Annotated in this window: 52 protein-coding genes (1 of these 52 running past the window's edge); 46 read left to right on the top strand and 6 right to left on the bottom strand. The window is 49.8% G+C overall.

Annotated elements, in window-relative coordinates:
* The 3 genes in view from C812_RS17150 to C812_RS17140 are tightly spaced (at most 27 nt apart) and all read left to right on the top strand, a layout consistent with a single transcriptional unit that may run on beyond the window.
* Nucleotides 1–487, top strand: partial view of a DUF418 domain-containing protein gene (locus C812_RS17150; RefSeq protein ID WP_016313924.1) — the 3' portion only. The gene continues 668 nt to the left of window position 1, outside the view; only the last 487 of its 1,155 coding nucleotides appear in the window; its start codon lies beyond the left edge, outside the window; its stop codon occupies nt 485–487.
* A 27-nt stretch (nt 488–514) separates the two neighbouring features.
* On the top strand, nt 515–1,624 hold the full coding sequence (locus tag C812_RS17145; RefSeq protein WP_016313923.1) for a sensor histidine kinase: 1,110 nt from the start codon (nt 515–517) through the stop codon (nt 1,622–1,624).
* Nucleotides 1,625–1,630: 6 nt separating this feature from the next.
* Nucleotides 1,631–2,236, top strand: coding sequence for a response regulator transcription factor (locus tag C812_RS17140; protein ID WP_016313922.1), 606 nt, complete (start codon nt 1,631–1,633; stop codon nt 2,234–2,236).
* An 80-nt stretch (nt 2,237–2,316) separates the two neighbouring features.
* Here C812_RS17140 and C812_RS17135 read toward each other — a convergent pair whose 3' ends face one another.
* Entirely contained in the window at nt 2,317–2,643 is a 327-nt protein-coding gene (locus tag C812_RS17135; protein ID WP_016313921.1) for a hypothetical protein, read from the bottom strand.
* A gap of 175 nt (nt 2,644–2,818) precedes the next feature.
* Here C812_RS17135 and C812_RS17130 point away from each other — a divergent pair, with 175 nt between their 5' ends.
* The 4 genes from C812_RS17130 to C812_RS17125 are packed head-to-tail and all read left to right on the top strand — an operon-like array spanning nt 2,819 to nt 6,566.
* Complete coding sequence (locus C812_RS17130) at nt 2,819–5,086, top strand: GH92 family glycosyl hydrolase (RefSeq protein WP_016313920.1); 2,268 nt, start codon at nt 2,819–2,821, stop codon at nt 5,084–5,086.
* Between the two features lie 30 nt (nt 5,087–5,116).
* Nucleotides 5,117–5,260 carry a hypothetical protein gene (locus tag C812_RS23085; protein ID WP_016313919.1) on the top strand — a complete coding sequence of 48 codons (144 nt, stop codon included), beginning with the start codon at nt 5,117–5,119 and terminating at the stop codon, nt 5,258–5,260.
* Entirely contained in the window at nt 5,223–5,363 is a 141-nt protein-coding gene (locus C812_RS22370) for a hypothetical protein (protein WP_016313918.1), read from the top strand. The genes C812_RS23085 and C812_RS22370 overlap by 38 nt, the downstream gene beginning before the upstream one ends.
* Nucleotides 5,364–5,423: 60 nt before the next feature.
* Nucleotides 5,424–6,566 (top strand): enolase C-terminal domain-like protein, encoded by a 1,143-nt coding sequence (locus C812_RS17125; RefSeq protein WP_036625687.1) that lies wholly within the window; start codon nt 5,424–5,426, stop codon nt 6,564–6,566.
* 56 nt (nt 6,567–6,622) lie between these two features.
* Here the strand turns inward: C812_RS17125 and C812_RS17120 are convergent, their stop codons facing one another.
* Nucleotides 6,623–7,366, bottom strand: a complete 744-nt coding sequence (locus C812_RS17120) for an NADPH-dependent oxidoreductase (RefSeq protein WP_016313916.1) — start codon at nt 7,364–7,366, stop codon at nt 6,623–6,625.
* A 128-nt stretch (nt 7,367–7,494) separates the two neighbouring features.
* Here C812_RS17120 and C812_RS21630 point away from each other — a divergent pair, with 128 nt between their 5' ends.
* The 16 genes from C812_RS21630 to C812_RS17040 all read left to right on the top strand — a co-directional run bounded on the left by C812_RS21630 (nt 7,495) and on the right by C812_RS17040 (nt 27,371).
* A complete protein-coding gene (locus tag C812_RS21630) occupies nt 7,495–8,007 on the top strand; it encodes a MarR family transcriptional regulator (RefSeq protein WP_016313915.1) in 513 nt (170 codons plus the stop codon).
* 128 nt (nt 8,008–8,135) lie between these two features.
* A complete protein-coding gene (locus C812_RS17110) occupies nt 8,136–8,933 on the top strand; it encodes a sensor domain-containing protein (protein ID WP_016313914.1) in 798 nt (265 codons plus the stop codon).
* Nucleotides 8,934–9,161: 228 nt separating this feature from the next.
* Nucleotides 9,162–10,376, top strand: a complete 1,215-nt coding sequence (locus C812_RS17105; RefSeq protein WP_016313913.1) for a sensor histidine kinase — start codon at nt 9,162–9,164, stop codon at nt 10,374–10,376.
* A 4-nt stretch (nt 10,377–10,380) separates the two neighbouring features.
* On the top strand, nt 10,381–11,016 hold the full coding sequence (locus tag C812_RS17100) for a response regulator (protein ID WP_016313912.1): 636 nt from the start codon (nt 10,381–10,383) through the stop codon (nt 11,014–11,016).
* Between the two features lie 145 nt (nt 11,017–11,161).
* Nucleotides 11,162–12,622, top strand: a complete 1,461-nt coding sequence (locus C812_RS17095) for a serine hydrolase (protein ID WP_016313911.1) — start codon at nt 11,162–11,164, stop codon at nt 12,620–12,622.
* Nucleotides 12,623–12,950: 328 nt separating this feature from the next.
* The gene (locus C812_RS17090) at nt 12,951–14,756 is read left to right on the top strand and encodes a sugar-binding protein (RefSeq protein ID WP_016313910.1); all 1,806 of its coding nucleotides are present in this window, start codon (nt 12,951–12,953) and stop codon (nt 14,754–14,756) included.
* Nucleotides 14,757–14,915: 159 nt separating this feature from the next.
* Nucleotides 14,916–16,739, top strand: a complete 1,824-nt coding sequence (locus tag C812_RS17085; protein ID WP_016313909.1) for a cache domain-containing sensor histidine kinase — start codon at nt 14,916–14,918, stop codon at nt 16,737–16,739.
* Nucleotides 16,727–18,319 carry a response regulator gene (locus C812_RS17080; protein WP_016313908.1) on the top strand — a complete coding sequence of 531 codons (1,593 nt, stop codon included), beginning with the start codon at nt 16,727–16,729 and terminating at the stop codon, nt 18,317–18,319. The genes C812_RS17085 and C812_RS17080 overlap by 13 nt, the downstream gene beginning before the upstream one ends.
* Before the next feature lie 101 nt (nt 18,320–18,420).
* Nucleotides 18,421–19,740, top strand: a complete 1,320-nt coding sequence (locus C812_RS17075) for an extracellular solute-binding protein (protein WP_009224914.1) — start codon at nt 18,421–18,423, stop codon at nt 19,738–19,740.
* Between the two features lie 69 nt (nt 19,741–19,809).
* On the top strand, nt 19,810–20,679 hold the full coding sequence (locus C812_RS17070; protein ID WP_016313907.1) for a carbohydrate ABC transporter permease: 870 nt from the start codon (nt 19,810–19,812) through the stop codon (nt 20,677–20,679).
* Nucleotides 20,680–20,729: 50 nt separating this feature from the next.
* Entirely contained in the window at nt 20,730–21,545 is an 816-nt protein-coding gene (locus tag C812_RS17065; protein WP_244268346.1) for a carbohydrate ABC transporter permease, read from the top strand.
* Between the two features lie 32 nt (nt 21,546–21,577).
* Nucleotides 21,578–23,062 (top strand): alpha-N-arabinofuranosidase, encoded by a 1,485-nt coding sequence (locus C812_RS17060; RefSeq protein WP_016313905.1) that lies wholly within the window; start codon nt 21,578–21,580, stop codon nt 23,060–23,062.
* Nucleotides 23,063–23,128: 66 nt separating this feature from the next.
* The gene (locus C812_RS17055) at nt 23,129–23,770 is read left to right on the top strand and encodes a polysaccharide deacetylase family protein (protein WP_016313904.1); all 642 of its coding nucleotides are present in this window, start codon (nt 23,129–23,131) and stop codon (nt 23,768–23,770) included.
* Nucleotides 23,771–24,150: 380 nt separating this feature from the next.
* Nucleotides 24,151–25,506, top strand: coding sequence for an ABC transporter substrate-binding protein (locus tag C812_RS21625; RefSeq protein ID WP_016313903.1), 1,356 nt, complete (start codon nt 24,151–24,153; stop codon nt 25,504–25,506).
* Nucleotides 25,507–25,744: 238 nt separating this feature from the next.
* On the top strand, nt 25,745–26,497 hold the full coding sequence (locus C812_RS17045; RefSeq protein WP_244268345.1) for a carbohydrate ABC transporter permease: 753 nt from the start codon (nt 25,745–25,747) through the stop codon (nt 26,495–26,497).
* A gap of 16 nt (nt 26,498–26,513) precedes the next feature.
* On the top strand, nt 26,514–27,371 hold the full coding sequence (locus C812_RS17040) for a carbohydrate ABC transporter permease (RefSeq protein WP_016313901.1): 858 nt from the start codon (nt 26,514–26,516) through the stop codon (nt 27,369–27,371).
* Here C812_RS17040 and C812_RS17035 read toward each other — a convergent pair.
* Nucleotides 27,361–28,179: a helix-turn-helix transcriptional regulator gene (locus C812_RS17035; protein WP_016313900.1), complete on the bottom strand. Its 819-nt coding sequence runs from the start codon at nt 28,177–28,179 to the stop codon at nt 27,361–27,363. The two genes, C812_RS17040 and C812_RS17035, sit on opposite strands and share 11 nt — an antisense overlap.
* A gap of 250 nt (nt 28,180–28,429) precedes the next feature.
* On the opposite strand from C812_RS17035, the gene C812_RS17030 reads away from it, so the two are divergent.
* A complete protein-coding gene (locus C812_RS17030) occupies nt 28,430–28,993 on the top strand; it encodes a tyrosine-type recombinase/integrase (RefSeq protein WP_016313899.1) in 564 nt (187 codons plus the stop codon).
* Between the two features lie 94 nt (nt 28,994–29,087).
* On the opposite strand, the gene C812_RS17025 is transcribed toward C812_RS17030, so the two are convergent.
* Nucleotides 29,088–29,774, bottom strand: a complete 687-nt coding sequence (locus C812_RS17025) for a universal stress protein (RefSeq protein ID WP_016313898.1) — start codon at nt 29,772–29,774, stop codon at nt 29,088–29,090.
* Nucleotides 29,775–29,902: 128 nt separating this feature from the next.
* Here C812_RS17025 and C812_RS17020 point away from each other — a divergent pair, with 128 nt between their 5' ends.
* The 17 genes from C812_RS17020 (at nt 29,903) to C812_RS16940 (ending at nt 46,733) form a co-directional block, all read left to right on the top strand.
* The gene (locus C812_RS17020) at nt 29,903–32,314 is read left to right on the top strand and encodes a Na+/H+ antiporter subunit A (protein ID WP_016313897.1); all 2,412 of its coding nucleotides are present in this window, start codon (nt 29,903–29,905) and stop codon (nt 32,312–32,314) included.
* Nucleotides 32,301–32,723 (top strand): Na(+)/H(+) antiporter subunit B, encoded by a 423-nt coding sequence (locus C812_RS17015; RefSeq protein WP_016313896.1) that lies wholly within the window; start codon nt 32,301–32,303, stop codon nt 32,721–32,723. Before C812_RS17020 ends, C812_RS17015 begins: the two co-directional genes overlap by 14 nt.
* Before the next feature lie 2 nt (nt 32,724–32,725).
* A complete protein-coding gene (locus C812_RS17010) occupies nt 32,726–33,064 on the top strand; it encodes a Na(+)/H(+) antiporter subunit C (RefSeq protein ID WP_016313895.1) in 339 nt (112 codons plus the stop codon).
* Entirely contained in the window at nt 33,057–34,532 is a 1,476-nt protein-coding gene (locus C812_RS17005; protein ID WP_036625682.1) for a Na+/H+ antiporter subunit D, read from the top strand. Before C812_RS17010 ends, C812_RS17005 begins: the two co-directional genes overlap by 8 nt.
* Before the next feature lie 13 nt (nt 34,533–34,545).
* Nucleotides 34,546–35,025: a Na+/H+ antiporter subunit E gene (locus C812_RS17000; RefSeq protein ID WP_016313893.1), complete on the top strand. Its 480-nt coding sequence runs from the start codon at nt 34,546–34,548 to the stop codon at nt 35,023–35,025.
* Nucleotides 35,022–35,303, top strand: a complete 282-nt coding sequence (locus tag C812_RS16995; RefSeq protein WP_016313892.1) for a Na(+)/H(+) antiporter subunit F1 — start codon at nt 35,022–35,024, stop codon at nt 35,301–35,303. The genes C812_RS17000 and C812_RS16995 overlap by 4 nt, the downstream gene beginning before the upstream one ends.
* Entirely contained in the window at nt 35,287–35,700 is a 414-nt protein-coding gene (gene mnhG / locus C812_RS16990; protein WP_036625680.1) for a monovalent cation/H(+) antiporter subunit G, read from the top strand. The genes C812_RS16995 and mnhG overlap by 17 nt, the downstream gene beginning before the upstream one ends.
* A 111-nt stretch (nt 35,701–35,811) precedes the next feature.
* A complete protein-coding gene (locus C812_RS16985) occupies nt 35,812–36,030 on the top strand; it encodes a hypothetical protein (protein WP_016313890.1) in 219 nt (72 codons plus the stop codon).
* 124 nt (nt 36,031–36,154) lie between these two features.
* Nucleotides 36,155–36,574 carry an HNH endonuclease gene (locus tag C812_RS16980; RefSeq protein ID WP_016313889.1) on the top strand — a complete coding sequence of 140 codons (420 nt, stop codon included), beginning with the start codon at nt 36,155–36,157 and terminating at the stop codon, nt 36,572–36,574.
* Between the two features lie 242 nt (nt 36,575–36,816).
* On the top strand, nt 36,817–37,380 hold the full coding sequence (ahpC, locus tag C812_RS16975) for an alkyl hydroperoxide reductase subunit C (RefSeq protein ID WP_016313888.1): 564 nt from the start codon (nt 36,817–36,819) through the stop codon (nt 37,378–37,380).
* Between the two features lie 11 nt (nt 37,381–37,391).
* Nucleotides 37,392–38,921 (top strand): alkyl hydroperoxide reductase subunit F, encoded by a 1,530-nt coding sequence (gene ahpF / locus C812_RS16970; protein WP_016313887.1) that lies wholly within the window; start codon nt 37,392–37,394, stop codon nt 38,919–38,921.
* A 170-nt stretch (nt 38,922–39,091) separates the two neighbouring features.
* Complete coding sequence (locus C812_RS16965; RefSeq protein WP_016313886.1) at nt 39,092–40,036, top strand: ABC transporter permease; 945 nt, start codon at nt 39,092–39,094, stop codon at nt 40,034–40,036.
* A 12-nt stretch (nt 40,037–40,048) separates the two neighbouring features.
* A complete protein-coding gene (locus C812_RS16960; protein ID WP_016313885.1) occupies nt 40,049–40,978 on the top strand; it encodes a carbohydrate ABC transporter permease in 930 nt (309 codons plus the stop codon).
* A gap of 61 nt (nt 40,979–41,039) precedes the next feature.
* A complete protein-coding gene (locus C812_RS16955) occupies nt 41,040–42,554 on the top strand; it encodes an ABC transporter substrate-binding protein (RefSeq protein WP_016313884.1) in 1,515 nt (504 codons plus the stop codon).
* A gap of 134 nt (nt 42,555–42,688) precedes the next feature.
* On the top strand, nt 42,689–44,416 hold the full coding sequence (locus tag C812_RS16950) for a sensor histidine kinase (protein WP_016313883.1): 1,728 nt from the start codon (nt 42,689–42,691) through the stop codon (nt 44,414–44,416).
* A 7-nt stretch (nt 44,417–44,423) separates the two neighbouring features.
* Nucleotides 44,424–45,185, top strand: a complete 762-nt coding sequence (locus C812_RS16945; protein WP_016313882.1) for a response regulator transcription factor — start codon at nt 44,424–44,426, stop codon at nt 45,183–45,185.
* Nucleotides 45,186–45,212: 27 nt separating this feature from the next.
* Nucleotides 45,213–46,733: an ABC transporter substrate-binding protein gene (locus C812_RS16940; protein ID WP_016313881.1), complete on the top strand. Its 1,521-nt coding sequence runs from the start codon at nt 45,213–45,215 to the stop codon at nt 46,731–46,733.
* Between the two features lie 55 nt (nt 46,734–46,788).
* On the opposite strand, the gene C812_RS16935 is transcribed toward C812_RS16940, so the two are convergent.
* On the bottom strand, nt 46,789–49,851 hold the full coding sequence (locus C812_RS16935) for an endo-1,4-beta-xylanase (RefSeq protein WP_016313880.1): 3,063 nt from the start codon (nt 49,849–49,851) through the stop codon (nt 46,789–46,791).
* A gap of 382 nt (nt 49,852–50,233) precedes the next feature.
* Here C812_RS16935 and C812_RS16930 point away from each other — a divergent pair, with 382 nt between their 5' ends.
* The 5 genes from C812_RS16930 (at nt 50,234) to C812_RS16910 (ending at nt 55,957) form a co-directional block, all read left to right on the top strand.
* A complete protein-coding gene (locus C812_RS16930) occupies nt 50,234–51,070 on the top strand; it encodes a YitT family protein (protein WP_036625855.1) in 837 nt (278 codons plus the stop codon).
* A gap of 240 nt (nt 51,071–51,310) precedes the next feature.
* Nucleotides 51,311–52,819, top strand: coding sequence for a sugar ABC transporter ATP-binding protein (locus C812_RS22365; RefSeq protein ID WP_016313878.1), 1,509 nt, complete (start codon nt 51,311–51,313; stop codon nt 52,817–52,819).
* Nucleotides 52,820–53,839 (top strand): ABC transporter permease, encoded by a 1,020-nt coding sequence (locus tag C812_RS22360; protein ID WP_016313877.1) that lies wholly within the window; start codon nt 52,820–52,822, stop codon nt 53,837–53,839.
* A gap of 43 nt (nt 53,840–53,882) precedes the next feature.
* Nucleotides 53,883–54,881, top strand: coding sequence for a sugar ABC transporter substrate-binding protein (locus C812_RS16915; protein ID WP_016313876.1), 999 nt, complete (start codon nt 53,883–53,885; stop codon nt 54,879–54,881).
* Between the two features lie 38 nt (nt 54,882–54,919).
* Nucleotides 54,920–55,957: an NAD(P)-dependent alcohol dehydrogenase gene (locus C812_RS16910; protein WP_016313875.1), complete on the top strand. Its 1,038-nt coding sequence runs from the start codon at nt 54,920–54,922 to the stop codon at nt 55,955–55,957.
* A gap of 88 nt (nt 55,958–56,045) precedes the next feature.
* Here C812_RS16910 and C812_RS16905 read toward each other — a convergent pair whose 3' ends face one another.
* The gene (locus C812_RS16905; protein WP_016313874.1) at nt 56,046–57,173 is read right to left on the bottom strand and encodes an ROK family transcriptional regulator; all 1,128 of its coding nucleotides are present in this window, start codon (nt 57,171–57,173) and stop codon (nt 56,046–56,048) included.
* Nucleotides 57,174–57,671 lie beyond the last annotated feature (498 nt).

Genomic DNA, 57,671 nt, shown 5'->3' with positions numbered 1-57,671 from the left:
CATTCGGATGATGCGATCCGGGGTGTTTGCTCCGGATGAGCAGGGGCGACAGCACCGTGGTAAGCTGTTGAAGCTGGGCTTGGCGATAGGGATTCCGCTGAATTTGCTGATATTTATCCCCGGCGGGTATCTGGATTTCTCGGTACGGTACTTATTTGCGCCGATTCTCTCGCTGGGGTATCTCGCACTCATCGCGAAGCTGGTTGAACGTTACGAAGGGCTGTGGCTGTGGAATCGGCTGGAGCTGGTGGGGCGGATGTCGCTGAGCTGCTATGTCTTGCAAAATATCACCGCTTCCCTTATTTTTTATGGATGGGGTTTGGGCTTGGGAGGCAAGGTAGATGCATTTACTACCGTTCTTATCTGGATGGCCATCTCCAGTTTCCAAATCGTCTTTGCCTCGCTGTGGTCTAAGCGGTTCCGATTCGGGCCGATGGAATCAGCGAGAAGGTGGATGACGAACCTCGCGGGCAAGCAGGCCGCTTGAGGGTCAAGTATAAGGTGAGGATGCCCGTTGTTTCGGAAGCTGTACCCTGAGGATCAAATTGAGAAATTTTTACTGCTGGACGTTATTATTATTGTATTTCTAATGTACCGCGTGCTGGTGCTGGACGTTCCCTATCCGATCTTCGTCAAAATCGGGTTTCTCTTCCTGTTCCTTGCTGTCTATTATGTCTGTCTGTGGCATCGCCGCTGGTGGATGCTCCTAGGTAGCTACGTTGGCTTCCTGCTCATTCTCGCGCTGAGCATCTATGAAGGGATGGGGGCTTTGCTGTATGGCTTCGTGTTTGCGGATTTTTTGGGAAGGGCGGATCGCAAGCGGGTCATCGGCATTGGTATGGTCGGCATTGCCGCGATGTTCATTCTGGCCGGTTGGATCCATGAAGGGGAGCCGGCGGGAGTCTTTCGGACGGTTTATTTTCCGGTGATGATTATTCAACTGGCGGTCCCTCCCATCCTTCAGGTTCGAGAGGGAAATAAGGCGCTGAAGGAGAAGCTCAATCTCGCGAATGCTCAGCTGGAACGATATATTCAAGAGGAGGAGCGAAACCGGATCGCCCGGGATCTTCATGACACGTTAGGGCAAACCTTGACGATGATTAAGATGAAAAGCGAGCTGACCATCCGGTTAGTGGATCAACACCCTGATCAAGCCAAGGAGGAGCTGCGAGATATCGTGAACACCTCCAGACACGCTTTAAAGCAGGTGCGGGAGCTGGTGACCGGAATGAAGTATGTTCCGCTGGAGAAGGAGATCGAGCTGGCGGGGGATCTTTTGCAAAAGGTAGGGATTCGGTTGCTTGTTTCAAATGAGACGCCGTTAACCCCTCTATCCCCGGTGGCGGAAACGATGCTAGCGTTATCCGTCCGAGAGGCGGTCACGAACATCATCAAGCATAGCGGGGCTAGCGAATGCATGATCACCCGATACGAGCGGGATCAGCGACTTTATCTTGAAGTGAGCGATAACGGGAATGGTCAGCTGGAGCCGGGAAAAGGTAACGGCGTGCAGTCATTCCAGGAGCGCATGGCGATGCTGCAAGGTGAAGTTGAAATGAAGCAGCGCCCGGAGCAAGGGATATCCATTACGTTTATTGTACCGCTCATGGGAAATAGGGGGTGAAGACGGATGATCCGAATTGTCATTGCCGAGGATCAACAAATGCTGCGCGGGGCTTTTAAATCGCTGTTGTCTTTTGAAGAGGATATCGAGGTTGTCGCCGAAGCGGAGGACGGAGAAGCCGCATGGGAGGCGATTGTGCGCCTGGAGCCTGACGTGTGCTTGCTGGATATTGAAATTCCGGGGCTGACGGGGTTGGAGGTTGCCGAGCGGCTTAAACGGTCCGGAAATCCGGGGAAAGTGATAATCGTGACCACCTTTGCCCGTCCGGGGTATTTACAGAAAGCGATGGACCTCAAATTAGAGGGGTATCTGCTAAAGGATGAGCCCATCGAGTTTCTGATCGATGCCATCCGCAGAGTGATAGCCGGTGAGCGCGTGATTAGCAAGGACCTGGCGGAGGTGCTGTTTCTTAGAGAGGACAATCCGCTGACCGAACGGGAGACTGAGGTGCTGCGGTTATCGCATGCCGGACGGTCAACTCGGGAAATTGCGGAGACGTTGTTTTTGACGGAAGGAACGGTCCGAAACTACTTATCCCTGGCGATTCAAAAGCTCGGGGTGGAGACCCGGCAGCAGGCCACGGAGCGGGCGAGGGAGCAAGGCTGGATTTAGGCGAAGGCAGGAGACCTTCGTTATAGTCTCGGTCTAATACTATTGTAGACCTTATCGTTCAACGATAAGGTCTTCTTTTTTTATTCTTGTGAAATCCGGCTGCGAATCTCCTCAAGCTGCTGCTCGATCCGCTTTAATTGAAGCTGGGTCTCAAGCTGCACTTGTTCGGCCGCTCTTTGCGACTTGGTGTTGATCACAAGGACGATAATGGTCAGCCCCGCACTGAAAATGGTCAACCCTCGGGCCAGTTGGTCGACATTCAGGTGGTTAACCGCTAATAAGCTGTCGGCTACCCCAGCCCCAACGAGAAATCCCCCGATGATCATCACCGTATTTAATAACCACTTCTGCTGAGTGAAAGTCCGCTGATCCGTTGGCCTAAACCAATTCGATAAGTTACGTTTCATGTAGAATTCCTGGTCTCCATTTCATGTCATCTCTTTCTTCTATTCTAGCAGAGGAGAATTTCGGGTGGAATGAGAAAAAGAGTTTTCCCAATCACGTAAAAATCACTGTACTATATGTCATGATGAATATATTATATATAATTAAAATAGAACTATCATTATGGGAGGGATCAGTTTGAAGAACACAACCGCCTGTACGGATCGGGACTGGGCATCCTACGTCAATACGAATATCGGTACGTTGTCTTACAAAACATGGTCCACGTCTCCAACCGTGCAGCTTCCTCATGGGATGATGGAGGTCGATCCGGTTACCACGCCGGGCATCGGGGACAAGTATTTGGCGGACAAAATCTATGGATTTTCCTTCGGACCGGCAACGGTAACAGCCTCCAGCAGACCTTTGTCCGATCGGCGGAAGGAGCATGCCTCGACCTTCGATCATGATTTGGAGGAGACCCGGCCCTTTAAGTATCGCGTCTTCCTGGAGGATCATGAGATCGATGCCGAGATGACTACCGCTCAGCGCAGTGCTTATTTTCGCTTACATTCTGCTGGGACGGCCCATGTCATCGTCGACGGCGGTGAGACAACGCAGGTTCACAAGCACGATGGACGCGTCGTCGAAGGAGAGCGCACGAATCAAGGATATGTTTGCTATTTTAGCTTAGAGATGAAAGAGGCCGCGTCCTCGTTTGGCGTGATCGAAAACAGCTCCAAACTCTATTTCACCTACGATCCGCAGCAGAAGGAAGAAACGATAGAGTTCAAGGTAGGGATCTCTTACATCAGCTTGGAGCAAGCCCGGAAGAACCGACAGCAGGAGCTGCCGGATTGGGACTTCGAAGCTGCCGTTTTCCGTGCCCGGGACGCTTGGAACCGCGCGCTTTCCGCAATTGAGGTGGAAGGCGGGACGGAGGAAGAGCGGACGATTTTCTATACAGCGATGTACCGTACCCTGCAACGGATGCGGAACATTACGGAAGACGGTCAATATTACAGCGGGTTTGATGGCAAGGTCCACTCTACAGAAGGACGGGATTTCTACACGCACGACCAGCTGTGGGATACGTACCGCTGCGCCCGACCGCTGCAAAGCATTATCGAGCCCCGCGTCTTCGAAGATATGGTGTATTCGTTGGTCCGCATGTACGAACAAGGCGGGTTGCTGCCGAAATTCCCTCATCCGGGCGGAGATCATGCGGTGATGATCGGTCATCATGCCGCTTCGCTGATAGCTGATGCCTGTGCGAAAGGTCTGGATGATATCCAGCTGGAGAAGGCTTTTGAAGGAATGCTGAAGGATGCCACGGAAATGTCCCTGATCCCTTGGCGAACGGTGCCGGCAACGGAGTTGGATCAAGTGTACTACGAAAAGGGCTGGTTCCCTGCACTTCCGGTGAGGGAGGATGCGAAGGTCGCTGATCCGGACGCGTGGAGAAAAAATCTCTGGAATCTCGTCATGGAGAAGATGCCGAATCAAATCACCTGGGTGCCTGAGGTGGGCGTGGATGAATGGGTGACCGAGGTCGACTCTTGGCATCGCCGGCAATCGGTGTCCGTGACGCTGGAGCGAGCTTATGACGATTGGTGCGTCGCTCAAGTGGCCCGCAAGCTGGGGCGTGACAAGGAAGCCGAGTTGTTCCTTCAACGCGCAGGCAACTACCGCCATCTGTTCCGCCCAGACCTTGGCCTGATGGCGCCGAAGACAGCGGAAGGGGAATGGGTCGAACCGTTTGATCCGAAGCTCTCCGGCGGATTTGCCGGGGAGGGGTATTTTGCCGAAGTGAACAGTTGGATCTATACGTTCCATGTACAGCACGATGTAGAGGGGTTAATTCGGCTGATGGGCGGCAGAGAGGCCTTCGTGCAGAAGCTCGACGCGTTGTTTACGGAGCAATATACGATGGAGAAGCCGTGGTTCCTCGGACAGTTCCCGGATATGTCGGGGCTGATCGGGATGTATGCCCATGGCAATGAGCCCAGCTTTCATATCCCGTACCTGTACAATTATGCGGGAGCTCCTTGGAAAACCCAGCGGCGCGTCCGCGACATCCAATACCTGATGTATCACGACGGGCCGGCAGGCTTGTGCGGAGACGATGACATCGGTTCGCTGTCGTCCTGGTATGTTTTTAGCGCGATGGGCTTCTATCCGGTATGCCCGGGGCGGCCTGTCTATGATATCGGCAGCCCGATCTTCGAGAAGACGACACTGCATGTTGGCGAAGGCCGGACGTTTGTCATTGAAGCGCGTAATGTTTCCAAGGGGAACAAATACATCCAATCCGCTCTCTTGAACGGGCAGCCGTATTCGCGGCCTTGGATCAGTCATCAGGACCTGATGAATGGCGGGCGACTTGTGCTGGAAATGGGGCCGCGGCCGAACAAGGCTTGGGGAAGCGCCCCGGAGGATGCGCCGCCTTCGATGACGTCGCTTTAGGAGTCCTGTCCTGTGAAGGAGGAATGCGGCATGACCGTAGGTAAGCCGATTTACCATTTTACTCCGCCGGCCAATTGGATGAACGATCCGAATGGACTGATCTATTACGAAGGGGTCATACGGGAGAGGAAAGCCTGTGGGAGTGTCCCAACGCAACGCCTTCCGACTGCATGACAAAGCGGTGCTGATGTACTCGCCCAGCGACAAGGTGAAGTATCTGGCAGGGGCCATGGGGGATGCCCTGCGATTTGTGAAGTTAGTTCAACCAATGAATTGAGAACGGTTTCAGCGTAGGCCGGAGTTTGATTCTACAAAGAGGAGAAAGGGGTTGAATAGGATGAACCTATTAACCTATCTAGATGAAAGTTGGCGTATCCAACGCATCGAGCACGTGCAGATGAAGGGGGAACGCCGCCGGTTGGCGGGCTGCAATGCACGGCTGGGAGTACACGGCAAGGAAGTCCGTTTTCCCTTAGTACGCATCACGATTGGGGGCATGACCGGCTTCGGTTGGTCAAGAATTACCCGTGAACAGGCAGCCGCTCTGATAGGGACTCCGGTTCGGGAGATCTTCTCCGAGGAGCAGTGGATTCACGACCGCTTCCTCAACCTGCAATTCCCGCTCTTTGATTGGTTGGGCAAGGTCCGCAATCAACCTGTTTATGAACTATTAACAGGGGGGTTGGCGATTTCTCCGCTGAAGGTGCCCTGCTATGATACTTCCCTTTATTTTGACGATTTGCATTTAAGCTCCGAGCGCGATGCGGTACGTCTGCTGCAGGAGGAAGCGATGCAAGGCTACAATGAAGGCTTCCGCGCTTTCAAAATCAAGGTGGGACGCGGAGCCATGCATATGGATTTAGAAGAAGGAACCAAACGCGACATCGCCATCGTCAACGGGATTCGGGAGGCGGTCGGTCCCGAATGCAAGCTGATGATTGACGCCAACAATGGTTACAACTTGAACCTGACCAAGCGTGTGCTGACAGAGACGGCCTCCTCCCAGTTGTCCTGGATCGAAGAGGCGTTTCATGAGGACGATAGTCTGTATCGCAACCTGAAGGACTGGATGCGCGAACAGCAGCTGAATGTGCTCATTACCGATGGCGAAGGTCACGCGGCACAGCCCATCGTAGACTGGGCCGAGCAAGGGTTGATCGACGCGATTCAGTATGACTTATTGGATTACGGCATTGTGAAGTGGATCAAGCTCGGGGAGCGTCTGGCCCGAAGCGGGGTTCACGCGGCACCGCACCATTACGGCGTATTCTACGGTAATTTTGCTTCCGCGCAGGCTTACCCAGCAATTCCGGGATTCATGTCCGTCGAGTGGGATGAGGCACAAATCCCGGGCATCGACACATCGGGTTACGTGATTCGCGACGGTGTTGTCACTCTTCCCTCGGCACCAGGGTTTGGTTTACACCTTGACGAGGCCTATTATGAAGGGAAAGTACGGGAAAGCGGCTGGACAGTATAAGCTCAACGGATGACAAACCATCGGTCAGGGATTTCTGGCCGATGGTTATTTTATGGCTATCTCAAATCAAACCCCTTGCTCTTCACGTACTCCGTGTACCCGCCGAGCGGTAGATCCTGTTTCAGGATGGACACCAATTTGCCGGACCAGCTGGCTTTTTGCTTGTTGCTCGTGCGTGCGCCGTAATATTCCCCGATCTCCCGGTCATAGCTCTCGATTTGCTCTTTGAGATCCGGGTTGTACTGGTTCTCGAAAAATACCGCACTACGCGGCAGACGCGGCTTCTGCTCGGGGGACTCGTCGGGAACACCCACCGCCAGGCCAACCAAAGGCAGAACGAACTCCGGCAGACCTAGCCATTCGTCAAGGTCAGGCAGCGCCTCGTTGATTCCGCCGATCATGACGGCTCCAAGTCCCATGGATTCGGCCGCCACATTGGCATTTTGTACAGCCAGCGCAGCACAGAACACCGCGGTTTGGTAAAAATACGAGTAGCTCAGGTTACGGCTGATGTTCTCCTGATCGGCGGGGTCGGCGGCTAGCTTGATTCGATAGAGATCGGCGCAAAACACGAAAAAGTAGCCGCATTCCTCAATCCAAGGATTGTTGGAACGCTTTGCGATCTTGCTTCGTAGTTCAGGGTTGGTGATACCAACAATGGAGTAGGGCTGCATATGTGCAGAGGATGGAGCCATTTGTGCGGCATCCACGATCGCTCCGATTTGTTCTTTGGTGAGCGGGATATTCTGAAACTTGCGAATCGAGCGGTGTTGGCCGATGACTTGCAGAACTTCGTTCATATGATTTCCTCCCATTCATCATTTCTTATGGTTTCCACGGAAACTATATTAACAGGATGGATCGATTTCGTCAAATAGTTTCTTCGGAAACCATGTTATAATAAAAAGAAAAAAGGCAGGCTTATCATATGCCCGATCTAAATGACGATTTGCTTCACCTTAAACATCGAATTGAACAGTCCATGTACCGAATTCTGATTCGTGAAGCTGACGAAGATCAGGATCGGCTGTGGATGATGGAGCGTATTTCCGACGATAGGCTCAAGAAGCTGCTTCCTCACCTCTCGATCTCCAGCTTGCACGTGTTGGATGTGATCTTTACGCATGGAAGCATCAAAGGGGTGGATATCTCCCGCGAGATGGGAATGACGAAGGGCGCAGTCTCGAAAATTACGCGTAAGCTGCTGGATCAAGGATTGATTCAGAAAACGCAGCTTCCGGATAATCTAAAAGAAATCTACTTTTCCGTCACGCCGCTTGGCACCGAACTTGCCGAAATGCATCAGGTATTTCACCAAGCGCAAGAGCATCGAGGGCAGGAGCTGTTTAAGAGTTACGATATGGCGTCCTTAGAGATTGTTGCCGATTTCCTGGAGAAGCTGGCCGGCTTGGTGTCGGAGCCGCCGCACCCGGAGGAATGACGGGGCTTGTCCTAGCCTAAAGTCTAGTTTCAAACACCACCTAAGACGGTTATGTCACGCCAGCAGGGTCGTTATAATGAGCTTATACATTTGGTACGTGACTGAAGGAGTCAAAGGAGTGTTTAAACGTGAAGGCAGTTGAAGCGACAAATGTGGCGAAAGCGGGGAAGGTGAATTGGGCGCTGTTTAATCCCAAAACCTATGCAACGATGCTCTATTTGCTGTTAGCTCTCCCGTTAGGGATTATTTATTTCACGCTGGCGATCACCGGGCTTGCCATTTCCATTGCGTTGACTCCGGTATTTATCGGAATCCCGATGTTTTTTGGAATGGCGAAGTTGATAAACGGCATTGTGAGCTTTGAGCAAGGTCTGATTCGGCATATATTGGGGTTGCCGGTTCCGCCTGCAGCAGCTCCGAAGCAACCCTCGGCAGAAGCCGGCACGAATTGGTTCATGCGTATGGTCAAAGGATTTGACGGGGAACTGTTCTTCCGCAACTTGATGTTGGTCGTGCTTCGTTTGGTCACCGGCATCGTATTCTTTGCGGTGATGATCGTTGCGCTTGCCCTGGGCATTGGCTTTATTGCGCTCCCTGTGGTGCACATCGTTCTGATGAATGAATATCAGCTGGATATTTTGGAAAATAACCTGTTTACTTACTTTCATCTCAACTGGACCTATAATCAACAATACCTGCTATATGTGGGCGTAGGGCTCTTCTTGTTCTGGGTAGCGCTTCGCGTCGTGAATGGGCTGATGCAGGTTCAGCGCAGAATCATGTATGTAGACGAAGCTTATTTGCAGCCGGCACCTGAGCCGTCGGCTCCAGCTCCAGCTTCACACCCATTCCATACACCGGTGATTCCGCAATTTGAGGATGATCTTCCCGAGCATCCTGAAACTGAGAAAGTGTGGCTTGCTTAAGAAGTAATGGTGATATTAAGTCCAATAAAACGGCAGTACGATCAAGGAAGGGTCGGTTTATCCGGCTCTTCCTTTTATTTTTTCCACAAGAATTTACAGGGCTAAGGATTTCTGCTTGAGATTCCAATTTGTAATGATGCTATTTATAAGCGACTGCTATATATTGATCTTAAGATCTAGCAAATTTGAAGCAACGGGATAGACTGGCATACAAAGGGTGGCTGAAGATTGAGACAGACTGCATGGAAGAAGATCGTGAAGGGGAAGTGGCATTGGTTTGATCTTGTGTTTCTCGCCGTACGCACCTCCTGGTTAATCCTGGCGTTAAGAGATTTACGCGTCAACCCAGAACAAATCATCGAGGCCTCCAATCCCTTGTTGACGACAGGTGCGCTTGCGCTGGTGGCTTTATGGTTAACGGCAAGTTATCTGATTCCGCTCGTGTTTTATTTTTCCAAGAAACTAAAACCTTACAGCCCGTTGATTGAACTGGTCCTGATGGGACCGCTGGTTCTGTACTTCGCTGGAGAACCCGGGGTATTCGATTTGTATAATTTGCCTGTGTTTACCGTGGGGTACTTTAGTTTTCGCAAAAAATATGCGTGGTACTACCTGCCAACCGTGATCGTGATTCCTTTACTGGCAGGCTGGATCTATGACTATCCGCTCAAGATGATTGCCAACGAAATGCTGGATAATACCGTGATGTTCATCATCGGTATTTGCTTGCGCGCGATGATCACGGGTCATACCCGGATGAAGGAAATGGTTCAGATCATTCAGGATCAGAACCAGACCTTAGAGCTGTACTCGAAGCAAATCAAACAGCTTACGATTGTCGAGGAAAGGAACCGGATCGCCAGCGAGCTGCATGACACGGTGGGGCATACGTTTACGTCGACCATCCTAGGGATGGAAGCGGTCTATTACCAAATGGACCACGCTCCGGATGTAGCCAAGGCGCAGTTGAAGGAGCTGGTGGAGTTCGCACGTACGGGCTACGAGGATGTCCGGCGGAACATTCACCAAATGGCGGTGTATGAGAACGAGAAATCACTGGTCAAGAGCTTGGCGGAGATTGCCGCGGAATTTGGCGAGCACACCCGAACACATGTGGTAGTGGAAGTGACCGGGGAAGAGCAAGAGCCGTACACCACCCCCGAGTCGATTCGGATCGCATTAATTCGTTGTCTGCAAGAGGCTCTCACCAATGCCAAGCGCCATGGGCGGGCCACCGAAATCACCGTCAGCTTGACCTTTACGCCGCAATCGATATCCATGAAAGTCGCAGATAACGGCACGGGGCAGGAGAAGATCTCGGCCGGCTTCGGATTAAATGCCATGAACCAGCGGATTACCGGCCTAAATGGCACCATGGAGATCAGCTCGAAAGCTAACTTCGGAACAAGTCTCACGTGTACCATTCCACTGAAAGCAGGTTGAAAATATGAAGTCTATTCAAGTCGTCCTTGTCGAAGATCAACTCCTGATCTTAAACAGCCTGAAGATCATCCTCAACGCGACCGAGGATATCGAAGTCGTAGGAACGGCGATGAACGGGGAAGAGGCGTTGTCCGTATTGGAGCAAGTGCAGCCGGATGTCGTATTGATGGATGTCCATATGCCGATCATGGACGGGTTAGAAGCGACGAGGCTCGCCAAAGCCAAGTGGCCTTCCCTCAAAATCATCATGCTGACAACGCTGCAAACCAGAGATTCCGTCGTAGGCGCTCTGGAAGCCGGCGCGGAAGGGTACATCTTAAAAGCGATTGATCCGCTTGATCTCGCGGCAGCCATTCGCCTCGTGAGTCGGGGGGAGACGATGATTTCCCAGGAGGTCGCTAAGCTGCTGTTCACCGGCCCGAAGGGCGGGCATCTGCAGCCGGCGAATGAGCGGGAGGCGCTGACCGAACGAGAGATGGAGATCCTGAAATGCCTCTCCAATGGATTAACGAACAGCATGATCGCCGAGAAGCTATTTTTATCCGAAGGAACGGTAAGGAACTACATCTCCAGCATTTACAGCAAATTAAATGTACATAGCCGGATTGAGGCAATCAACAAAGCGAAAGGCTTATTTTAAGAGCTCTGGAATTGGTCCAGAGCTTTTTTTTAGATATGACATATCATGTGACACGATCATGACAACCTGCACTATGCGCCAGTGACATCTTTTCCGTACGCTTAGGATGTGATCAATAGGTTAGGAAAGGAAGTAGAACAACTTGATGCGAAAACTGCTTTTGCTTGTCATCATTTTCTTCGTGAGCGGGCTTCCTTCGGTCAGCTTGGCGCAAGAGAAGGGGATTAGCCAAACAACATTAAATATCATCCATGAGTATGTCACAGAGCAGTTTAACAATAACCGTGTGATCGGCGGGGCGTACGCCATTACTCAAGAAGGAAAGGTCATTGCGGCTAAGGGCATCGGGATTGCGGATGTAGAGACCAAGGAGCCGGTTACGCCGGAAACCGTCTATGCGACAGCTTCAGTCACGAAGGCATTCACAGCTGCGGCGATTTTGCAATTAGCAGAGCAAGGTCAAATCGACCTGGACGCGCCCGTGAACACCTACATTCCTTGGTTTACCTATAAAGATCGGGATCGCTCCGCTAAAGTGACGATTCGTCACTTGCTTACGCATTCGGCCGGAATTCAACGGTTGGAAGCGGATGGGTCTATCTTTCAAAATGAACGGGAAAATCGGAACTCCTTGGAGAAGAGCGTCCGGGCTTTGAGCACCGTCTCCATGACCGCAGATCCCGGTACCGAGGCTTCTTACTGCAATACTTGTTACAATACGCTGGGATTGGTGATTGAGAAGGTCACCCAGACCGACTATGAACAATATATGAAGGAGCATATCTTCGCACCATTAGGGATGGACCACACCGCATTTGATCCGACCAAAATGGACCATGTCGCAAGTGAGTATATGTGGTTGTTTGGACTGAAGCATAAATCTGCTCCGAACGTGGAGGTCTTTGGCCATAGTCAGAACCCGGAAGGCGGGATCTATTCGAATGTGCTCGATCTGTCCAAGTTTCTAGCCGCGATGCTGGGAGAGGGTCCGGAGTTGCTTCGTCCGGAGACCTTGCAGACCTCGCAGCAGGGAGAGATTTCTACGGGGAGCGACGGGTCTTTCTACTCCATTAGCGGCTTTGAAGAGGGAAGCCGGCATCAGACCCGGATTCTATACAAAGCGGGCGACGGTATTGGCTCGACGGCAATGGTTGTGATGATTCCCGAGATGAAGGTAGGCATATCCCTGCTCATTGGCGATTCTATTCCGGAAATAGGCCAGCCTCTGGCCTTTGGGATTGCTGATATCCTGTTAGGGAAGAAGCCCTCCGATGTTCATGTGGGGATCACCTTCTGGAGGCTGCTGGGTTCGATCTCCTTGGGGCTGGTTATCATCGGGATCGTCCTGCTGGTCTTGCTCGTGAGATCGATTTTCTTGTTACAGCATCCACAGAAGCCATTTCGAAGAGGATGGACGATTTGCCGTACCGTGCTATGTATCATCATACTCCTGCCCATCGTGTACTTGCTGATCACCGTGCATCCGACGCAAATCGGTTTTTACGGGTATCCGCAAGATTTGGCCGTCGGCTTATTCGCCATTATGATATCTTTGGCTCTCTGGGCAGGGTATAGCCTCATCGCATTGATCGCGATCAGGAAATAAAGAGAAATCAGACAGGGCTCCAGGCTTCGCCGGGAGCTCTCTTCGTTGTTCGTTTTGTCCTCTGCTTTTAGAAATGTTTGAAAATTGAAAGGGATGGTTCGAATTTTGAATGTAGCCGCTGTGTAATTTTTTCTAAAATATGGGTGCAACAAACTAAATGAACTTAAAGGAGGGAAATTATGAAAGCGCTTCTATTGCGGCCTGGTAGAAGTGTTACTTCAGCGGTCGTGAAAATCGGTTAGGCAGATGGCAAGTTTAGAGCTGGGATGGATGGGAGACTCGCGAGCAAAACCAAGAGAACATGAAGATCGTAGGAGGGGATTCTTTCATGAAAAGAACTAGGCTATTCCTGCAATCCATGATGATGTTGTTGATCAGTGTATCCTTAATGCTAACGAATGCTTCCTATTCGGGAGCAGAGGCTGCTGCAGCTGCGGGTCCAGGTCATCCTGATCCGGGAGCCAAGAACGGATTCGATCCTCAAGGCAGAATGGTCGCGAAATTCGGGTCGCCTGTGATCGATGGTAACGTGGATAAGGTATGGAGCAAGGCGCAGCCGGTGTCACCCCAACATGTGTCGGGCGAGGTGGAGGCCTCTGCTGTTTTAAGAGCGCTATGGGATGACCAGGCTCTCTATGTTCTGGCTGAAGTCAAGGACCCGCACCTATCCGTTGCCTCCGTAAACCCGTACATGCAAGATTCCTTGGAGTTGTTTCTTGATGAGAACCATGACAAGACCTCGGAATATGGTGTAGACGATGTGCATTTTCGCGTCAATTATGAGAATAACCAGTCGGTAGACAACGGGGATGTGCAGCGGTTTTATACGGCTGCGAAACGAGTGGACGGCGGATATGTAATCGAAGCCCGAATTGCTCTGAAATCCAAACCCGAAAACAACAAGGTTGTAGGCTTCGAGCTGCAAATCAACGATGCCAAAGGATCAACGAGATCGGGTACGCTTAACGTCTTTGATGCCACAGGCAATGCCTGGAATGACACGGGAAAGTTCGGGGAACTGGTTCTAAACGGCAAGGGGAAGGGCGACATTAGCGGAGTAAATCCTTATGATCTTCTCAACTTGTTCCGAAGCACACTCAAGCTTGACTTCAAGCTATATAAAAACCCCGATGTCGTTACGGAAGCTCTCACGAAGGTTGTCGCGGCTAACGTGTTAAACGATAAAAAAGTCACCCAACAACAGATAGACGAACAGATTGCCATGATCCAAGCTGCGGTGGACCAATTGGAAATGACGGAAGAAGCGGCCAATGAGAAATATTTCAAGCCGGTTCCGGATGCCTATCGGATGGCCAGCGATCAACCAGGCACCATCGAGAGACTCACATACTTGGCACCGAATGTAACGAACGGAATGGACGAGAAGAAGTTGAATGTCTATCTTCCTTATGGCTATGACCCTTCCGATCCCGCGAAGAAATATAATGTTCTATACCTGATGCACGGCGGCGGGGAAAATGAAGACCTGCTCTTTGGCGGACCAGGGCAAAGCAAGGAGCTCGCGAAAATCTTGGACAATATGATCGCAAACGGGGATATCGAGCCGTTGATTGTGGTTACGCCAACCTTCTATGGCGGGAAGAATGATACCGCCCTATTCCACGAGGAATTGACCAATATCATTCTTCCATTGGTAGAGACCAAATATCATACCTATGCCCAATCGGCTAGCCCGGAAGATTTGAAGGCTTCCCGGGAGCATCGGGCGTTCGGCGGCTTCTCTATGGGATCCGTTACAACTTGGTATACTTTTATTCATAAGCTTGACTACTTTAAGTATTACCTGCCGTTAAGCGGTGATAGTTGGGTGTTAGGCCAGGGAGCCGGGGGCAGCAAACCGAAGGAAACTGCGGAATATCTGGCCAAAGTTGTGAAAGATGCGGGCTATCAACCGCAGGATTATTATATTTTCAGTGCCACCGGCAATCTGGATATTGCTTACCCGAATTTAAAACCGCAGATTGATGCGATGAAGCAACTCACGGACACCTTTATCTACTCATCGGATACGACTAAAGGGAACTTCTATTTCATTGTAGGCGACGGCGGTACGCATGCTTGGCATTGGGTGAATCAGTACATTTATGATATTCTGCCAGATCTGTTCCACTAGCCCCCCTACATCCTCATACTTGTTCAATTCCAAGGCCATTTGTCACTGAGGTGACAGATGGCCTTAAGGTAGAATGAAATCGGCTATGTCCCATAGGAGAGACGGTCGTTATATAATGGGGGTTATAGATATTCGCATCAGAAGCAGGAGGCCGATGAAATGAGGGCACAACTCAGGGACAGCTTTAGAATGATGAGTTACGGTAAACCAAGAAAACTAGCATTTAAGATCCCGTCTGCCTATTTCTTGGTCATACTGCTGACCGTAGGCTTCAGCTACTTGGTATTGAATCAAATCGCGGCGAACTCCGCCCAGAAGAAAATTAACGAAGCATCTTTGCAAACGATTACATCGATTCGAACGAACATAGACCTGATGATCGAGAATGTGAACAACTATTCGAAGATGATTTTCTCGGACCGCAATCTGCAGAACTTGCTTCGGCAAGGGGATGTGTATGCTAACCTTCAAACCCAATCGAAGGTCAGCGCTTATTTATACAACTTAATGCAAGCGGTTCCGATTATCGACTCGGTACATATTTACGATAATGGAGGACATCGTTTTTCAGTTGCCACCCAGGAGCTGCCGACGTACATGGAGGTGAACATCAAGGACGCCCCTTGGTACGAACAGGTATTGAGCAATAACGGCAAATATATTCTGAGACTGGATCGTAGAGGCGGGGAGGGGACATCCGGCGGGAATATCGTTTCCTTCATCCGGTTGATTCGGGATCTCGATAACACAGCACCCCTTGGGGTATTGGTCATCGAGATCAAGGATGATGCGTTGGTACAAGCCTATTCGAATCTGCTCAGTGAAACTTCGTTGCAAATTGCCATTCTGGATGAGAATAATCAGACCATTGTTGCTGATTCCACGGATGAGCCCGGAAGATCGGCAATATTTGAGCTGTTGAATACTAACCTAGCATTACTAGAGGATCGATTTCAGCAAAGTGACTCAGGGAATTTAATCGTCCATTTAGGCTCCCTGAAATATACGGTAACTTATTTGTCGGGCGGGGCTTATAACTGGAAGTTCGTGAGCCTCTCGCCGCATAAGAACATGGAGTTCCGAAATCAATCTTTGGTCCTGTTGGCTTTCGGGCTGTTGCTCATTAACGGAACGATTTTCTTCGTTAGCTCCTTTATCATCTCGCGCAGCATTATTAAGCCGATTCAGAAGCTGCTGCGGGCTATGAATCGAGCGCCAAGCGGGAACTTCATGAAGGTCAGCGCTGAGCGGAACAGCTTCGAGATGGAACAGTTGTACGACGGATATAACCAGATGATTGAGCAAATTGATCAACTGTTAAAGCGCGTCATCGAAGAACAGAAGACGATACGCAGAGCAGAACTCAATGCGCTTCAGTCTCAGATCAAACCTCACTTCCTATACAACACGTTGGACTCCATTACTTCGCTGGCACTATCCGGAGACAATGAGCAGGTATGTGGGCTGATCGAGGCGTTGGGAACCTACTATCGCTTAAGTGTTAGCAAAGGTCAGGACGTCATTACCGTTTCGGAAGAAATCGAGATGGTCCGCAATTATTTGAAGATCCAGAGCGTACGGTACGACAATGTCTTCGAGGCCCAGTTCGAGGTAGATAGGGAATGTGCCATGATCCCAATTCCCAAGCTGGTGCTGCAGCCGTTGGTTGAGAACTCGCTGTATCATGGCATAAGACCTAAAGGAACCAAAGGCATCATACGAATCAGCACGAGATCTGTAGATTCTGCTGTGGTCATCACCATATCAGATGACGGCGTGGGGATGTCGAAGGAGGAAATCGAGGAAATCTTACTTACGGAAAGACAAGGTCAGATCAAGAGCTTTGGGCTTTGGGGAACCAAGGAACGATTGCGGATCTTTTATGATGATCGAGATGTTTTACATATTGATAGTGAACCTGGAGTCGGAACGACAATTACTTTAACCTTACCGATTGGAGTAGATTCGCCATGGAAAAATTAAAGGTTTTGATCGTTGATGATGAACATTTGATTCGGAATTTGATTCGTTTACGTATCGATTGGGAACAGGAGGGCTTCGAGATCACGGGGGAAGCCTCCAATGCCCAAGAAGCGCTGGAGCTGGTGGAGGAGCAGAATCCAGATATTATCTTTACCGATATTTATATGCCCAATATGGATGGGATTGAGCTTAGCCGAAGAGTACTCGAGAGGTATCCACACATCAAAATCGTGGTTGTGAGCGGTCATGACGAGTTCGAATACGCACAGCAGGGCATCAAAATTGGGATATTCGACTTCCTATTGAAGCCCATCCGAGCCTCGGACCTGCTTCATGTTGCGGGGAATCTCAAGCAGAAAATTCATGAAGAGCGAACACGGGCCAAGGAAATCTCAAAGATGAAGGAGGAGATGGAGCGGAACTTGCCCTATCTGCGCGAAAGATTTCTATTTCAGTGGTTGAACGGCGCGTTGTCCCGGGAGGAAATAGTCGAGCAGGCCGATTACTTCAAATTACCTGCATTCCGGCAGAGCAGCGGGTTTCAGGTTGCGGTTGTCGAGATCGCTCCGGTCTCCGAGAAACACACTGAGGAGCAGCTGATTATGCTGGGGCTGGTGTGCAAGCATCAGATCGAGCTGTTTTTCCAGAACGATCCGCTGGTTGAGATCTTATCCGAGACCCGTAATCAATTCATCCTCGTCTCATTTTATCCGGGGAGAGAGCTCGCGGAGACTTGTGAATCACTGATGGCTTATCTCCTCGCTTCTACTCAATGTTTGGTCAACATTGGAGTCGGCCGAAAGCGTGAGAATGTGCAAGACGCACGTCTGAGCTATCAAGAGGCCTGCCGAGCCATCCGCTACAAAGCCTTCGTCGGGAATAATCAAGTCGTATGTTATGAAGAAATGATCGGGAACCGGGAAGAGACGTACCAATCCGATCCAGAGCTTCTGCGACAGCTGCAGTTTTATGTTAGCGTCGGATCGTCCGAACGTGCAGTGCAGCTGCTAAGCCAGATTTTTGGTCTGTCATTCTCAAGCGAATCGGATTTCCGTATGGCCGCGTTGGATGTGATCCATGAATGCCAGCGTGCGATCACAGAGCAAGGGATTGAGGAAGAACAGGGGCTGCTTAAAGAAACGATGCTCGCTGTCATGACAGCCGACAATTTGCCGGAACTACTCCAAACCTTGGAGCGCTACGTCGTTTTGGTTTCGGAGGCAATTTTGTCGAAGAGGCAAGACAAGGAAGGGAACCTGATCAGTCAGGTGAAAGCCTACCTGGAAGAAAATCTGGGAGATCCGGAGGTGGGGTTGGCTAGTACCGCGGCAGCCTTCTTTGTAAGTCCGGGTCATTTGGGACGGTTGATGAAGAAGGAGACGGGTCAGACCTTTGTCGAGTATTTGACGAACCTGCGTATGAAGAAAGCAGAGACGCTTCTCAAAACAACCGATTTAAAAGGTTACGAGATTGGGGCACAGGTGGGGATTACGGACCCGCATTATTTTAGCATCTTGTTCAAGAAGGTCATGGGCAGATCAATGAACGAGTATAGGGTTGGAAAATGCCAACAAGGATGATCGAATTTTACAAGGGGATGCGCGTTTTGTGAATGGAGGATTCCCATCGACTTCCCTAAAATGGCTTTAGATGCATCGAATTCTATTGGGAGGTCAAAGAGATGAAAGCGTTATTAAAAAGATCCATGAGTATCGTTTTAGCGGTAGGTCTAGCAGGAAGCTTAGCAGCGTGCTCATCCAATTCCTCTGGAGAGAAATCTTCGGGCGGAAGTGGAAGCGATTCCATTAAGTTGACGCTTTGGGATCAATCCGTAGGGAATACGGATCCATCGGCAAAATTGCTGCCGGAAATTGTTGAGAAGTGGAACAAAGAGCATCCCAACATCCAGGTTGAACGAACAGGTACGACAGGCGAGCAATATAAGACGAAAATCAAAACATCGCTGGCAGCCAACGAAGCACCTGACCTCTTTTACGGTATGGGCGGCGGAAGCTTCATGCAGCCTTACATTGAATCCGGCAACGTACTGGAAATCTCCAGCTATTTGACAGATGAAATCAAGTCCAAGATGGGGCCGGGGATGGCCGAAGCGATTGAAACCGACGGCAAAATTTATACTCTCCCCGTTTACACCCATATTGCCAATCTCTATGTGAATACCGAGCTGTTCGATAAAGCGGGAGCCAAAATTCCAACCACTTATACCGAACTGCTTGATGCGGTAGAGAAATTGAAGGCAGCAGGAATTACACCGGCGTTGATCGGCGAGAAAGACCGCTGGCCGGGCATGTATTGGTATGACATTATCGCGATGCGTCAGGCAGGATATGATGCGGTGATCGAAGCCTTCAAAGATCCATCCAAATGGGATTCGCCGGATTTCGTCGCTGCAGCTGCCAAAATGCAGGAACTCGCGAAGGTTGGGGCATTCAACAGCAGCATGTTGAGCATGAGCTATGACGAGATGCTGGGGGCATTTAATGCGGGCAGCGGTGCGATGATGTTCCAAGCGAACTGGGTAAATGCAGGCATTGAGGATCCGTCCTCGGCGACAAAAGGCAAGGTTCAAGTCGTTCCATTCCCTGTATTTGAAGATGGTAAAGGTAAGGTGACGGAAATTTTTGGCGGAGCGGTGGATGGTTTCTACATCAGCAGCAACACGAAGCATCCTAAAGAAGCCGTTGATTTCTTGATGTATTTGAGTGAACAGCTCGGAACGCAAGGCTATCTGGCAGGAGCGGGTCTCCCAAGCTGGAAAATCGATGGACTAGACACATCGAGCCTCTCTTCGCTGGATCGTTCGGCTGCCGAGATTATGTCGACAGCGACTTCGTTTATTACCTGGTGGGATAATATTCTCCCTGCCGAATCTGCGGAAACGCATAAGAACTTGATTGCATCGCTTCTTGCTGGTGACATTACGCCGGAAGAGTTCTGTAAACAGATGGCGCAGCTCCAACCGACGGAACTCAAACTTTGATTCTAGTATAATCTCAAACCAGATGTGGTCAGGGGGATCCCTGACCACATCTTTGAGAGGAGAACTCACATGAACACAGTTTTTTCCAATAAGAAAGCGATCGCGATATTTGTGCTTCCTACCCTTCTCATTTTTTGCGGGATCGTCTTAGTTCCGATTTTCGTATCGAGTTATTATAGCGTATTGGATTGGAATGGCGTCGGTAAGGGAACGTTTGTTGGACTAGATAATTATGTGGAGATGTTTACGGATTCCCGGGCCTTACTGTCGATCCGAAACTCCTTCCTGTTTGCGGCAGCGTCTGTTTTCATTCAATTGCCGATTTCTCTGTTGCTTGCCTTGATTTTGGCATCTTCGGTCAAAGGCGAGGGCTTTTATAGAACGGTGTACTTTATTCCGGTACTGATCTCCACCGTTGTGATCGCGCAATTATGGTCCAAAATCTACAATGCGGATTACGGCCTTTTAAATACATTGCTTGAGAATATTGGTTTGTCTGAATTAGCCCAGGACTGGCTCGGTCAGAAGAAGACCGCACTCGCGGCTTCTTTCATTCCAACCCTCTGGCAGTATGTCGGTTATCATATGCTCCTGATGTATGCCGGAGCGAAATCGATCTCGCAGGAAATCTTCGAAGCGGCGAAAATGGACGGAGCTTCCCGTATTCGGACGGCCTTCTCCATTACAATCCCGCTGATGAGGCCTATATTGAAAGTATGTCTTGTCTTCTCCATTATCGGAGCCTTCAAAGTCTTTGATCTGGTATATGTACTTACGGGCGGCGGGCCGCTGTTTGCTACTGAGGTACCAAGCACGTTGATGTACACGACTATTTTTAATACGTACAGATATGGATATGGCAGCGCGGTATCTGTCTTTATTATTCTAGAATGCTTGGTGTTTACGATTCTGATTAATAAATTCTTCAAGACCGAATAGGGGGGAGCATATTGAATACTGCAGAAGTAAGGTTGCCCAAGAGAGCCTTCTTGGGAAAATTCCTGTTGCAATTCTTTCTCATCATCGTAGCGTTCGTTCAGGTCTATCCCCTTATTTGGCTGGCGTTCTTCTCGTTGAAAGACAATAGTGAAATCTTCAGCGGCGATGTCGCGGGCTTCCCGAAGAAGCTTCTATGGAGTAACTATACCAAAGCCTTATCTGACGGTAATGTGATGAATTATTTCGGCAACAGCGTGTTGGTCACTGCGGCCTCCATCATCCTGGTGCTGATTCTGTCCTCGATGGCCGCTTATGCCATCACGAGAATGAATTGGAAGCTTAGCAACGCAACGATGACTTTAATTCTGCTTGGGATGATGGTTCCCATTCATGCGGCTTTGCTGCCGCTGTTCATGGTGTTGAAGAGCTTGCACTTGCTGAATACTTACTGGTCGCTGATTATCCCGTATGTGGCGTTTGGAATTCCCATGGCGGTGTTCATTCTGGGAAGCTTCTTCAAAGGCGTCCCTCGCGAACTCGAAGAATCTGCGGTGATGGACGGGTGCGGTGTCTACAGAACGTACTTCTATATTATTCTTCCGTTGATTCGTCCGGCGATTGCCACCGTATCGATCTTTACCTTCCTTTCCTGCTGGAATGAACTGATGTTTGCGGTGACATTCATTAATGACACGCATTATCAAACATTAACAGTGGGAATGATGTCGATGGTCGGAACCTACATTACGCAGTGGGGCATTATTGGGGCCGGGCTTATGATCACAACCATCCCAACGGTGATCATTTATTTGCTCTTAAACAAGCAAGTACAACAGAGCATGATTGCAGGCGCAGTGAAAGGATAAGACAATTACAGGCGTGAAGGGAGAAACTTGCGATGAAGGCAACGATGACGGTAAGTGCTGACCAGACCGTTGGAACGATCAGTCGCCATATCTACGGACATTTCGCTGAGCATCTCGGCCGTTGTATATATGAAGGGATTTGGGTTGGCGAGGATTCGCCGATTCCGAATACCCGAGGCATCCGGAACGATGTGGTGGAGGCGTTACGTGGTTTGAACATCCCGGTGCTTCGCTGGCCGGGCGGCTGCTTTGCCGACGAGTACCACTGGAAGGACGGCGTCGGGCCGCGAGAGCAACGCAAGCGGATGGTGAACACCCACTGGGGCGGCGTGGTGGAGAATAACCACTTCGGCACGCATGAATTTTTTGATTTGTGTGAACTGCTTGGTGCAGAGCCTTATATTTGCGGTAATGTCGGGAGCGGCACCGTGCAAGAGATGCAAGAGTGGGTCGAGTATATGACCTTCGATGGTGAATCGCCAATGGCCAACTGGCGCCGAGAAAATGGGCGGGAGAAGCCATGGAAATTGAAGTACTTTGGCGTCGGCAACGAGAACTGGGGCTGCGGCGGCAATATGCGGGCGGAGTATTACGCTGACGAATATCGCCGGTATCAAACGTATGTCCGAAATTATGGGGAGAACCGGATCTATAAAATAGCCGGGGGCGCCAATGTCGATGACTATCATTGGACGGAAACGCTAATGCGTCTAGCCGGTCCGTTGATGGATGGACTCAGCTTGCACAACTATACCGTTCCGGGCGGATTTGAGGTCAAACGCCCTGCGCTGGGCTTCGATGAGGCCGAATGGTTTGAGACGATGAAGCTGGCACTTCACATGGACGAGTTAATTACGCGGCATTCGGCGATTATGGACCAATATGATCCGCAGAAACGAATTGGGCTGATTATTGATGAGTGGGGGAACTGGTTCCAGGTTGAGCCAGGCACGAATCCCGGCTTCCTGTACCAGCAAAACTCCATGCGGGATGCGCTCGTCGCCGGCTTGCATTTTCACATCTTCCATCGTCACTGCGATCGCGTTCATATGGCGAACATCGCCCAGACCGTAAACGTCCTGCAGGCGATGATCTTAACCGAAGGCGAGAAGATGTTGCAGACGCCGACCTACCATGTCTTTGAAATGTTCAAGGTCCATCAGGATGCGGAAGCCCTTGCGCTTCACCTTGAGACAGACGAGTACCGTATGGGTGAGGATACCATTCCTCAAGTTAGCGGTTCGGCCTCTAAACGGGCAGACGGCACCATCGACATCAGTCTGTGCAACGTTCACCCGCATCAGCAGGCAGATGTCACGCTGCAGTTGCGCGGATTGGGAGAGGCGAAGAAGGTCGCGGGCCGCATCCTAACCCATACGGATATGAATGCCCACAATACCTTTGATCAGCCAGAGACGGTGAAGCCGCAGGATTTTGACGGGTTTACTGATGTAAATGAAGGCAGCTTGTCGGTCAAATTGCCGCCGATGTCGGTGGTGGTGTTGTCGTTTTCCTAGAGAGAAATGAGAGAGGTTAGAAGACATTAAGCGAGTTAAAACGCGGATAATCGGAGGAATACCATCATGTCCAATGGTTCGTTGGTGCATCGGGTCCCCACCCGAGAGAAGGTCGTCGCCTTTACGTTCGACGATGGGCCCCATCCCGTATTTACGAGACAAGTGCTGGATATTTTCCGGAAGGTGAATGGGAAGGCGACATTTTTCATGATTGGTCAAGAGGTGGATGCATTTGAAGAACTCGCCAAGGAAGTTCATGCCGCTGGGCATGAGATTGGGAACCACACGTATTCGCATCCTGATTTAACGCTGTTGACTCAAGGGGAAGCGCGCGGGGAAATCAAACAGGCGAGCGAGCGGATTCGACGTGTGACCGGGCGTCATCCCTCGAGTTTCAGACCACCTTATTTTGCCGTGAATGAGGATGTGTTCTCGCTTGCAGCTGAGTTCGGATACGATGTGATTGGTTGCGTCAATGGCGAGGCCAAGGACTGGGAACAGCCCCAACCCGGCGTAGAGTACATCTTGGAGCAGACGAGGGCGACTGTTGATAACGGCAGCATCTTCCTGTTCCATGACGGGTATGGCGATCGTACTCAGACAGTTGAGGCCGTTCGGGTGCTTGTTGCGGAATTGGCTGACCAGGGGTATCGGTTTGTGACAATCCGTGAGTTAATGGAGTTAGCTGGCAACAGCTTGCTAAACTAGATTTTGATAATTGAGTTGCTTCGAATAGACGTCTTCGATCAGCAGATATTGCTGAAACGGAGGCGTCTTTTTTATAAAAAACCGAAATGCTGCTATTAATGTAAAATTTTAAATATGATTATATATCAAAAATCAATAAGGATAGATCATTGTTTTCAAATAGGCAAAAGCTTTATTTTTTAAATAGCATTGGAAGCGCTATCAGTGCAAAAGGATAACCAAGTTAATGAAATGGGAGGTGTCTGCTGGGTCGGGGGCGTAGGCTAAATGTACTGGAATAAGAATAGATCAATTATCATGCAAGGGAATCCACTTAGGACTTAATGTTCATTTGTCGTTTGAAACACATATCCGTGAATCCGGCAAAGGGGGATCTGCATATGAAAAAATATTTGCTCATTTTATTCATCGTCGTCTTCATGACTGGACTCACCGCCTGCGGAGGCGGCAACAGTAATCAGGCGGGGAACACTGCTGCAGGAAGTGACACGGCTACAGGAAATGACTCTGCTGCAGGGAATGGTGCTAATTCAGAGCAAGAAATTTCCGGAGAAATTACAGTATTCGGATGGGGCGGCGGAGAGGAGCTTCAATCTCGAAAAGATGCTACGAAGGTCTTCAAGAAGCTATATCCTAAAGTGAAGGTGAATGAAGTATGGCTTCCGGCGGACAATGTTGATGTGAAGCTGGATGCAGCCCTGGCCGCAGGAAATGCCGGTGATGTGATCATGATGTCTCCAGACTGGAAGGGGCTGCGGACCAAGTGGTTTGAAGATCTGAACCCATACATTGAAAGGGATCAGCTAGATCTTGAGGCCCTGTTTACAGAAGGCGTTGACGGAGGATATGTGGATCCGGATGGAAAACGCGAAGGCATGCCGGCAACTGCTTCGGACTTTATGATTGCCTATAATAAAGAAATTTTTGACAAAGCAGGTGTTCCGTACCCGACAAACGACTGGACTTGGGATGACTTTGCGAATATCGCAAAACAGGTTTCTTCAGGTGAAGGAGCCAATCGAATTTATGGGATTGTATCTCACTGGATCTTGCAAAGCTTTGCCCCATTTGTCTACGGTGGAGCGCCGTATAATGAAGATTGGACCAAGCAGACACTGGATGATGAAAATACACTGAAGGGATACCAATTGTTTGGCGACCTCGTGAAAGCTAAAGCGATGCCGGATGATGCTGCCGCCAAGAGTATGCCGATGGATCAGATGTTCGCGGCGGGGAAAGCAGCGATGTATCCACTTGGTCTCTTTGAAGCCTCGACGATTGCTAAAAATATCGGGTCCAACTTCGAATGGGGAATCGTCATGCTGCCAAAGGATCCGTCCGGAAAAACGGTTAACATTAAATTCCAAACGGGATTTGCGATGAACAAAGACTCCAAGAATAAAGAAGCTGCATGGGCTTATATTAAAACGGTTTCCCTCAATAAAGAGGTAGGCGATCTGTACAGTAAGGTGAATCTTCCGGCACTTAAGGAGTCGGCCGATACTACATTCGCTAACTTGAAGATTGAAGGAACGGATATCTCCATGTTGGATTTTGTGACGGGGTTGCAGGATGCGATAACGTTCCCTTGGGGCGGATCCATCGCTAAAGCTGGCGATCTGTATGAGCAGGTCTGGCAGGAGGTTACGGTTCAGGGCAAATCTGCAGAGGAAGCAGCAGGAGCCTTTGCTTCACAAATCCAGGCCGCTTTTGACTCGATCCATCAAAGTAAATAATTCATAACAAAAGAAGAATGAACTGTTGATGAAAGGGAGGATTCGTGAATCCTCCCTTCCTATAATCTCAAGCGAAGGCAGTCACGGAGGCGAAAGAATGAAGGTGCAAAAAATGAGAATCCCCAAAAGAGAGGAGAAGCACTTCTTTCTCTTCACTTCGCCATGGCTTTTGGGTTTTTTGATCTTTACCCTATATCCCATGGTTTTCTCTATTATCTTAGTGTTCACCAATATGGATATGGCCGGATCCGGCCGATTCATCGGCTTGGCCAATCTAGTCAGGGCCTTCAAGGAGGACACACTGTTTTACCGTTCATTGGTTAATACGCTTTACTTTGTGCTCGTTTCGGTTCCGCTTAGCTTGTTCGCATCTTTTGGGATTGCCCTGTTGCTCAATCAAAAGCTCAAGGGAGTGGGCTTCTTTCGAACCAGCTTCTACATTCCCTATATCACCTCTGGTGTTGCGGTGACGTTGCTCTGGGGATGGATTTTCAACTCCCAATTTGGACTTGTGAATTATTTTCTATCTCTGTTCGGCATCAATGGGCCTAGTTGGTTGAGTGATACCAGATGGGCGATGCCGGCGATTATCATTATGGGGATTTGGACGATTGGCAATTCCATTATCATTACTCTCGCAGGACTGCAGGATATACCGGAAGCCCTGTATGAAAGTGCTGAAATAGATGGGGCCAACAGTTTCGTGAAAATCACCCGGATTACTTTGCCGTTGGTAACGCCAACGCTTTATTTCAACCTGGTCATGGGGATCATCGGCGGCTTCCAAATTTTTATGCAGCCCTACATTTTGACCGAAGGCGGTCCCAGCTATGCAACCTATACGTATATGATGCATATTTACAACAGCGGCTTTAAATATTACGAAATGGGTTACGCTTCGACCTTGGCCTGGTTATTGTTTATCGTCATCATGATTATTACTCAAATCGTAAACCGGACCTCCAGACACTGGGTATATTACGATAACTAATATGAGAGGTGCAGCCATGGAGGCTTATTATAGAAGTAAAAAAAACACCGACCGGATTACCACCGTGTTGAGTTATTTGGTGTTAACGGTCGTAGCTGTTATTTTTATCTTCCCATTTATATGGATGATTTCCACTGCTCTTAAAATTCCTTCAGAAGCTTATACCCTGCCTCCCAAAATCATTCCGAAGACGTTCACATGGAACAACTTCGTTGAAGGATGGCAGTATGCGGATTTCACCCGGTATACATTGAACACCCTAACCGTAACGGTGCTTGCCACGCTAGGAACCGTTATTTCGGCTTCTTTGGTCGCTTATGGCTTTGCACGATTTAAATCCCGGTTTAACGGTGTACTGTTTACTGTCGTGCTTGCGACGATGATGCTCCCCAGTCAGGTGACTCTGGTTCCGACCTACCTCTTGTTTACCAAGCTGGGCTGGTTGGACACGTTAATGCCTTTGATTATTCCCTCCTTTTTTGGTGGAGGTGCGTTTAATATCTTTCTGCTGCGGCAATTCTTCAAGACGATTCCGAAAGACCTAGATGAAGCCGCATATATTGACGGCGCTAATGCTTTTCAGATCTATTACAAAATATTGCTGCCTGCTATCAAACCAGCTTTGATTACGGTGGGTCTCATGTCGGTGACCTTCCATTGGAATGACTACATGTCTCCACTGATCTATTTAAACAGTGATCATAACTTTACACTGGCAATCGGTTTGCAATTTTTCCAGAATTCCTTCGGTTCCTCACAGATTCAGATGCTGATGGCGGTATCCTTAATCACGGTCATTCCCGTACTCATTTTATTCTTTATCGGGCAAAAGTATTTTGTTCAGGGGATCACCATGACCGGCATCAAAGGTTAATTTCCAATGATTTGGTCTTATCATCATCTCTATTTATATTTGGACCGGTATTGAGCTTGGGATATTTCCTTGGCGAGGTACCGGTCATTTGCTTGAATTGTCTGCAGAAGTGCTCTACATTTCGATATCCGCACCGTTCCGCAATCTCTGCAACTGTGTAGTGACTATGTATGAGGTATTCTTTAGCTAAGCGAATGCGGCATTGAATCACATCATCCATACAAGAAAGTCCGAAGGTCTTCTTGTAGATGACTTGAAGATACCCTGGGCTGATGCTCAAAATTTCAGCCATTTCTGACACGGTCCAGGGGTGGGCAGGGTTATTATGAATGGCTGCCCGCAGCTTGATCAGGTTATAGTGCTGAGGAGCAATGTCTTCGCGGAAGTAAGACTCCAGCAATTTATTAAACAGCGTTCGGAGCAGATGATCAATGGACGATCTCCTGTAGTCTTTGTTGAATGAGTTCTCGATGACCAGCAGCTGGAACAGCTTGTGACAGTATTCAGGGTCATCTAATGGAAAGGGAATTCCAAAGGGCAAAGAGGATTCAATCACGTAAGGTTCATCGGTTTCAAAGCGGATCCAGTCATTGATATATTGTTCAGCACAAGCCCGGTAATATATTTTTTGATGCGGCTTATAAAGCACTGCACAGTGGGGCGGATATTCCTTCAAGCTTCCCTCTACCCAAAATAATGCGGGAGTTTGCGTGATGACTAATAACCAACAATCATGTCCATTCGGAATGTCAAAGACAAACTGGCTGTTATGTGTTGCATCGTACTCGACATAAAAAATGTTTGTCATCCTTTTCACCTTCGTGATTTTGTTTTTATCTATTATAAAGGGACAACTTTTGGACAACTATTGAAATATGAATAACGGTTCGTCGTCTTTTCAGGGGCCATTTCTGAAACATGGAGGGGCCTCTTTCATTTTTGTCCAAACCTGTTTTAAAGGGATAGGCAGCGTGGTGAATCTGAGTCACTCATTCATTGAGGTGTTACTTAATATATGTTAGTATTAAATTATGTAACATTATGCGGAGGGATTCTCTGTGGAGTTTGTTAATCCGATTCGAGACCTTGAAACCATTCAGGCGATGAAGGAGGAGTTGCGTAAACATTCGGTTCGAGACTTATTACTGTTCGTGCTGGGGATTAATACAGGTATCAGTTTGATCGATTTGCTAAATCTGACAGTCGAGGATGTGTGGGACGGGGAGAAGCCGAAGCAGTTCCTTTACGTGAAGAATGAACGAACAGGGGAAGATCAGGCGCATTATCTCAACTGCAATATCGGGGAAATTTTGAGGGAGTATTTGAGCATGATCGATTGGCAGCCAGGGGACTACTTATTCAAGTCCAAGAAGGATTGCCGGCCGATTACCCGCCAGCAGGCTTATCGCATTATTAATCGTTCGGCCAGAGAGGTGGGCATTTCGGAGAAGATCGGAACGCATACTTTGCGCAAGACCTTTGGTTATCATGCCTACTATAAAGGGGTGGCCATCTCGATCATTAAGTCGATCTTGCATCATCACTCTACCGCTGAAACCCTAAAGTATCTAGGGATTGATAAAAATGAAAGGTTGCCGATCAAAGTGGACGTTAATTTGTAACATTCCCGTTTGGCCATGACAAATCACAAAAAAACTCTCCACATAAAGCATGCGGAGAGTCTGTTATCCCTCATTCGTTAATATTCCCTTTTGCCTACTGTTCTTCTACGGCGACCCGATTCATCGCGGTTTGAATGTCCACATTTTTGAGTTCGTTGACGATTCCGTCTTTGACCAGGACCTGAAGCGTTTCAGCGTCCTTCATAAAGCGGAAGATGCCATTATCGAAATCCGTATTGGCTTCCTTGAAGAAGATCCCTTCATATTCGGCATCCTTGAGGTGGTTAAAGCTTAAGGTAAAATGATCGCCGTCTTTAATCAAGTAAGCACGAACTCCCTTTTCATAAATCCCTTCCTCGTCGGGAATATAACGGGCAACGGAAATCAGATGCAGGTCCACAAAGGGGATCTCCCGGATCAAGGCATTGATAATGGACCCTTTCGTCATTTGTTCCCAACGGCTCTGGGCCGTCTGTCCAAGGATGATTTGAGTAATGTTCTTCTCTCGAGCCACTTCGGCAATGACCTTATAAACAGGGCGGCTTTCATTGTCTTTCATAATAAACTGTGCTGTTGGGTGGGAATTGGCATACTCTTTCCACTGTTCGATATGAAATACCTTATCTGCATCCAATTCGTCGAAAGGTTTGGGATCTACCGTCAGTATATATAGCGGGGCCTTCATCAGGTTAGCAATTTTGCAACCACGTTTGATTAGTCGTTCTCCGTTCGGCCCATAATAAACGCAAACCAGAACACTTTCATTACATGGATGATCCATTTTGTATTATTCACCTCAAAGGATAATAATAGAGCGTTGCAATAAACTACGTACGACTATAATGGATGTTTCATCCCCCGTCAAATCGTATAATCGTCAGATTGATTCTCAGGTAAGGAGGATTGCGCTTGGTTACATTCTATACCTTCATTTTTCTTCCGTTGTTAAGTGCTATACTCGTACCCTTTCTGTATAAATACTTGAATCGTCAAGTCCATACAGGATGGTTTGTGCTCATTATCCCCCTATCCATCTTCGTCTATTTATTACAATATATACCCGATGTTGCAGGCGGGAAAACCTATGTCTATACGTTGCCGTGGATTCCGACGTTAGATATCCAGTTGACTTCTTATGTGGATGGACTAGGTCTCTTATTTGGGCTTCTGATTTCGGGTGTAGGGGCTCTGGTTATTCTCTATTCGGTCTTCTATATGTCCAAGGAGCGGGAGGCGCTCCATAACTTCTACATCTATTTGCTGATGTTCATGGGGGCCATGCTAGGCGTCGTATTCTCGGATCACCTTCTGGTCTTCTACGGCTTCTGGGAGTTGACCAGCGTGTCCTCGTTCTTATTGATCTCGTATTGGTTTGAGCGGCGAAGCTCCCGACAAGGCGCGTTGAAGGCGATGTTGATAACCGTGTTTGGCGGAATCGCCATGTTAGCGGGATTCATTATGTTGATTATGATGGCGGATACCTACAGCATTCGAGAATTGATTGCGAACGTGGATTTGATTCAAAATCATGTTTTGTTTATTCCGGCAATGCTGTGCGTGTTATTGGGGGCATTTACGAAATCGGCACAGTTCCCCTTTAGCATATGGCTGCCGGATGCGATGGAAGCACCCACTCCGGTCAGCAGCTATCTCCATTCCGCAACGATGGTGAAGGCAGGCATTTACTTGGTGGCGCGAATGACACCGATCTTTGGCGGCAGCTCGGTCTGGTTCTGGCTGGTCGCTGGTGTGGGGCTGATTACGCTGCTTTACGGTTCCTTAAGTGCGCTCAGACAGACCGATCTTAAAGCGCTCTTAGCTTATTCTACGATCAGTCAATTAGGATTGATCATGTGTTTGCTAGGGATCGGCTCGCTGGCAGTTTATTTTGGGCCTGGGGAGAGCGGAACGGTCTTTACGGTAGCCACCTTTGCCGCCCTATTTCATTTGTTTAACCACTCCACGTTTAAAGGCAGCTTGTTTATGGTCGTGGGCATTATTGACCATGAGACCGGTCGGCGGGATATTCGCTATTTGGGCGGCTTGCTGCAGGTGATGCCGGTGACGTTTACGATCGCCTTGGTTGGCGGTCTATCGATGGCTGGGTTACCGCCATTTAACGGCTTTTTGAGTAAGGAAATGTTCTTTGCAGCGGTCAATGAAGTTGCTGAGGCGGGAATCTTTGGGCTTAGCCATATCGGCTTATTGTTCCCGATCGTGGCTTGGGTAGCCAGCATATTCACCTTTGTGTATTGTATGATTTTTATCTTCAAAACCTTCGGCGGCAGCTTCCGTCCGGAACGATTGACGAAAGAAGTGCATGAAGCCCCTTTGGGAATGCTGATCTCACCGATCGTTTTGGGTGTGCTCGTGATTGTGATTTTCTTCTTCCCGAATGTTCTCGGAAAATATATTTTAACGCCCGCTTTGAACGCGGTATTGCCGATGATGTCTGTGACGGCCTATGATCTCAAAATCAGTGCGTGGCATGGCCTAAACCTTGAATTGCTGATGACCGTGGGCGTCATCCTCTTGGGGGTATTCCTCTTTCGGACAACGAAACGATGGATTCCGGCCCTTCGAAGCTTCCCGCAGAAGCTGACGCTAAATCACTGGTTTAATCAGGGGCTGGAAGGATCCGAGAAGTTCTCGCGATCGCTGACCGATGGATATATGACGGGTTCGCTGAGACATTATCTCATTTATATCTTTTCATTTTTTGTGATATTGCTAATGGCTTCCCTATTAGGATTCTATGGCTTGAGTCTTGATTTCTCCAAGGATGCTCCTATCGGGATCTTCGAAGCCGGACTGGTGGTGGCAATGATCATCGCGGCCTTCACCGTCTTGTTCGCCTCGAATCGTATCGTCGCAATTGTAGCTTTGGGGGCGATAGGGTATATGATTTCGATGTTCTTCGTCATCTTCAGGGCTCCTGATTTGGCATTAACGCAAATGGTGGTGGAGACGGTGACCACGGTTCTGTTCTTGCTGTGCTTCTACCATTTACCGAAGCTGAAGAAGAGCATCGAACGCCTATCGTTTAAGCTGACGAATCTGATCATTTCCATGGCGATGGGATTAACGGTAAGTCTCTTGGCTTTAGCTGCGAACGGACATAAGCTGTTCGAGCCAATCACCTCGTTTTTCGAAAATGCCTATGAGCTGGCCGGGGCCAAAAATATCGTCAACGCCATCCTCGTGGATTTCCGCGGCTTTGACACCATGCTGGAGATATCCGTGCTGACGATCGCCGGGCTGGGCGTCTATCTCTTGGTTCATCAGCGTTCCAAAAGGAGGGAACCCAATGAAACCGAATGATGTGATTTTAAAAAGCGTCACCCGCGTGGCGGCCGTCATTATCTTAACCTTTTCGATTTACCTGTTCATGAACGGCCATCATCATCCGGGCGGCGGATTTATCGGCGGGCTGAGCACGGCATCGGCCATAGTTCTTTTGTACTTGTCCTATGGGATCGAGAAGGTGAGAGAGAATATCCGCATGGATTTTAAGAAGCTCGCGGCGATTGGGGTGCTGATTGCCGTGTTCACCGGCATGGCCGGGGTGATCTTCGGCGAGCCGTTTCTGACTCAAACCTTCGGCCACGTGGAGTTGCCGATATTCGGGGATACCGAGCTGGCCTCCGCGCTGATTTTTGATACGGGGGTTGCCTTGGCGGTCATAGGGACGGCGGTAAATATCATTCTAAGCATAAGTGAGGATCGATAAATATGGAGACACTCATCGTTATACTCGTCGGGATATTCGTATCGATCGGCACCTATTTGATCTTATCCAAGCAATTGCTTCGCATCGTGTTGGGAGCGTCGATTGTGAGCCATGCGGTGAATTTATTGCTGCTTACCTCCGGCGGACTGAAGCGGGGGAGCGCCCCCCTGTTGGGCGAGAAGGAAGCCGGTTTTACAGATGCGATGCCTCAAGCTTTGATCTTGACGGCCATCGTCATTAACTTTGCCGTGACGGCACTAGTTTTAGTTTTATGTTATCGGGCCTATCAGCATTTCGGGACAGATGACATGGAGCGATTAAGGGGACATGAGCATGAATAACTGGTTGATTGGTCCGGTGATTATTCCCCTGATCATGGGGATGCTTCTCATTGTTTTTCACAAAAACCTCCGGCTTCAGCGGATCCTTAGCTTGCTTGCTCTGTTGGCGACGTGTGCGGTATCCCTCCTGCTCATTCATCAGATCAAGACGGGTGGGATTCAGACGCTGCAGCTCGGCGGTTGGGAAGCCCCTTACGGCATTAGCTTCGTTGGCGATATGTTTAGCGCGTTACTGCTGCTTGCCACCTCGGTGGTTTCGATCGGGTGTTTGCTGTATGCCTTCCCGTCGATCGGGCGGAAACAGGAGAAGCTCTATTTTTATCCGTTGTTTTTGTTCTTGATCGCCGGCGTGAACGGGTCTTTTCTGACAGGGGACTTATTTAATTTATATGTCTTCTTCGAAGTATTTCTGGTCGCGTCGTATGTGTTGATCACGATGGGGGGAGCACGGCGGCAGTTTCGTGAGGCGCTAAAGTACATTTTCACGAACATTATTGCTTCGGCGTTCTTCCTAATGGGGGTTGCCTACTTATATTCGATGACAGGCACGTTAAACCTCGCCCACTTGTCGATCCGGATCGCTGAGGCTGGTCAGGACGGGTTGATTACCACCGTAGCCTTGCTGTTCCTGATCGTGTTCGCCTTAAAGGCTGGGTTGTTGCTCTTCTTCTGGTTGCCAGGTTCCTATAGCGTACCGCCTACCGCCATTGCGGCCATCTTTGCGGCGCTACTCACCAAGGTGGGGATTTATGCCATCTTTCGGATGTTTACGCTCATCTTCTATCATGAGCCGCAGATCACTCATTTGACCATAGGAATCTTGGCGGCGGTAACGATGATTCTTGGAGGGCTTGGGGCGGTAGGCTTCGGGGATTTGAAGCAAATCCTCACCTACAATGTGATTATCAGTGTTGGGTTTATCCTGCTTGGTCTGGTCTCGATGACAGAGGAAGGCATGATGGGCTCTATCTACTATTTGATGCACGATATTCTGATCAAGGCCTTGATCTTTCTCATCGGCGGGACGGTGGTCTATCTGACGGGGACCAGCAGGTTACAAAACATCAGTGGTCTGATTCGACTTCACCCACAATTAGGTTGGATGTTCCTGATCGCCGCATTATCGATGGTCGGAATTCCCCCGCTCAGCGGCTTCCTCGGCAAAGTGTTTACGATTCAAGGAACCTTCGAGTCTGGGGATTATTGGCTAGGGGGCATCGGTCTGGCCGCCAGTATGTTGATTCTATATTCCATGATCAAATTGTTCATGAGCGTCTTCTGGGGGGAGACCATTCTGTGCGTCGATGATGAGAAGGGTACGACCAAGGGGCTTATCCTTCCGATCGCGCTGTTGACCGCTGCTAGCTTGGCCTTAGGGATTGGTGCTGAAGGGGTGGCGGGGTATGTGACCCAGGCGGCACAGGAATTGCTTGATCCAAATCGATATATCCATGCTGTGATGGATTAAAGGGGGGACAGCCATGCCCATTCAGGTGCTGCTTAACATCTTTATTGCTTATCTGTGGATGTTTCTGCAGGATGAAACGAGCATTATCAACTTTATTGGCGGTTACATCGCCGGGTTGTTTATCCTGTTTTGCATCCGCCGTTTCTTTAATAAGCCGTTCTACCTCTTTACATTGGCAGCGGTAGGCAAGCTATTTGTGATCTTCATTTATGAACTGGTGATCTCGTCGATGATGGTGATGAAGCACGTGCTCCGTCCCAAAGTCGATGTGAAGCCGGGGATCTTTAAGGTGGAGACGGATTTGGAAGGGGATTTGGAAGTGACCCTGTTGTCCTTGCTGATCTGTCTGACACCGGGCTCCGTTGTGATGGAGATTACCCCGGATGCGAAGACACTATACATTCACGGACTGAATATGCCAGAGTCCAAAGATTCGGTACTGAAGTCCAAATCCGTGTTCGAGAAAGCGATAAAGGATGTGACCCGGAAATGATTTTTCAGACGATCTTGATCATCGCGTTATGTCTGTTACTGGCGGCGATCTTAGCTAACTTGTACCGCGTCGTCAAAGGTCCGTCCAGTGTGGATCGGATCATGGCGCTGGATTCCATCAGCATCAATTTAATTGCGAGTATCGCGGTATTCTCGGTATTGCTGCATACGCATGCGTTCTTTGATCTTATCTTGCTGATTGGGATTTTATCCTTCATCGGAACGGTGGCGTTTGCCCGGTTTATGGAAAGGGGTGCGGTCATTGAGCGGAAGCGGTGAAGTTGTAGGGGCGATTCTGATCCTCGCGGGGGCTGTCTTCAGCTTGATTAGCGCGATTGGCAATTTGCGTTTACCGGATGTGTACACAAGGTCTCATGCTGCATCGAAAAGTTCTACATTGGGTGTGCTGTGCGCTATGGTTGGCACTTTGCTGTATTTTATCATCGCCGAAGGCTATTTCAGTATTCGCCTGATCTTGGGGATCTTCTTCGTCTTTCTGACGGCTCCGGTGGCCGCCCATGTCATCAGCCGTGCCGCCTATCGTCACTGCGTGCCGTTAGCGGAGGAAACTGCCCAGGATGAGCTTCGAGAATACTACCAGCAGGATGAGAATTTCGAGGGGGAAGATCAGGTAGAGCCGGTGGAGCAAGAGACGGTGCTTCAAAGTACTTCCTAAGCCGATATTCGCCCATGTGAGGATTGTCATAGATGACAGTCGTTAAAATTTTAGATAATAATGAAGCGGCACAGGCCGCAGGAATCACATTGGTAAAAAGGGGCAAGTAGTATGGCTGTTCATCGGGGACCCGTAGATCAAGACGTGGTCATTGAGAAGGTTCGGAGTTTATTTACATGCCGGGTGTTGTGGAGCGAAGGGCGTCCCTGCCTGGAGTACGACAGCCGGGAAGAGCTCGATCGGATCTCTGAATACGTCAGAACGAATTTTGGGATGGAGCTGCTTGATGTTTTCTTTACGGCAGTCGAGAGCTTGCCGGATGATGATTAATGGAATAATCGCTTTGTAGTTAGCACCCTTAGGGGTGCTTTTTTCTATATGGAACGAAGTTCCAAGGGGATGAGGGAATGTCCGGCTCTGTCGGAGAGACCCTATCGTTAAGGAGGAGCTGGTGATGATTACGGTACTGAATACAGATGGTCGGGAATTAACTCCTTGTACCCTGGACCGAGCTTGGCGGGAGGTGAATCGATCGCGTGCCGTTTGGATTAATGAGCAGACCATTCAGTTGTTATACAACCCTTTTCTGTTCCGGAAATATCGGAAGGTCGCCCTAAAAAGAGACCGTTACACCTGCCTGTGGTGCGGACAGCCTGCAACAACGGTGGATCATCTGATCCCCTCCAGCAAGGGCGGTTCGGATCTGCCGCGCAACCTTATTGCCTCCTGCGGCGAGTGCAACTCAAGACGGGGGAATCGCCCGGCGTGGGAGTATTTTAGAGAGAAGATGGGTTTCATTCCCCGTCCCCTCAAGCTTGGTTTTCATATTTTGATAGCTTTAGGCTGCTCAAAGATCAAACCAAGATCTCATTAAATAATTCTATAACCGGAAAGAAAGGATTTCCCGGCACTTGGGTGGAAATCAGTAGTGTACGATCAAAACGATTGGCGCTAGGGGAGCGAACGCGCCTGTCGGCTGGGGTTAGATTCGGCTATTCCGGGTATATTAATTATGAAGACTTGATGAACTAAATTGACAGTGAGAATCATTAGCATATAATAATTAATATAAATAACCAGAAGAAAACAATAAAGATAAGAAGGAGAGTTCAAATCATGTCGTTGATTGGAAAAGAAGTATTGCCTTTTAAAGCTCAAGCCTATCACAACGGGAAATTCATCGAGGTTACCAACGAAGATTTCAAAGGAAAATGGAGCGTTGTTTGCTTCTATCCAGCAGACTTCACTTTCGTATGCCCAACTGAGCTGGAAGACTTGCAAGATCAATACGCTACTCTGAAGGAGCTTGGCGTTGAAGTATATTCCGTTTCCACGGACTCCCACTTCGTGCACAAAGCATGGCATGACAGCTCCGAAGCGATCGGCAAGGTTACTTACATTATGATTGGTGACCCAACTCACACAATTTCCCGTAACTTCGATGTATTGATCGAAGAAGAAGGCGTAGCTGACCGCGCTACCTTTATTATCGACCCGAACGGCGTGATCCAAGCGATTGAAATTACCGCTGGTGGTATCGGACGTGACGCAAGCACGCTGATCGACAAGATCAAAGCTGCTCAATACGTTCACAACCATCCAGGTGAAGTGTGCCCGGCGAAATGGAAAGAGGGCGCCGCTACTTTGAAACCAAGCCTTGACTTGGTAGGCAAAATCTAAGGAGACCCACTATGAAACTGGATGCAGACATTAAACAACAATTAGAGCAATATCTTCAGCTTCTGGAAGGGAATGTTCTGCTGAAAGTCAGTGCCGGAACCGATGCGGTTTCGAACGATATGATGGACCTCGTGAACGAGTTGTCCACCATGTCGGATAAAATTACCGTCGAGCAAACGAGTTTACCCAGAACCCCCAGCTTCAGTGTAAATCGCGTGGGGGAAGACACCGGCATCACCTTTGCCGGTGTTCCTCTGGGCCATGAGTTTACTTCCCTGGTACTGGCTTTGTTGCAAGTCAGCGGAAGACCACCTAAGGTAGAGCAAAATATCATTGATCAAATCAAAGCGATTAAAGGTGAATACCGCTTTGAAACCTATGTGAGCTTGTCCTGCCACAACTGCCCGGACGTCGTTCAGGCGTTGAACCTGATGAGCGTGCTCAATCCTGGCATTTCCCACACCATGATCGACGGTGCGGCTTATAAAGATGAGGTCGAGAGCAAAGAGATTATGGCTGTGCCAACGGTATTCTTGAACGGCGAGTTGTTCGGCAATGGCCGGATGTCCGTTGAGGATATTTTGGCGAAAATGGGTGCCTCGGATACGTCGGCGTTTGAAGGCAAAGAACCTTTCGACGTGCTTGTCATCGGCGGCGGACCTGCGGGCTCCAGCGCAGCGATTTATGCTGCACGCAAAGGCATTCGTACCGGGATCGTGGCAGAACGCTTCGGCGGCCAAGTCAACGACACCTTGGGAATCGAGAACTTGATCGGTACGAAATATACCGAAGGTCCGAAGCTCGCAGCAAGCTTGGAAGAACATGCGAAGGAATATGACATCGACATCATGACGTCGCAACGGGCCAAGAGTCTTCGCAAGAACGACTTGGTTGAAGTGGAATTGGAGAACGGTGCTGTGCTGAAGAGCAAGACCGTGATCATCTCCACAGGGGCACGTTGGCGCAACATGAATGTACCGGGCGAAGCGGAATTCAAGAACAAAGGCGTGGCTTATTGCCCGCACTGTGACGGTCCGCTGTTCGCAGGCAAACGTGTGGCTGTTGTTGGCGGAGGGAACTCCGGCGTAGAAGCAGCCATCGACCTGGCGGGCATCGCATCGCATGTAACCGTGCTTGAATACATGTCAGAGCTGAAAGCAGACTCGGTTCTGCAAGATCGTCTGAACAGCTTGCCAAATGCGACTGTTATTAAGAACGCGCAAGTGAAGGAAGTCACAGGCGACAGCAAGGTGAACGGACTGACTTACATCGACCGGGAAAGCGGCGAAGAGAAGCATCTGGAGCTGGAAGGCGTATTCGTTCAAATCGGTCTCGTACCGAACACCGAATGGCTGGAAGGCACACTGGAACGCACCCGGATGGGCGAGATCATCGTCGACAACCGCGGAGCTACAACGATTCCAGGCGTATTTGCCGCCGGCGACTGCACGAATACGGCTTACAAGCAAATCATCATTTCCATGGGATCTGGCGCGACGGCAGCATTAGGTGCTTTCGATTACCTTATTCGCAATCAATAAAATATGGCGTTATCGATAAAGCCCGCTCATTGAGCGGGCTTTTTTGGTGTGCAAATCTAACGTTTTTTGACTATAGTCTCAAGTTTGTTGTCTGGATGAAAGCGCTATCTCTCCAATAAAATGAGGGTATCCAGAACAAAACAAGCTGAAGTGGAAAGAGGTGACCGCGTATGGACTCGAAGCTAAATGGAAAGCGCTTACGGACGCGTTGGCGCAAGCAAGACACGGAGCTGACCTTGTTGGCTTTGCCAACTACAATCTGGTACATCTTGTTCAGCTTCCTGCCGATGTTCGGTATCATCATTGCCTTCAAGAACTTCAAAATCACCGGCGGTTTTCTGAGCAATGTATTCAAGAGCCCATGGGCAGGTCTCAAGAACTTTGAGTTCCTATTCAAGTCCAACGATGCCTGGATCATTATCCGAAACACGATCGGCTACAACATTATTTTTATCGTTCTTGGAATTGTGATCCCTGTAGCCTTGGCATTGATGATCGGGATGCTTCACAACCGCAAGGCAGGCAAGGCTTATCAAACGATGATGTTCCTGCCGTACTTTCTCTCCTGGGTTGTCGTCTCGGCTGTGGGCTGGGCGTTCTTGAGCTTCGATAAAGGGATTTTGAATCAAATGCTGGCCGGTTGGGGAGTAGATCCCATTAACTGGTACATGGAACCGCAATATTGGCCTTACTTCTTGATTTTTATGAATGTGTGGAAGGGACTCGGCTACGGCATGGTTGTGTATTTGGCGACCATCGCGGGTATCGATAAAACTTACTACGAAGCGGCCGTCATCGACGGCGCCACCCTTTGGCAACAGACCCGGTTCATTACGCTTCCCCTGATGAAGTTGGTCATCGTCATGATGTTCATCCTGGCGGTGGGACGCATTTTCTATACCGATTTCGGGCTGTTCTTCCAGGTGCCGCGGGATTCCAACTCCCTGTTTAATGTGACCACAACCATTGATGTTATGGTTTACAAGCAGTTGAAAACCGCAACCGTGGGTATGGCCTCGGCAGCAGCCTTCGTACAGTCGGTTCTGGGCTGTCTGATGATTCTGGCCGCGAACTGGACGGTTCGCAAAATCGATCCTGACAGCGCGATGATTTAAGGAGGTGCAGATATGGCAGCAAGAACGGTGTATGAAAACGGCCTGGACCGATTTAATCGTCCAAGTAAAGGGGTGAACGTGCTCCTTCATCTCCTTTTCTTCTTCCTGGCTTTGATATGCGTCGTGCCGATGCTGGTGGTGTTGTCGATCTCGCTGTCCAGTGAGCAATCGATCCGGGAGAATGGGTATCACCTGATCCCAACGGCGTTCTCGGGAGAGGCTTACGGGTATATCGCCAAGCAAGGAACGGTCATTTTGCAGGCGTTAGGGATCTCGGTCTTCGTTACGATCGTCGGAACGGTGCTGGGAATTCTGCTCACCACCTCAATGGGGTACGTTCTGTCCCGGCCGAACTATAAGCTGAAGGGGTTCCTGACTTGGGTCGTTTTTATTCCGATGGTGTTTAACGGTGGTTTGGTCTCCAGCTACTATATCAATGCGAATATGCTGGGTTTGAAAGATACGGTATGGGCGTTGATTCTGCCTCTGGCGGTCTCCTCGTTTAACGTCATCATCTGTAAAACGTTCTTCAAAAGCACGATCCCGGATGGGTTAATTGAATCCGCGGAAATCGACGGGGCCGGCCAGCTCCGGATCTTCTTCTCGATCATCCTGCCGATCTCGTTGCCGGTGATCGCTACGATTGGTTTGTTCCTGTGCTTTGGTTACTGGAATGACTGGTTCCAATCGATGTTGTACATCAACAATCAGGACCTGTATTCCTTGCAGGCGCTGCTGAATAACTTGATGAGCAACGTTGACGCACTGGCTCGAAATGCCTCGAGCCTGGGGATCAGCTACGCCGAGCTGGTGGCCACGATGCCTAAGGAATCGGCCCGGATGGCGGTGGCTATCGTCATCGTGCTTCCTGTCGCCTTTGCGTATCCGTTCTTCCAACGCTACTTCATTTCCGGGTTGACGGTAGGTGCGGTCAAAGGCTAATGCGAAATAAGCTGAGCTTGTCTCAGTTTATGAAATATATATTCAAAGGGAGGATATATCTATGAAAAGGTCTTTGAAGCTCATCTCTACTCTATGTGCTGTGATGCTTTTCTTGTCCGTTCTTGCGGCTTGCGGCGGCGGTTCAAACTCCAATTCTTCGTCGTCCAGCAATACGCCATCGGACACTTCTTCCAACACCTCTACAGATAACTCGACAACAACAGGTTCTGGGGAAATCCCGACCTTGGTGTGGTGGACGATTGGCGGACAAATTCCGGATAACTTCGAGAAAGCCGTCGAAGCGATGAATGAATACACCGCAGAGAAAATTGGCGTCAAAGTAGATATCAAGGTAGCCAGCTGGGGCGAGTGGGACACCAAAATCAATACGATTGTAAATACGGGTGAACCTTTCGACATTCTGTTTACCAACGTCTCCAAATACAATCAGCAAGTGACGATGGGCGCATTGGCGGACATCACCGAGCTGGTGCAAAGTGAGACGCCGGAGCTGTACAACTTCATTCCAGAGAAAGTATGGGATGGGACGAAGGTTGACGGCAAAATCTATGCTGTGCCAACCTATAAGGATTCTTCGATGACCCAATACTGGGTGTTCGACCACAAATATGTTGATAAATACGGCATCGACTTAAGCAACATCAAGACGTTGAAGGATCTGGATAAACCGTTCCACGATATGAAAGCAGGCGAAGGCAAGAGCTTCTATCCGTTGCCACTGACGCAAGGCGATGGGTTTAACGGATTCTTCAACCGGTACGATGATCTTGCACTGGGCTTCCCTCCGGTTGGCGTGAAGGTAGACGACGCTTCCCGTCAGGTCGTATCCGTACTGGAACAGCAAGATATCATGGATGAATTGAAGATTTTGCACCAATGGTACAAGGATGGCATTATCAATCCAGATGCTCCAACCAAGCCTGAAGCCGACAAAGGCCGTCCATTCTTCAGTGCGCAAGGCTTCCCAGGCGCGGATATCACTTGGCAAATTAACGAAGGCGTCGAAAAGTACGATATGACGCAAGTTTATGGTCCGCTCTATACGACGGCTACGATTCAAGGTTCCCTCAACGGAATCTCGGCGAACTCGAAGTATAAGAAGGAAGCTCTGAAATACCTGGAGCTGGTGAATACGGATCCGAAGCTGCGTAACATGCTGGCCTTTGGTGAAGAAGGCGTGGACTATGTGAAAGTAGATGGCGAGAAAGTGGTTGAACGGATTTCCGATACTTGGCCGCTGGCCGCTTATACGCAAGGCACATTCTTCAACATGGCAACAACCAAAGGGGCTCCAGAAGATCAATGGCAACAAGTTCAAAAGCTGAACGAACAAGCAACGGCTTCGACCTTGCTGGGCTTCTCGCTCGACACAACCAACCTGCAGACGGAAGTGGCGAACGTAAAAGCAACATGGGATAAATACCGTTACGAGTTGCTGACGGGCGCATCCGATCCGGAGAAGATGGTACCGAAGATTGTTGAAGAACTTAAGAAAGCCGGGATGGATACGATCATGAAGGCAGCTCAAGAGCAAATCGATGCCTTCTTTCAATAAGAAATAAAGCCCGAGTGAGTGAGCCCGGACGGAGGAGGATTCCCCGTTCGGGCTTTCCCATATGATGATATAATGGGAATGAATGAGGGCAATGGAATCAGCGCCGCAAGACTAACGGTGAAGGAGGCGCGGGAGTGGGTTCCTTTTGGCAGATTAAAATCTATCGCAACAAATTCATTGCCTATACGGTGTTTGTCGTAGCCATCGGTCTCGTGCTAGGCCTTATGACCTGCGCGGTGCTCATCTATCAGTGGATCGAGGGGGCTCGCAACGAGGCGGTCAGCGCCTTCGGCCGGGTCGAGAGCGAACTGCAGTATGATACCGATCGTATTGAGGCTTATATGCAGCGGATCTATTCCAATGACCGCTTGATGACGGATGTCCGATATTTCTTGGGAAACACGGCGGAAGGGTATCTGACGAGCAGACTGGAATACAGCTTGTATAATGAGCCGTTGGTTTCCTTCCCTGAAGATATGAGGGCCTTCTTATACAGCTCGATGAAGGGGGATCTCACGCAAGTCAGTTTGCATACCGAGAACGGGGCCAACCTCGTGCGGTTTAGCAACAGCGGCAATGTCAGCTTTCGGTTTGGCGTTCCGAATACGGATGAGATTTTTCGCGAAAATTTGGAGAAAGGATTTGTGTACCGGAAGAAGCTGTCCGATCCGAACCAGATCTCTCGTCAAATTGGGGAATTTCGCTTCCTGATTGGCAGCGAACCGTTATTCCGAAAGATTCTTGGCTATAAATTGGATATCGCCGCTGCCGTCAGTGGTACGGGTGAAGTGTACATGATCACCGGGATGGATCACGGAACGCAGGAGATGATTCTGCGCGCCGCTGAAGAGACCCGCAACAGCGGATTTTCTTCCCTTGGCGGATTAAAAAATGTCTTCTTCATGAACTTCCATTCCACGAAGTTTGATTACCGTTTGATCATGCTTGTGGACTTGTCCCATCTGATGCGCGAGAAAGCGGGCATACTAGCCACCATCGTTGGCAGTGTCTTGCTGGCCATGATCAGCGTTCTGATGCTCATCAGCTACAACATGCGGGATGACGCCAGATTTTTGAAGCATATTATCAATTCCATCAAACGGGTCAAAACGGCGGATTTCACACCGAATTCTCCTGCCCGATATCGCCGTAACGAGTACGGGATGATTGCCCGGGAGTTGGACGATATGGTTCATGAGCTGGACAAACATATCCGTACGGAATATTTGCTAAAGCTCAAGCAGCAGGAAACCGAGATGAAAGCGCTTCAGCATCAGATCAACCCGCATTTTCTCTATAATACGCTGGAGTCGATTCGTTCTACCGCGTTGCTGCACAAGGACGTGGATACTGCGGATGCGATCGCGACCCTAGGCTCCTTGTACCGCGATATCGTCCACAAAGATAATATTATTACGATCGGCGAAGAGCTGGAGCTGCTGCAGAAATTTTTAAGCATCATGGAGCTCAAGTATCCGGGAAGATTCTATTATCAAATTGATGTGGAAGAGCCGCTGCTCGCCATATCCACGGTGAAATTTTGGATGCAGCCGCTGGCAGAGAACTTCTTCGTGCATGGCTTTAATCCGAGCAGTGAATTTAATTTGCTCGTCGTGAATGGCTGGGAGGAGGAAGGGCGCTTCGTTCTCGAATTTATGGATAATGGCAAAAGTATACCTGAAGCGCGCTTGGAGGAAGTGAGACGATGTCTTGACAGCAGAGAGGATGCCCCCGTTCGGAGCATTGGGCTAAAGAATGTGTATACTCGGCTGAGCTTTTTCTATGGGGACGCTTTTCGGATGGAAATTGAGAATAATGAGGAAGCAGGAGTCAAAATTACCGTAATCATCTCAAAGGGGTGACTGCAGGATGTACAAACTTCTGATCGTAGATGATGAACCGCAGATTCTGGAGGGGATGAAGCGAACCCTGAATTGGGAAGAGTACGGCTTCCACCTGATCGAGACGTGTGAAACGAGGGAAGATGCGATCGCTAAATCTGTGGAGATTATACCGGACATCGCTATCTTTGACGTACGCATCGGCCCGGATCTCGGTTATGAGATTATCCAAAAGCTCAATGAGCTGCGTCTTCCAACCCAATATATCATTATGAGCGGGTACAGCGAGTTTGAATATGCCCAAGCGGCGATCCGTTGCGGCGTGAAGGACTATCTGCTCAAGCCCGTCGATCGTTCCAAGCTGCAGACGGTGATTGAGAAGATCATTGTGGAGGACCTGAACGGGGACTTGGACGGGATTCACAAGCAAGATCTGAATATAGACCCGATCCTGGGCATTCCTTACGAGGAACTGTCCAAGCTCACGAACCGCATATTGCTGATGGTGAAGGCGGAATACGCCCAGAACATTACCCTGAAGTCAGTAGCTGAGCGGTTTCGCATGAACAGCACGTACCTGGGGCAGCTGTTTCTAAAGGAAACCCGCATGAAGTTTTCAGAGTATTTGATGGCTTACCGGATGCTGCAAGCGAAGGAACAGATCCTGACCACCAACGAGAAAATTTCCAGTATTGCGCATAGTGTCGGGTATCCGAATTTGAATTATTTTTATACCCAGTTTCAAGGATACTTTGGCATGTCCCCATCAGATCTTCGGAAAAAAAGCTAGTCTCCTCGTAGCGGAAAGGAGGATGTTATGCAGCAGCCCTCTTGGTTCAGACACCTGACCCTATGCGCGGTGGTCGCCGGATTGTTGGCCTTGTTGGCCGTGGGTTGTTCCCTATTTTCGGATAAAGGGGCTACGGCGCCCCATGGGGACATGGTCAATCTGGTCTACTATACGATTGGAGAGCCGGATCCGGATCTGGAGTTGGTGAATGCCAAAATCAATGAAGTGTTGGCCAAGAAAATCGGCATCACGATCAGCTATAACAAGGTCGGATGGCAGGAATACGAAAACCGCCTGAACGCCATGGTATCGGCAGGAACTCCCTTCGACATCGCATACGCCCCTGAGTTCACGACATATGTCAAACGAGGGGCCTGGCTGCGGCTGGATGACTATCTGTCCAATACGGGCAAGGATATGTATGATGTGATTGACCCGATCTTTTGGGAAGGGGTGCGCATGGACGACGGGGGGATCTACGGGGTGCCGACCAACAAGGAACTCGCGGTCCGCCAACAATGGATGTATCCGGAAGAGCTGGTGAGCAAATATAACCTCGATATTTCGAAGTACAACACGTTGGAGTCCCTGGAGCCGTTGCTGCAGATGATCCAGCAGAAGGAACCCGAATATCTGCCAATGGAGCTGGATAAAGACTCCCATAACTTCTTCGCTTTACATGGTTATGAGTATGTTATTGATAAGGAGCTCCCGCTGATGGTTCGGTCACTAGAGCCGGCCCCTCAGGTTGTGAACATCTTCGAAACGGCGGAAGCCCGGCAGGTGATGGATACGCTGCGGCATTATTATCAGGCCGGCTACATTAATGAGGATGCGGCTTTGCGGGAAAGCCAGGAGCTGGAGCGGGGCAAAAAGGTGTTCTGGAAGGCGTCGAGCGGCGGACCCTTGTCCGATCATAGCTGGAGTAAGGATCGCGGCTATAAAGTGGTGGCGCATCCCGTGACGACCGAGGTGGTCACGACCGAGGATGTGCGGGGAGGCGTTATGGCAGTGAGCGCCGATACGAAGTACCCGGTCGAATGTATCAAGTTCCTGAATCTGCTGAATACCGATCCTGAGGTGCGGAACCTGTTCAACTATGGGATCGAAGGCGTGCATTACACGATAGACAAGAACGGCCAAGTCGTGCTGATCCCAAGGAAGGATGCCGACGGTAACCCGATCCCGGACGCATTGCCGGGGTACACGGGCGTGACCTATACCCAAGGCAACTGGTTCATTCTGAAGACGCGAGGCGGAGACGATCCAGAGCCGTTAAACAAATGGGAGGAGTTCCGCGCCTCGAACGCCCGGGCCGTGAAGTCCAGCACGTTTGGGTTTACGCCAGATTTATCGATGATGCCGATCCAGATCCAGAACATTAAGATGGTATGGCAAAAATATTATCCCAGCCTCATGACCGGCAGCGTAGACGTCGACACGGAGCTGCCGAAGTTTAATGAGGAGCTGAAGCAGGCGGGGCTGGACGAGGTTCGGGCCGAGATCCAGAAGCAGCTGGATGCCTGGAGCGCCTCGAAGCAACAGTGAGTCTGAAAAAACGGCGGTGCAAGGAGTTGGAATCCTGGCACCGCCGTTTTTGGTATTATTTTTTCCCTTTCGGGACTTTGACTGTGGCTTGAGCCGTCGTCTTATTGCCCGCCTTGTCGGTTGCTTCGTAGGTGATGGTGTAGATTCTTCCGTTTCCATTGCCCGAACGTTCGGCTCGAAGCAAGAACTCTTGATCCGCCGTCCCATAGTCTGCGCCTTGAATGTCGTTGGCCGTGTTGCCATCGCCCACCCCGTTATCGCTCTCGTTGCTGGTGATGGATACCAGCTTGATCGTATCAATGCCGGATCCTTCGTCGCTGGCTTTCCAGGTAACCTTGATCGGAACCAGCTTGTGATTAGGCGTGGAGAGGACGGATGGGCTGACGGTCAGCTCCAAGACCGGCGGTGTTGTATCGACAGGGCCTTTGCCTGTCAGCGTTAGCACGCCGAAGACGGAAGGGTCCTGATACCCGTTGCCGGTGGTGTCGTTCCAGGCAGCTACACTTTGGCGCGCGCCGTCTTTGGCATCGTTGATCTGCGCGTCAAAGCCGATTTTGACATCGTTCGCCGGGGTGATAGTTTTGAGCGGGATCTTCATTTCGACCGTATAGTTTGTCCCGTTGACCCGGACTGCCGATACGAAGCCTTCGGCGATGGACTCCGGATTAAAGCTGGTCTCATTGGCGTAGTTCACGCGGTATTGTCCATCATCGCTTTGATAGAACGAGGTCTTGGCGTTGTTTTCGTCCAGGAACACCTCGACAGAGTCTTGCTCCCAAGGGTTGGGGTTGTTCTTATCCAACTGCGCGTCATTGACCTGGATCAGGACGTACAGGTTGTGGTCGTCCCAGAGCGCTTTGGCCGTACCGGTTGCGCCTTGCCAAGCGGTCTGGTACCGCTCGATCGGCATCGCCGGCGCTTGATTCCAAATCGCGTCGACGGCTCCGTCTACGGCAGGTGTGCCATAGAGGGCGGTGGATTGATTCGCCTCCGACACGTCCGGTTGGTGCTCTTCGATAAATTTGGCGGGGTCAATTACGCCGTAATAGGCTGGTTTGGCTTGCAGGTTCTTGTCGAACAGCAACGGGTTGGTCGAGGAGCGCCAGCTTGTGCCGTCATCCAATCCCCAGAAGGTCACGCGTGCAATATGATCCGCATGGGCTTTGAACAGCTGCATCAACTGCGCGTACAAATACCCCTGCGCATTAGCCAGCTTCTCCGACAGCTCATAGTTGCTGCCGGCTTGGATGTCCAGCTCGGTGATGCTGATTTCTACGCCCAAGGAGATGAAGCGCTCCAAGGAGAGCCGCACATTCTCCGGATTCGTGTTGACATTATAGTGACCTTGCATGCCGATGCCATCGATGAGGAGTTTGCCGGGATGGGTCAGTGCATATTTGTCGTTCAGCGCTTTGACCATGTGGTAGATAGCCTGGGCTTTGTTCTGGTTGTCCTCGTTGTAATCGTTGTAATACAGCTTGATATTCCATTCCGGATGCTGGTCGAGCACTTCTCTGGCGGCGAGGAAGGCCTGCTCGACGTAATCTGCGCCGATCGCGGTTTTCCATGGGGTTTCCCGCAAGGAAGCTTGCCAATCGCTAGGGTTCCCCGGGTTATCGTTCATCGCTTCATTCACGACGTCCCAAGAAATCACGCGGTCGCCGAAATGCTCCATAACGGTTTGAATATGGGTGCGCAGGTTAGCCAAGGCTTCTGCCCGGCTTAAAGGCACCGTGTTACCTTGCGCATCCGTTGTTGTGTTCATCCAGGCTGGTGACTGCTGATGCCATACTAAGACGTGGCCATGCATCTGCATGCCTTCGGCAAGAACTTGATCCACCAAGGCATCCGCTGCGGTAAAGGTGAAATTGCCTTTTGTTGGCTGCAGGCCATCGGGCTTCATCGCATTACCGGCGGTAGCAACATTGTGGTGCATGTTAAGCAGCTCCAGACGTACGCCTTCCAGATCCTCCGCCGAGATGGCGCTGCCGATCAAGAAGTCGTCTTGGTATGCTGTTTTGATCGGGACGAGATCCTTCTGAATTTCGATCGGGCCGGATCCAGTGGGCTCGAAACGGATGTCGTCAATGTAAAAAGAAGCGGTGGCATTGTTCGAACTCTCCACATAGATCGTTAAAAACTCGCCGCCTACGCTGTTATAACGGTAGGTGCCTTCAAATTGAACCCAATCGTCCCCGGTGTTGATCGTTTTGGAGGAGAGTTGGACGTAATTGGCGCTGCTGCCATCACCGATTTGCGTGGACAGCTGGATTTGCGAGCTGGCAGGCTCAATCAGCTTCACCCAGGCTGAGATTTTGTATTCTGCACCTTGGTCGACGTACTTCTCAACACGCAGCGATGGCCCGTGCCAGGTGTTGGTGCGGCCTTCCACCTTCAGCGCATAGGCACCGCCCGGTGTATGATTCGCTTCGTTCGTTACCGTCAACGTTTCTGTACCCGCCCGGCCTGTGAAGCCTCCGGTGGTCTGGTCTTCAAAGGTGATCGTGGTGAAAGGAAGGGCCGGGTCTCGAGGCGGTTGTTCGCCGCCGCCGGAGCTGTCTGCTTCTGTGATGCGAATATCTCCAATGTAATAAGGAACCGCAGCGCCTGCGGCGTTGGAGTTAATGCGCAGCGCTCGATCCGCGCTCGTATCTACGGTGAATTCCTTCGTCAACGTCACCGCTTGCCCTGCGACATAGTCGGTCTCGGCATAATTGCCATAGCTGTCCACGGTTTGAAGCGCGGCTTTCGCGCCGGCTGGCAAACTAACGTCAGCGTCTACGTAAATCGTCACGTGTGCCGTATAGGTCTTACCGTTCGTGAGGCCCATGTCGCTAAACCGAAAATCAGCAGCGTCCCAGTTGTTGACCCGATTGCTGACATACAGGGCGCCTCCGTCCTCATTCCCAGTAAACACTTTGCCGCTGACATACGTTAGGGCCGCGCCCCCCGATTGAACCGCTTGACCAATTCCACTCGCGAAGTCCTCATGATACACCGTCACCGTGTCGTCCGAAGCTGCGGTTTCAGCCTTCGTTACGTTGACTGGCCATCCTGCAGGCAGCAGCAACATCGCGGCGATCAGCAGCATGAAGGCGCGTTTCATCGTTTGATTCATGGACTCACTCCCCTTTGTCATGGAATAGTTTTGTTAAGCGCTTACATTTTTTCTTATTAGAAGGCTCCTCCTTTCTTGCCACAAATCATACCATTCTGCTGTGAGCTTCGGCTTTCTCGAAATTAAAGAACTTTCCTTGGTTATTTTAGAAGGTGAAGGTGCGTTTAAGAGTTCTGTCTTCTTCAGCACAGAGGTTAGAAAATGGCCCCTATTTAGGCACTCATGGGTTTGACTGCTCTTAACCATCCTAACGCGTAAATCCAGCCCTGTATTAACGATCTAACTTGTTAAAGTCATCTTGACTTTCAAAATCCGAATCGCTACGATGTTCTGGTTGTGAAAGCAGAAACATGGTGGAGAGAGGTTTGAAGTTGGAATGAAGATGAGGAAGTATGCCGCGGATATTGCGGTCTTAATTGTAGGGGCCTTTTTATTTGCGCTGGCAGTCAATTTGTTTATCATACCGAACGACTTCGGTGAGGGAGGCGTCACGGGGGTCACGATCATTTTGTACTACCTGTTCCAGTGGTCGCCGTCGCTGGTCAATATCGTGATCAACGGGGTGCTGCTGATCGTCGGGTACAAATTTCTGGATCGGCGGACGACGATCTATACGATCATTGCGGTGGCGTTTAACTCGTTGTTCCTGCATTTGACGGAGAGCTGGCGGATCGCTTCAAACGAGCCTACCATTAACGCGGTATTCGCTGGCGTATTTGTAGGTGTTGGTATCGGTCTGATTGTCCGTGTCGGCGGGACAACGGCGGGAACCGTCATTTTGGCCCGGATCGCCAATAAATATCTGGATTGGAATATCAGCTACTCGCTGTTGTTTTTTGATTTGATCGTGGCGTTCTCTTCTTATTTCATCATTGGCCCAGAGAAGCTGATGCTGACAATCATTAACTTGTATATAGGCACGAAGGTAATGGACTTCATGATCGAGGGACTCAATCCCAAGAAAGCCGTCACCATCATTTCCGAGAAGCAGGATGACATCGCCGAAATGGTTGTCACCGAAATGGAGCGAGGCGTTACTGTCCTCTCAGGCCATGGTTACTATACGAAGAACCCGAAGGAGGTCCTTTATATCGTGATCAGCAAGCAAGAGGTATCCACCTTGAAAAAGATCGTCCGCTCTATCGACCCCTCTGCGTTCCTGACGATTCACGATGTGCGGGATGTATTTGGAGAAGGGTTTTTGGATATTTCGAAGTGAGGGAATTATAGTTAGATATTTATAGTAGTTGAAATATATCCCTAAAACGAACCGTCAGGATAATCTCCCTGATGGTTTTTTTCTTAAAAACACAATTTTGATGTATTGACAACGAATAGATAATCAATATACTTTTATTAAAAGCATTTAAAAAAGTATTATTTAAAATGAAGTTCAAAAGAACGAAGGAGATAGTGAACGTGGGGAAACCGCAAAATTGATGAAGCAGGGAGGGAGAGTATGGGAGAACCCATCAAGCTTAGGGTATCTCAAATTGAAAAGTCATTTCCCGGGGTCAAAGCGCTGAATAAGATCGATTTTTCCGTCAAAAAGGGGACGGTGCATGTTCTTTGCGGCGAGAACGGAGCGGGGAAATCCACGTTAATGAAGATCATCAATGGCGTATACCAGCCGGATGCGGGTGAGATTTATCTGGATGGGAAGCTTGTGAAAATTAGCAGTCCGCTGCAGGCGCGCCAACTAGGGATATCGATGATCTTCCAGGAGTTGAATTATGTGGCGGAGATGTCCGTGGAGGAAAATCTCTTCCTGGGAAGGCTGCCGGTCAATCGATTAGGGAAGGTCAACTGGAAAGAAGTGACCCGTCAAACCCTTCAACTGCTGCAAGCGGAGCAGCTACCGTATGACCCGAAGACGTTGCTCAAAGACTTGACGGTTTCGGACATTCAGATGCTGGAAATTATGAAAGCGGTATCAAACCAGGCGGAGCTCATCATTATGGACGAACCAACATCGGCCATCACGCAGAAGGAGGTCGACCGGCTGTTTGCGAAGATTCGTGAGCTCAAAGCCAGAGGCGTCAGCATCATTTACATCTCGCATAAGCTGGACGAGATTTTTCAGATTGCCGATGAAATCACCGTGTTCCGTGACGGGACTGTCGTGGACAGCAGACCCAAGGAGGAGCTGGATATTGAGACCGTGATCAGCTTGATGGTCGGACGTCAGTTGAAGGATACGTACCCGAAGGTGAAGGCGGCGATCGGGGAGGAAATTCTCCGAGTCGATGGACTATCTCGCAACGGGGTATTTCGCGATGTCAGCTTCTATGCACGGAGAGGCGAAATCATTGGTTTCGCGGGGCTGATGGGAGCGGGACGGACCGAGGTGATGCGATCCCTGTTTGGTCTCGATCCGTTAACCTCCGGGACGATCCGGATTAAGGATGAGGATGTGACCAAGCCCACTGTACAAGGCAGTTTAGAGAAAGGGATGGTCATGCTGTCGGAGGATCGACGGCGCTACGGAATTATTCCGGTTCGTTCCGTACGGGAGAATACCACGTTGTCCGTATTGGGGCAGGTGTTCTACGGGTTACGGCACCGTCCGAAGAGGGAGCAGGAGCTGGTCAAGGGGATGTTCGACAAGATGAGAGTGAAAACCCCCTCTTTGGAAACGCCCATTGCGTCACTCAGCGGCGGGAATCAACAGAAGGTACTGCTTAGCAGGTGGATGCTGCTCCAACCGGATATTCTGATCTTGGACGAACCAACCCGGGGGATCGATGTCGGGGCGAAATATGAAATTTACAAGCTGATCGGCGAACTGGCCGAACAGGGGAAAGCGATTCTTATGATTTCCTCCGAACTGCCGGAATTGATCGGGATGTGTGACCGCATTTACGTGATGGCGCAGGGTCAGGTGACGGGGGAGCTCGGCCGCGAGGATTTTTCCCAGGAGACCATTATGAGATATGCAACTGGAATGATGACCAGCGAGGTGAAATAGATGGATGCCACTCTTCATATCTGGCAATTAATCAAGCGGAAATACAGTATCTACCTGGTGCTGCTCGTGTTGTTTCTGATCTGTACGTTCGCGAATCCCAACTTTCTCTCCGTTACGAACTTAACGAACGTTTCGACTCAGTTGGCGGTGACGACCATACTTGCATTTGGTGCCACGATCCTGATCATCTGCGGTATGTTGGACCTGTCCGCGGGCTCTGTACTGGCATTATCCGGGGTTTTCGCTGTATCTGCCTATAAGTCGACCGGTTCCATGCTCCTGGCCGTGTTGGTTGGCATATTGACCGGCATCATATGTAACGTAATCAACGCAGTGATGATCAGTACGTTCAAGGCGCCGCCGTTTATCGCAACTTTGGCGATGATGGCCATGGCTCGGGGCGTCGCCCTTCACTATACGAAAGGTCAAAATATTCTCCAGCTGGGAGACTTCGTCGTCCTTGGGCAAGGGAAGCTGCTGGGAATCCCGATTCCGGTGTTATTTCTAGCCGCAATTGGCGTGCTGACCTGGTATTTGCTCAGCCATACTCGATTTGGTCGATCCGTGTACGCTGTGGGAGGTAATGAAGAGGCGGCAGTCGCCTCCGGAATTAACGTACACAAGATTAAATACACCGCATTTATCATCAATGGTATTTTCGTCGGAATTGCCGGGGTGCTGTTCATGGCGCGGGTGAATGCAGGATTGCCCAATGGTGCAGTCAACTATGAATTCACCGCTCTAACCGCCGCTATTATCGGGGGGACCAGCTTCTCGGGAGGCGTTGGTACAGCCGGCGGAACCTTGGTGGGGGCCTTTATTGTAGGGTTCCTGGACAACATCATGAACCTCAGCGGTGTAAATTCCTACATGCAGCAAATTATTCGTGGCGCAATCATTGCCCTGGCGGTTATTTACGATATTCAAACGAAGAAACGGAAAACAAGAAGTCTGCTTGGCCGTGTGGAGGATAACCGCCAGACGATTCGGCAGAAGCAATCCAAAAACACTTCCGTTTAATGGTACCAAGGAAATCAAATATAAGATAAAGGATGGATGCAAAGTGAGAAAAATTAGATTTTCCACGGGAATGGTCTGCTTATTTGCTCTGATCTTGGCTGCCTGCAGCTCGAACAATGGGGCAGCTCCATCCAACGCTTCCTCCAGCGGCGAGACATCCGGTAAAACTTATAAGGTTGCCTATATTGCCCGGGCGCAATCCGATTCGTTCGCAGCGTGGCTGGCTAATGCGGTTAAGGATGAGGCTGAGAAATATGAAGATATCAAGCTGGATGTATTCGACGGCGAAGCGAATGACGAGAAAGAGAATTCGTTAATCGAAAATGCGATCACGAACAAATACGAACTGGTGATCGTTCAGCCCAACAATGGTGAGGCCCAGCGCCCTTATGTCGAGAAGGTCGTGCAGGCCGGGATATTTGCGATTACGACAAATGCTCGGATATCGGGGATCGAAGGGGCTTCATCTGTAGACGCTCAGCCTTATGAGCAAGCGGCCGTGAATGCCCGGGTTGCTGTGGAACAGGTGCCGCAGAACGCGAAAGTCGTGGTCCTTCAAGGTCCGTCCGGCAATTTCCATGCCGATGAGCGTCGCAAGAGCTGGCAGGCAGAGTTCTTCGATAAACGCCCTGATGTGCAGATTGTCGGTGAGCAGATCGCGAACTGGAACAAGGATGAGGCCATGCGGTACATGGAAGACTGGGTGCAAGCTAACGACAAAATTGATGCCGTCATCTCAATGAATGACAATATGGCTGCCGGAGCCATTGAAGTTGTGAAGGATAACCCGAAATACAAAGATATGCTGGTTTACGGTGTGGATGGGACGGCTGAGGCAGTGCTTCTGATCAAAGAAGGGAAAATGACTTCCACAACGCTGCAAAATGCCTTTGAACTCGCAGAGAAGCTCCTGGATACGAGCCATAAGCTACTCACCGGTGAAGAGAAGCAAATCGATACGGATATCGGCAATCCGCTCATTAACAAAGAGAATGTCGACGAGTACATTGAGTTGCTGAAGAAGGCCGGCGCAATTCAATGATGTACCCTATAACTTACACTCACTAGGAGGAGAGAACCATGCTGAATCGAGTTGCTTATATGACTGGACTACGAGATATGGAGCTTCGGACGAGAGATATCCCGGTACCGCAAGATCATGAGGTGCTTGTTAAACTGGAATACGTAGGGATTTGCGGCTCCGATGTTCACTATTATGAAAGCGGACGGATCGGCAGCTTCGTGGTTGAGGGGGATTTCATCCTCGGCCATGAATGTGCGGGGACCATCACTGCGGTCGGATCGGAAGTCCGGCATTTGAAGGTGGGCGACCGAGTTGCCCTGGAGCCAGGGCTCACTTGCGGGAAATGCGAATTCTGCAAAACCGGCAGATACAACTTGTGTCCGGATGTGCGCTTTCTGGCCACTCCGCCGATTGACGGGTGTCTGACCGACTATATCGCTTATCCAGCGGATATGGCTTTCAAACTTCCCGATGGGGTCAGCACACGTGAAGGTGCACTTGTGGAACCGCTAGCCGTAGGATTACACGCTGCCAGCCAAGGGCATGTAAAGCTAGGCGACCGCGTTGTGATCTTGGGTGCCGGGGCTATCGGTCTTATGTCGCTGCTGGCCTGTCAAGCCTATGGAGCCTCGGAGACGATTGTGGTTGATGTGATCGAGAACCGGCTGGAATTTGCGAAGAAGTTGGGCGCTACCCGGGTCGTCCAAGCCAAACAGGAGGATGTCGTTGCTGTCGTCGCGGCATGCACGGAAGGACAGGGCGTAGATGTTGTGATCGAAACGGCAGGAAGCGAGATCACATTGAAGCAGACTCCTTACCTCGTCAAACGGGGGGGATCCATCGTGATTGTAGGATTCCCGCCTAAGGATATCGTCGAGTATGACTTCATGCAAATCCTGTTGAAGGAAGCCCGGATTGAATCGGTGTTCCGTTACCGCAACTTGTTCCCTCCAGCCATTGGAGCGATGGCGGAAGGGCGGATTGATGTGAAGCCGATGATTACCCACGAGTTTGCATTTGAAGACAGTAAGCAGGCGTTTGACTTCGTCATCGAGAACAAGAACGAGGTCGTGAAGGCATTGATAAAATTATAGCTTTTTATACGAATGAAAAGCGGACGCTTTCCTAATTCACTAGGGGAGCGTCCGCCTTTTCATTGTGCTGTGGCCCGCGAAGGTCGCATTAAATCTCTTCGATGAATTGCTTCACCAACTGCAGGGCGGCGCCTACAGCCGTGGCTTCCAGTTTATATTTGCAGCATTGCAAATAAGTTCCATCCGGCTCAAACGTATTCCTGCGGGCCAGAAGCTCCTGAAGCTGGTCGAGGTGCTCGTCCATATAGGCTCCTACATAGCCTCCGACAATGACGTTGCAGTCGTACAGCATTCTTAGATTATTTATCGTAATCGCTAAATAAGAGAGATATTCTTCCCAAAGCGCTTGTTGCACAGGGGCTTTCTCGCGGAGTAAACGGAAAAACTCCGCCATGCTCCCATTTGTACTGTCCGACAAAATCTTCGCAGAACAATAGGCATCGACACAGCCGCGTTGTCCGCAGTAACAGGTTCGTCCGTCCGGCACGATCGTCATGTGCCCGAATTCGCTGCTTCGCTGATTTTGTCCAGGATAAGTGCTGTGGCCAATAATGACGGAACCGCCGACACTGTTATTAAGGGACAAATAAACAACGTCCTCGATGCCTTCCTCATTCCAGAATTCGGCCATCCCTGCGGCATTGGCATCGTTAATCAACACACAAGGATAAGGAATGAACTCCTCAAAGCTGCGGACGCTGCCCCCTTGAAAGTCGATGACAGAGGCGTATTGAACCGTCTCATTCCCATGAGATAAAATCGCCGGCAATGCAATGCCAACGCCAAGCAGCTTCTCCCGGTCGGCTCCGGATTCATCCAGAAATCGCTCCACGTGTTGGCCAATTCCTTCGAAATAAGCACGTTGGTTTATGAACGGATACGTACGGCGTTCATGGTGAATCACGTTACCACCCAAGTCGATCAAAACGATGCCAATATGATTGCGCGTCACGTCTAGTCCTAGTGCATATTTGGCCAGGGGGTTATAGGAGATGGCCTTGGCTTTTCGACCGCCCGTCGATTCAAATAGACCGGTTTCGATGACGAGGTCCCGCTCTTGGAGTTCCTTCAGGTTCTGCGTCACCGTTGGCAGCGAGAGCTGTAAGGTATGGGCAATTTCCTGGATAGATATCGGGTCGTGTCGATATAAGAACTGGTAGATCGTTTTGCGATTGATCTTCTTAACTTCAATGCTGTTAGCGCGTGGAGTCTTCATAGCGAGCAGGTTCACCAACTTTAATAAATGTCTTTTATTAATTACTTTATATTATACGGAACCGTAAAATCTTGCAAACTAATAAAGTCATAGCAGGAGCAAAACGAAGAGCCCTATCTGACAGAGGGTCATGCTATAATTCACATATAGTAGGGGCTTCCCACAAGATGTGAGCATCTGATGGAAGCTGCTTATTGGTGTGTCATAATAAAATTCTTTTTTTCTAATGGGTGGCTTTAAGGGATTAGTCTTTTGGGATGATTTTCGAGTAAAGTCACAATGACTGCGGGAGTTTGGTGCGAACCCCAAGCGAACATGATTTTCCTGGGGGGTTCGCACCACGCGCCCCGTGCGGGCTGATAGCATTTTGACCTCTTTTTTGCTATGCTTGAAACAGCCATTTTACAAGGTTCGCACTTTTGATCCTCTGGGGCCTTGCTGGGCCTGGGCTCATTTCGGGTGCTGTCGCACCTCATGTAGGTGCGTGGATTGAAATAA

This window comes from Paenibacillus barengoltzii G22, from assembly GCF_000403375.2.
Classification (GTDB): domain Bacteria; phylum Bacillota; class Bacilli; order Paenibacillales; family Paenibacillaceae; genus Fontibacillus; species Fontibacillus barengoltzii.
The sequence above is the reverse complement of the archived record's forward strand: the minus strand, read 5'-3'. Positions and strand labels throughout refer to the sequence as shown.

Bases quoted from the DNA above. Each gene is read 5' to 3' on its own strand.
- C812_RS16935 (WP_016313880.1), bottom strand. From the start codon at position 49,851: ATGAATCAAACGATGAAACGCGCCTTCATGCTGCTGATCGCCGCGATG.
- C812_RS23085 (WP_016313919.1), top strand. From the start codon at position 5,117: ATGACCGTAGGTAAGCCGATTTACCATTTTACTCCGCCGGCCAATTGG.
- C812_RS17045 (WP_244268345.1), top strand. From the start codon at position 25,745: ATGGCCGGATCCGGCCGATTCATCGGCTTGGCCAATCTAGTCAGGGCC.
- C812_RS17025 (WP_016313898.1), bottom strand. From the start codon at position 29,774: ATGGATCATCCATGTAATGAAAGTGTTCTGGTTTGCGTTTATTATGGG.
- C812_RS17070 (WP_016313907.1), top strand. From the start codon at position 19,810: ATGAACACAGTTTTTTCCAATAAGAAAGCGATCGCGATATTTGTGCTT.
- C812_RS16955 (WP_016313884.1), top strand. From the start codon at position 41,040: ATGAAAAGGTCTTTGAAGCTCATCTCTACTCTATGTGCTGTGATGCTT.
- C812_RS16910 (WP_016313875.1), top strand. From the start codon at position 54,920: ATGCTGAATCGAGTTGCTTATATGACTGGACTACGAGATATGGAGCTT.
- C812_RS17085 (WP_016313909.1), top strand. From the start codon at position 14,916: ATGAGGGCACAACTCAGGGACAGCTTTAGAATGATGAGTTACGGTAAA.
- C812_RS16905 (WP_016313874.1), bottom strand. From the start codon at position 57,173: ATGAAGACTCCACGCGCTAACAGCATTGAAGTTAAGAAGATCAATCGC.
- C812_RS16985 (WP_016313890.1), top strand. From the start codon at position 35,812: ATGGCTGTTCATCGGGGACCCGTAGATCAAGACGTGGTCATTGAGAAG.
- C812_RS17125 (WP_036625687.1), top strand. From the start codon at position 5,424: ATGAACCTATTAACCTATCTAGATGAAAGTTGGCGTATCCAACGCATC.
- C812_RS16960 (WP_016313885.1), top strand. From the start codon at position 40,049: ATGGCAGCAAGAACGGTGTATGAAAACGGCCTGGACCGATTTAATCGT.
- C812_RS17005 (WP_036625682.1), top strand. From the start codon at position 33,057: ATGAATAACTGGTTGATTGGTCCGGTGATTATTCCCCTGATCATGGGG.
- ahpF (WP_016313887.1), top strand. From the start codon at position 37,392: ATGAAACTGGATGCAGACATTAAACAACAATTAGAGCAATATCTTCAG.
- C812_RS17000 (WP_016313893.1), top strand. From the start codon at position 34,546: ATGCCCATTCAGGTGCTGCTTAACATCTTTATTGCTTATCTGTGGATG.
- C812_RS17080 (WP_016313908.1), top strand. From the start codon at position 16,727: ATGGAAAAATTAAAGGTTTTGATCGTTGATGATGAACATTTGATTCGG.
- C812_RS17055 (WP_016313904.1), top strand. From the start codon at position 23,129: ATGTCCAATGGTTCGTTGGTGCATCGGGTCCCCACCCGAGAGAAGGTC.
- C812_RS17095 (WP_016313911.1), top strand. From the start codon at position 11,162: ATGCGAAAACTGCTTTTGCTTGTCATCATTTTCTTCGTGAGCGGGCTT.
- ahpC (WP_016313888.1), top strand. From the start codon at position 36,817: ATGTCGTTGATTGGAAAAGAAGTATTGCCTTTTAAAGCTCAAGCCTAT.
- C812_RS17015 (WP_016313896.1), top strand. From the start codon at position 32,301: ATGAAACCGAATGATGTGATTTTAAAAAGCGTCACCCGCGTGGCGGCC.
- C812_RS17120 (WP_016313916.1), bottom strand. From the start codon at position 7,366: ATGAACGAAGTTCTGCAAGTCATCGGCCAACACCGCTCGATTCGCAAG.
- C812_RS16930 (WP_036625855.1), top strand. From the start codon at position 50,234: ATGAGGAAGTATGCCGCGGATATTGCGGTCTTAATTGTAGGGGCCTTT.
- C812_RS17100 (WP_016313912.1), top strand. From the start codon at position 10,381: ATGAAGTCTATTCAAGTCGTCCTTGTCGAAGATCAACTCCTGATCTTA.
- C812_RS17135 (WP_016313921.1), bottom strand. From the start codon at position 2,643: ATGAAACGTAACTTATCGAATTGGTTTAGGCCAACGGATCAGCGGACT.
- C812_RS16980 (WP_016313889.1), top strand. From the start codon at position 36,155: ATGATTACGGTACTGAATACAGATGGTCGGGAATTAACTCCTTGTACC.
- C812_RS21630 (WP_016313915.1), top strand. From the start codon at position 7,495: ATGCCCGATCTAAATGACGATTTGCTTCACCTTAAACATCGAATTGAA.
- C812_RS17075 (WP_009224914.1), top strand. From the start codon at position 18,421: ATGAAAGCGTTATTAAAAAGATCCATGAGTATCGTTTTAGCGGTAGGT.
- C812_RS16945 (WP_016313882.1), top strand. From the start codon at position 44,424: ATGTACAAACTTCTGATCGTAGATGATGAACCGCAGATTCTGGAGGGG.
- C812_RS17035 (WP_016313900.1), bottom strand. From the start codon at position 28,179: ATGACAAACATTTTTTATGTCGAGTACGATGCAACACATAACAGCCAG.
- C812_RS17140 (WP_016313922.1), top strand. From the start codon at position 1,631: ATGATCCGAATTGTCATTGCCGAGGATCAACAAATGCTGCGCGGGGCT.
- C812_RS17010 (WP_016313895.1), top strand. From the start codon at position 32,726: ATGGAGACACTCATCGTTATACTCGTCGGGATATTCGTATCGATCGGC.
- C812_RS22360 (WP_016313877.1), top strand. From the start codon at position 52,820: ATGGATGCCACTCTTCATATCTGGCAATTAATCAAGCGGAAATACAGT.
- C812_RS17060 (WP_016313905.1), top strand. From the start codon at position 21,578: ATGAAGGCAACGATGACGGTAAGTGCTGACCAGACCGTTGGAACGATC.
- C812_RS17040 (WP_016313901.1), top strand. From the start codon at position 26,514: ATGGAGGCTTATTATAGAAGTAAAAAAAACACCGACCGGATTACCACC.
- C812_RS21625 (WP_016313903.1), top strand. From the start codon at position 24,151: ATGAAAAAATATTTGCTCATTTTATTCATCGTCGTCTTCATGACTGGA.
- C812_RS16940 (WP_016313881.1), top strand. From the start codon at position 45,213: ATGCAGCAGCCCTCTTGGTTCAGACACCTGACCCTATGCGCGGTGGTC.
- C812_RS16995 (WP_016313892.1), top strand. From the start codon at position 35,022: ATGATTTTTCAGACGATCTTGATCATCGCGTTATGTCTGTTACTGGCG.
- C812_RS22365 (WP_016313878.1), top strand. From the start codon at position 51,311: ATGGGAGAACCCATCAAGCTTAGGGTATCTCAAATTGAAAAGTCATTT.
- C812_RS17090 (WP_016313910.1), top strand. From the start codon at position 12,951: ATGAAAAGAACTAGGCTATTCCTGCAATCCATGATGATGTTGTTGATC.
- C812_RS16965 (WP_016313886.1), top strand. From the start codon at position 39,092: ATGGACTCGAAGCTAAATGGAAAGCGCTTACGGACGCGTTGGCGCAAG.